The 57,261-nt window shown below is 68.6% G+C and carries 53 protein-coding genes (2 of these 53 only partly in view); 27 read left to right on the forward strand and 26 right to left on the reverse strand.

The window, feature by feature from the left end; genetic code table 11:
• The 9 genes from IEY79_RS07300 to IEY79_RS07340 all read right to left on the reverse strand — a co-directional run.
• A protein-coding gene (locus tag IEY79_RS07300) for a GvpL/GvpF family gas vesicle protein (RefSeq protein WP_189106503.1) crosses the window boundary here: on the reverse strand, positions 1 to 225 show its 5' portion. 600 nt of this gene lie to the left of the window's left edge; 225 of the gene's 825 nt are visible here — the first part of the coding sequence; it begins with the start codon at positions 223 to 225; the stop codon falls past the left edge of the window.
• Positions 222 to 683, reverse strand: coding sequence for a gas vesicle protein (locus tag IEY79_RS07305; RefSeq protein ID WP_229700726.1), 462 nt, complete (start codon positions 681 to 683; stop codon positions 222 to 224). Before IEY79_RS07305 ends, IEY79_RS07300 begins: the two co-directional genes overlap by 4 nt.
• Positions 684 to 720: 37 nt before the next feature.
• Positions 721 to 1,881 (reverse strand): SRPBCC family protein, encoded by a 1,161-nt coding sequence (locus IEY79_RS07310; protein ID WP_189106504.1) that lies wholly within the window; start codon positions 1,879 to 1,881, stop codon positions 721 to 723.
• Positions 1,874 to 2,470 carry a hypothetical protein gene (locus IEY79_RS07315; protein WP_189106505.1) on the reverse strand — a complete coding sequence of 199 codons (597 nt, stop codon included), beginning with the start codon at positions 2,468 to 2,470 and terminating at the stop codon, positions 1,874 to 1,876. Before IEY79_RS07315 ends, IEY79_RS07310 begins: the two co-directional genes overlap by 8 nt.
• A 26-nt stretch (positions 2,471 to 2,496) precedes the next feature.
• Entirely contained in the window at positions 2,497 to 2,754 is a 258-nt protein-coding gene (locus IEY79_RS07320; protein WP_189106506.1) for a gas vesicle protein GvpG, read from the reverse strand.
• A 57-nt stretch (positions 2,755 to 2,811) separates the two neighbouring features.
• The gene (locus IEY79_RS07325) at positions 2,812 to 3,525 is read right to left on the reverse strand and encodes a GvpL/GvpF family gas vesicle protein (RefSeq protein ID WP_189106507.1); all 714 of its coding nucleotides are present in this window, start codon (positions 3,523 to 3,525) and stop codon (positions 2,812 to 2,814) included.
• 3 nt (positions 3,526 to 3,528) lie between these two features.
• Complete coding sequence (locus IEY79_RS07330; RefSeq protein WP_189106508.1) at positions 3,529 to 3,993, reverse strand: gas vesicle structural protein GvpA; 465 nt, start codon at positions 3,991 to 3,993, stop codon at positions 3,529 to 3,531.
• Positions 3,994 to 4,058: 65 nt separating this feature from the next.
• Complete coding sequence (locus IEY79_RS07335; RefSeq protein ID WP_189106509.1) at positions 4,059 to 4,373, reverse strand: gas vesicle protein GvpO; 315 nt, start codon at positions 4,371 to 4,373, stop codon at positions 4,059 to 4,061.
• A 324-nt stretch (positions 4,374 to 4,697) separates the two neighbouring features.
• Positions 4,698 to 5,390, reverse strand: a complete 693-nt coding sequence (locus IEY79_RS07340) for a 2OG-Fe(II) oxygenase (protein WP_229700727.1) — start codon at positions 5,388 to 5,390, stop codon at positions 4,698 to 4,700.
• Positions 5,391 to 5,565: 175 nt separating this feature from the next.
• On the opposite strand from IEY79_RS07340, the gene lxmK reads away from it, so the two are divergent.
• The 8 genes from lxmK to IEY79_RS07380 all read left to right on the forward strand — a co-directional run bounded on the left by lxmK (position 5,566) and on the right by IEY79_RS07380 (position 13,226).
• Positions 5,566 to 6,672 (forward strand): class V lanthionine synthetase subunit LxmK, encoded by a 1,107-nt coding sequence (gene lxmK / locus IEY79_RS07345; RefSeq protein WP_189106510.1) that lies wholly within the window; start codon positions 5,566 to 5,568, stop codon positions 6,670 to 6,672.
• Complete coding sequence (locus IEY79_RS07350; protein WP_189106511.1) at positions 6,656 to 7,639, forward strand: T3SS effector HopA1 family protein; 984 nt, start codon at positions 6,656 to 6,658, stop codon at positions 7,637 to 7,639. Before lxmK ends, IEY79_RS07350 begins: the two co-directional genes overlap by 17 nt.
• Positions 7,640 to 7,665: 26 nt before the next feature.
• Positions 7,666 to 8,970, forward strand: coding sequence for a YcaO-like family protein (locus IEY79_RS07355; RefSeq protein ID WP_189106512.1), 1,305 nt, complete (start codon positions 7,666 to 7,668; stop codon positions 8,968 to 8,970).
• Entirely contained in the window at positions 8,949 to 9,620 is a 672-nt protein-coding gene (locus IEY79_RS07360; RefSeq protein WP_189106513.1) for a TOMM precursor leader peptide-binding protein, read from the forward strand. Before IEY79_RS07355 ends, IEY79_RS07360 begins: the two co-directional genes overlap by 22 nt.
• Positions 9,617 to 11,296 (forward strand): hypothetical protein, encoded by a 1,680-nt coding sequence (locus IEY79_RS07365; RefSeq protein ID WP_189106514.1) that lies wholly within the window; start codon positions 9,617 to 9,619, stop codon positions 11,294 to 11,296. Before IEY79_RS07360 ends, IEY79_RS07365 begins: the two co-directional genes overlap by 4 nt.
• Positions 11,293 to 11,949 carry a nitroreductase family protein gene (locus tag IEY79_RS07370; RefSeq protein WP_189106515.1) on the forward strand — a complete coding sequence of 219 codons (657 nt, stop codon included), beginning with the start codon at positions 11,293 to 11,295 and terminating at the stop codon, positions 11,947 to 11,949. The genes IEY79_RS07365 and IEY79_RS07370 overlap by 4 nt, the downstream gene beginning before the upstream one ends.
• Positions 11,946 to 12,893 carry a sulfotransferase family protein gene (locus tag IEY79_RS07375; RefSeq protein ID WP_189106516.1) on the forward strand — a complete coding sequence of 316 codons (948 nt, stop codon included), beginning with the start codon at positions 11,946 to 11,948 and terminating at the stop codon, positions 12,891 to 12,893. Before IEY79_RS07370 ends, IEY79_RS07375 begins: the two co-directional genes overlap by 4 nt.
• Before the next feature lie 153 nt (positions 12,894 to 13,046).
• Positions 13,047 to 13,226: a hypothetical protein gene (locus tag IEY79_RS07380; protein ID WP_189106517.1), complete on the forward strand. Its 180-nt coding sequence runs from the start codon at positions 13,047 to 13,049 to the stop codon at positions 13,224 to 13,226.
• A gap of 72 nt (positions 13,227 to 13,298) precedes the next feature.
• Here IEY79_RS07380 and IEY79_RS07385 read toward each other — a convergent pair whose 3' ends face one another.
• Positions 13,299 to 15,077: a carbamoyltransferase family protein gene (locus IEY79_RS07385; protein ID WP_189106518.1), complete on the reverse strand. Its 1,779-nt coding sequence runs from the start codon at positions 15,075 to 15,077 to the stop codon at positions 13,299 to 13,301.
• 214 nt (positions 15,078 to 15,291) lie between these two features.
• On the opposite strand from IEY79_RS07385, the gene IEY79_RS07390 reads away from it, so the two are divergent.
• Positions 15,292 to 16,512 carry a cytochrome P450 gene (locus tag IEY79_RS07390; protein ID WP_189106519.1) on the forward strand — a complete coding sequence of 407 codons (1,221 nt, stop codon included), beginning with the start codon at positions 15,292 to 15,294 and terminating at the stop codon, positions 16,510 to 16,512.
• 57 nt (positions 16,513 to 16,569) lie between these two features.
• Entirely contained in the window at positions 16,570 to 17,376 is an 807-nt protein-coding gene (locus IEY79_RS07395) for a class I SAM-dependent methyltransferase (RefSeq protein WP_189106520.1), read from the forward strand.
• 41 nt (positions 17,377 to 17,417) lie between these two features.
• On the opposite strand, the gene IEY79_RS07400 is transcribed toward IEY79_RS07395, so the two are convergent.
• Positions 17,418 to 19,598 carry an AfsR/SARP family transcriptional regulator gene (locus tag IEY79_RS07400; protein ID WP_189106521.1) on the reverse strand — a complete coding sequence of 727 codons (2,181 nt, stop codon included), beginning with the start codon at positions 19,596 to 19,598 and terminating at the stop codon, positions 17,418 to 17,420.
• Positions 19,599 to 19,847: 249 nt separating this feature from the next.
• Between IEY79_RS07400 and IEY79_RS07405 the strand changes: the two genes are divergently transcribed.
• On the forward strand, positions 19,848 to 20,639 hold the full coding sequence (locus tag IEY79_RS07405; protein WP_189106522.1) for an AfsR/SARP family transcriptional regulator: 792 nt from the start codon (positions 19,848 to 19,850) through the stop codon (positions 20,637 to 20,639).
• 41 nt (positions 20,640 to 20,680) lie between these two features.
• On the opposite strand, the gene IEY79_RS07410 is transcribed toward IEY79_RS07405, so the two are convergent.
• The 6 genes from IEY79_RS07410 to IEY79_RS07435 form a co-directional block, all read right to left on the reverse strand.
• The gene (locus IEY79_RS07410) at positions 20,681 to 21,559 is read right to left on the reverse strand and encodes a TauD/TfdA dioxygenase family protein (RefSeq protein ID WP_189106523.1); all 879 of its coding nucleotides are present in this window, start codon (positions 21,557 to 21,559) and stop codon (positions 20,681 to 20,683) included.
• A gap of 10 nt (positions 21,560 to 21,569) precedes the next feature.
• Positions 21,570 to 22,796: an MFS transporter gene (locus IEY79_RS07415; protein ID WP_189106524.1), complete on the reverse strand. Its 1,227-nt coding sequence runs from the start codon at positions 22,794 to 22,796 to the stop codon at positions 21,570 to 21,572.
• Entirely contained in the window at positions 22,793 to 23,848 is a 1,056-nt protein-coding gene (locus IEY79_RS07420) for a SagB/ThcOx family dehydrogenase (protein ID WP_189106525.1), read from the reverse strand. The genes IEY79_RS07415 and IEY79_RS07420 overlap by 4 nt, the downstream gene beginning before the upstream one ends.
• A 260-nt stretch (positions 23,849 to 24,108) precedes the next feature.
• A complete protein-coding gene (locus IEY79_RS07425; protein WP_189106526.1) occupies positions 24,109 to 24,813 on the reverse strand; it encodes a class I SAM-dependent methyltransferase in 705 nt (234 codons plus the stop codon).
• A 332-nt stretch (positions 24,814 to 25,145) separates the two neighbouring features.
• Entirely contained in the window at positions 25,146 to 26,534 is a 1,389-nt protein-coding gene (locus IEY79_RS07430) for a carotenoid oxygenase family protein (RefSeq protein WP_229700757.1), read from the reverse strand.
• A 31-nt stretch (positions 26,535 to 26,565) separates the two neighbouring features.
• The gene (locus tag IEY79_RS07435) at positions 26,566 to 27,129 is read right to left on the reverse strand and encodes a hypothetical protein (protein WP_189106528.1); all 564 of its coding nucleotides are present in this window, start codon (positions 27,127 to 27,129) and stop codon (positions 26,566 to 26,568) included.
• A 101-nt stretch (positions 27,130 to 27,230) separates the two neighbouring features.
• On the opposite strand from IEY79_RS07435, the gene IEY79_RS07440 reads away from it, so the two are divergent.
• Positions 27,231 to 27,812 (forward strand): PadR family transcriptional regulator, encoded by a 582-nt coding sequence (locus IEY79_RS07440; RefSeq protein WP_189106529.1) that lies wholly within the window; start codon positions 27,231 to 27,233, stop codon positions 27,810 to 27,812.
• A 339-nt stretch (positions 27,813 to 28,151) separates the two neighbouring features.
• Here IEY79_RS07440 and IEY79_RS07445 read toward each other — a convergent pair whose 3' ends face one another.
• The 5 genes from IEY79_RS07445 to IEY79_RS07465 form a co-directional block, all read right to left on the reverse strand.
• Positions 28,152 to 28,427, reverse strand: coding sequence for a hypothetical protein (locus IEY79_RS07445; protein ID WP_229700728.1), 276 nt, complete (start codon positions 28,425 to 28,427; stop codon positions 28,152 to 28,154).
• Between the two features lie 155 nt (positions 28,428 to 28,582).
• Positions 28,583 to 28,741 (reverse strand): hypothetical protein, encoded by a 159-nt coding sequence (locus IEY79_RS07450; RefSeq protein WP_189106531.1) that lies wholly within the window; start codon positions 28,739 to 28,741, stop codon positions 28,583 to 28,585.
• A gap of 314 nt (positions 28,742 to 29,055) precedes the next feature.
• Positions 29,056 to 30,585: a helix-turn-helix domain-containing protein gene (locus IEY79_RS07455; RefSeq protein ID WP_189106532.1), complete on the reverse strand. Its 1,530-nt coding sequence runs from the start codon at positions 30,583 to 30,585 to the stop codon at positions 29,056 to 29,058.
• A 191-nt stretch (positions 30,586 to 30,776) separates the two neighbouring features.
• Complete coding sequence (locus IEY79_RS07460) at positions 30,777 to 30,977, reverse strand: DUF4236 domain-containing protein (protein WP_189106533.1); 201 nt, start codon at positions 30,975 to 30,977, stop codon at positions 30,777 to 30,779.
• A 106-nt stretch (positions 30,978 to 31,083) separates the two neighbouring features.
• Complete coding sequence (locus IEY79_RS07465; RefSeq protein WP_189106534.1) at positions 31,084 to 31,821, reverse strand: SDR family oxidoreductase; 738 nt, start codon at positions 31,819 to 31,821, stop codon at positions 31,084 to 31,086.
• A gap of 200 nt (positions 31,822 to 32,021) precedes the next feature.
• Here IEY79_RS07465 and IEY79_RS07470 point away from each other — a divergent pair, with 200 nt between their 5' ends.
• From IEY79_RS07470 to IEY79_RS07485, 4 genes are all read left to right on the forward strand, one after another.
• The gene (locus IEY79_RS07470) at positions 32,022 to 32,897 is read left to right on the forward strand and encodes a helix-turn-helix transcriptional regulator (protein WP_189106535.1); all 876 of its coding nucleotides are present in this window, start codon (positions 32,022 to 32,024) and stop codon (positions 32,895 to 32,897) included.
• Positions 32,898 to 32,908: 11 nt separating this feature from the next.
• Positions 32,909 to 33,529: a dihydrofolate reductase family protein gene (locus IEY79_RS07475; protein WP_189106536.1), complete on the forward strand. Its 621-nt coding sequence runs from the start codon at positions 32,909 to 32,911 to the stop codon at positions 33,527 to 33,529.
• 309 nt (positions 33,530 to 33,838) lie between these two features.
• Positions 33,839 to 36,553, forward strand: a complete 2,715-nt coding sequence (acnA, locus tag IEY79_RS07480) for an aconitate hydratase AcnA (protein ID WP_308426655.1) — start codon at positions 33,839 to 33,841, stop codon at positions 36,551 to 36,553.
• A 228-nt stretch (positions 36,554 to 36,781) separates the two neighbouring features.
• On the forward strand, positions 36,782 to 36,949 hold the full coding sequence (locus tag IEY79_RS07485; RefSeq protein WP_189106538.1) for a hypothetical protein: 168 nt from the start codon (positions 36,782 to 36,784) through the stop codon (positions 36,947 to 36,949).
• A 25-nt stretch (positions 36,950 to 36,974) separates the two neighbouring features.
• Here IEY79_RS07485 and IEY79_RS07490 read toward each other — a convergent pair whose 3' ends face one another.
• From IEY79_RS07490 to IEY79_RS07500, 3 genes are all read right to left on the reverse strand, one after another.
• Positions 36,975 to 37,178, reverse strand: a complete 204-nt coding sequence (locus IEY79_RS07490) for a DUF397 domain-containing protein (protein ID WP_189106539.1) — start codon at positions 37,176 to 37,178, stop codon at positions 36,975 to 36,977.
• On the reverse strand, positions 37,175 to 38,005 hold the full coding sequence (locus tag IEY79_RS07495; RefSeq protein ID WP_189106540.1) for a helix-turn-helix domain-containing protein: 831 nt from the start codon (positions 38,003 to 38,005) through the stop codon (positions 37,175 to 37,177). The genes IEY79_RS07490 and IEY79_RS07495 overlap by 4 nt, the downstream gene beginning before the upstream one ends.
• A gap of 98 nt (positions 38,006 to 38,103) precedes the next feature.
• The gene (locus IEY79_RS07500; protein WP_189106541.1) at positions 38,104 to 41,946 is read right to left on the reverse strand and encodes a GH92 family glycosyl hydrolase; all 3,843 of its coding nucleotides are present in this window, start codon (positions 41,944 to 41,946) and stop codon (positions 38,104 to 38,106) included.
• A 662-nt stretch (positions 41,947 to 42,608) separates the two neighbouring features.
• On the opposite strand from IEY79_RS07500, the gene ngcE reads away from it, so the two are divergent.
• The 10 genes from ngcE (at position 42,609) to IEY79_RS07550 (ending at position 56,517) form a co-directional block, all read left to right on the forward strand.
• Positions 42,609 to 44,057 (forward strand): N-acetylglucosamine/diacetylchitobiose ABC transporter substrate-binding protein, encoded by a 1,449-nt coding sequence (ngcE, locus tag IEY79_RS07505; RefSeq protein WP_189106542.1) that lies wholly within the window; start codon positions 42,609 to 42,611, stop codon positions 44,055 to 44,057.
• A 48-nt stretch (positions 44,058 to 44,105) separates the two neighbouring features.
• Complete coding sequence (locus IEY79_RS07510) at positions 44,106 to 45,035, forward strand: carbohydrate ABC transporter permease (RefSeq protein WP_189106543.1); 930 nt, start codon at positions 44,106 to 44,108, stop codon at positions 45,033 to 45,035.
• Positions 45,035 to 45,958, forward strand: coding sequence for a carbohydrate ABC transporter permease (locus IEY79_RS07515; RefSeq protein WP_189106544.1), 924 nt, complete (start codon positions 45,035 to 45,037; stop codon positions 45,956 to 45,958). Before IEY79_RS07510 ends, IEY79_RS07515 begins: the two co-directional genes overlap by 1 nt.
• Before the next feature lie 395 nt (positions 45,959 to 46,353).
• Entirely contained in the window at positions 46,354 to 47,553 is a 1,200-nt protein-coding gene (locus IEY79_RS07520) for an ROK family transcriptional regulator (protein ID WP_189106545.1), read from the forward strand.
• A gap of 121 nt (positions 47,554 to 47,674) precedes the next feature.
• Positions 47,675 to 48,787, forward strand: coding sequence for an ABC transporter substrate-binding protein (locus IEY79_RS07525; RefSeq protein WP_229700729.1), 1,113 nt, complete (start codon positions 47,675 to 47,677; stop codon positions 48,785 to 48,787).
• A 195-nt stretch (positions 48,788 to 48,982) separates the two neighbouring features.
• Positions 48,983 to 49,771: an ATP-binding cassette domain-containing protein gene (locus tag IEY79_RS07530; RefSeq protein ID WP_189106546.1), complete on the forward strand. Its 789-nt coding sequence runs from the start codon at positions 48,983 to 48,985 to the stop codon at positions 49,769 to 49,771.
• Positions 49,768 to 51,060, forward strand: coding sequence for a sugar ABC transporter permease (locus IEY79_RS07535; protein ID WP_189106547.1), 1,293 nt, complete (start codon positions 49,768 to 49,770; stop codon positions 51,058 to 51,060). The genes IEY79_RS07530 and IEY79_RS07535 overlap by 4 nt, the downstream gene beginning before the upstream one ends.
• Positions 51,061 to 51,304: 244 nt before the next feature.
• Entirely contained in the window at positions 51,305 to 53,236 is a 1,932-nt protein-coding gene (dxs, locus tag IEY79_RS07540) for a 1-deoxy-D-xylulose-5-phosphate synthase (protein ID WP_373292496.1), read from the forward strand.
• 195 nt (positions 53,237 to 53,431) lie between these two features.
• Positions 53,432 to 54,895 carry an amino acid permease gene (locus IEY79_RS07545; RefSeq protein WP_189106548.1) on the forward strand — a complete coding sequence of 488 codons (1,464 nt, stop codon included), beginning with the start codon at positions 53,432 to 53,434 and terminating at the stop codon, positions 54,893 to 54,895.
• Between the two features lie 47 nt (positions 54,896 to 54,942).
• Positions 54,943 to 56,517 carry a glycosyltransferase family 39 protein gene (locus tag IEY79_RS07550; protein WP_189106549.1) on the forward strand — a complete coding sequence of 525 codons (1,575 nt, stop codon included), beginning with the start codon at positions 54,943 to 54,945 and terminating at the stop codon, positions 56,515 to 56,517.
• Here the strand turns inward: IEY79_RS07550 and IEY79_RS07555 are convergent.
• On the reverse strand, positions 56,493 to 56,885 hold the full coding sequence (locus IEY79_RS07555) for an NYN domain-containing protein (protein WP_189106550.1): 393 nt from the start codon (positions 56,883 to 56,885) through the stop codon (positions 56,493 to 56,495). The genes IEY79_RS07550 and IEY79_RS07555 overlap by 25 nt on opposite strands.
• A gap of 101 nt (positions 56,886 to 56,986) precedes the next feature.
• On the opposite strand from IEY79_RS07555, the gene IEY79_RS07560 reads away from it, so the two are divergent.
• On the forward strand, positions 56,987 to 57,261 hold the 5' end (the start) of the coding sequence (locus tag IEY79_RS07560) for a PLL family lectin (protein ID WP_229700730.1). 883 nt of this gene lie beyond the right edge of the window; 275 of the gene's 1,158 nt are visible here — the first part of the coding sequence; its start codon is at positions 56,987 to 56,989; the stop codon falls past the right edge of the window.

The following is a 57,261-nucleotide window of genomic DNA, read 5'->3' on the forward strand; positions in this document are numbered from 1 at the left end:
CACTTCGAGCCGCGTCAGATCCTCCATCTGCGCTTTCAGACCGTCGGCGCCGAAGGAGTCGTTCGGAACCGACGAGACCAGCGCGACGAGCGCACCGGCGCGCACCGTCCGCAGCGGCCCGTCGCCGACACCGGTGCGACCGGGGAACGCCCCGTCGAGCGGTGTTCCCGCGCGGCCGACCGCGTAGACGTACACCATCGAGGACGTCCCGGCGTCGGAGGTCATCGCCCGCCCTCACTTTCCGGAGCTTCCGGAGCGCCTTCCGTAAGCGCGCCACCGGCCCCGGCACCCGCCCGCAACTCCGCGATCTCGGCCCGCAGTCGCTCGTTCTCCACCGCCAGCCGGTCCGCCGACGGATCGACGGCGCCGCCACCCGCGGACGCGCTCCCCGAACCGTTCACCTGCTGCGCGGGGCGGGCCCGGGAGGAGAGCGAGGGGTCGTGCTCCCACCAGTCGATGCCCATCTCCTTGGCCTTGTCCACGGACGCGACCAGCAGGCGCAGCTTGATCGTCAGCAGTTCGATGTCGAGCAGATTGATCTGGATATCGCCCGCGATGACAATTCCCTTGTCCAGGACGCGCTCAAGGATGTCGGCGAGATTGGCGGACGACGCTTGCGGGCCGGAGCCGTACGGGGACGCTCCCGACGAGGTCCCCATACGGCCGGCCAGTGAATCGGACACGTGGAATCAGCCCTGTCTGTGCTGTCGGCGGCGCGGGTCAGCGACGCGCCGAGGCGGTACGGCGCCGGGAGGAACGCCGGGCCGGCTGCTCTTCCTCTTCCTCTTCTTCCTCGACCTCGTCGAGGGGCTCCTCTTCGTAACCGTCCTCGGCGCGGGGCTCGTCGGCGGGAGCTTCTTCGTCGTACTCGTCCCGCTCGTCCTCGGGGAGCTCTTCGTCCTCGGCGTACTCGGCGTCCGCGTCCGCGTCTGCCTCGGCCTCGGCCTCGGGGTCCTCCTCCAAGGAGCGGTCGTCCTCCGTCTCCTCGGAGGCCGTGGGCTCCTCGTCGGACTCGGCGGACTCCTCCTCGGCGCGGGCCTCTTCCTCCTCGACCGCCTCGTCGTGCTCCAGCACGACCTCGCCGTCGCGGATCTCGCCGCGCCAGCCGTCGGTGGCCTCGCCGCGCATCATGATGAACTTGCGGTAGAGCTTGAGGTCGAGCCGGGCGCGGCGGCCCTGGGCACGCCAGATATTGCCGGTCTTCTCGAACAGCCCCTTGGGGAAGTACTCAAGAACCAGCAGCACCCGCGTCAGATTGTCCGTGATGGCGTGGAATGTCACCACGCCCTTCACGGTGCCCTTGGCGCCCTCGGTGGTCCAGGTGATCCGCTCGTCCGGCACCTGCTCGGTGACGTTCGCCTTCCAGCTGCGCGTGGACTTGGCGACCTTCACCTTCCAGTTGCTGCTGGTGTCGTCGGCCTTCTCGACACTGACGACGCCCTTCGCGAAGGTGCTGAACTCCTGGAACTGGGTCCACTGGTCGTACGCCTCGCGTACGGGCACGCCGACGTCGATGTCCTCGGTGATGGTGACGCTCTTCGACTTGCCGCCACCGCCCTTGCGTCCCTTGCCGAACAGACCCTTCACCTTCTCCTTGATGGTGTCCTTCAGATGCGACGTCCCGGCGGCCATGGCGGCCTGCGCCGGTGACTTGCCCTCGCCGAGAGCCTGTCCGCCCTTGGCGAGGCTCTTCACGGCACCGCCCGGACCGCCCTTGCCGTCGGCCAGTTTGCCGACACCCTCACCGAGCCGGTGCCCGAGACTGGTGACGGCGTGCTCGGCGCGTGCCCGGAGGTAGTTCTGCAGTTCTTCCTTGAGACGGTCGGTGGCGGGGCTCTTCGCCACGTCGTCCTTGAGCTTGCCGAAGGCGGTGTCAGCCATTGTCGCCACCCCGCTCACTCCGGCGGGCGGACGAGGTGGTCTTGCGCGCTCCCGAGGCCGTCTTCTTGCGGGCGCCGCCCGAGGCGGTCCTGCGGGCGCCGGACGTGGCCTTGGACGCGGAGCGACCGGCCGACTTGGCGGGCGCCTTCGCCGCGGTCTTACGGCGCGGGGCCGGCTTCTCGTCCGGTTCCGAGTCGCGCTCGTGATCTTCCTGATCGCGGTCCTCGGGGTCGCTGTCCTCGGGCTCGCTGTCCTCGGGCTCGTCGTCCTCCCGCTCCTCGGCGGCTTCTTCCTTGCCGTCGAGTTCGAGAGTCCGCCGGTGCAGCGAGTCGGCGAGGCCCGACGCCCGCTGGGTCAGGGCGTTGGTGGCCGCTGTCTTCGTGGCGCCCACCAACTCCTTGCGGACCTGGTCGTTCAGGGTGCCGAGAACCGGGGAATTACTCACCAGCTTGCCGAGCTGCTTCGGGTCGAAGCTCAGCTTCTTGCCGGCCAGGAACATTCCGAAGCCGATCGCCAGTTTGGCTTTCTTCGTACGTCCCAGCAGGTATCCGCCCACAAGGGCGACACCTATCTTCGCATTGCCTGTCATCTCTGGTACACCTCAATCTCCCGTGCTCAGGAGTTGTTCCGTAGTCGCTTCTGGTAGGACTCGCACTCTTCGAGGCGGTCCAGCAGTTCGTCCTCGCGCCGGTCGAATTCCTCTTCGTCGATGGAACCGCTCAGCAGTTCCTTCTCCAGCGCGGCCAGTTGCCCGCGTACGGGCTCCGGGTCGTAATGCTCACGCTCGGCGGCGAGTACGACCTGATCGAGTACCCAAGCCGTGCCCCGGACCGGGGCGAGCGGAAAGGTGAGGATGTTCGTAATGAGGCCCATCGCGACTCCTCGGGTCCGCGTCGGCGTCGTCCGCCGGCGTCCGCGCCGGCGGTGACGTCAGACGAAGCTGTAGGGCGGCAGGGGACCGTTGAGTGTGAACTCGTAGTCGTCGCCCCGCCGTTCGGCCTCCTCGTACACCGCCTGCGAGAATGCCGCGGCCTCGTCGCGCTTCACGAGGAAGGAGACATTGAGGAAGTGCGCCTTGGTGGGCTCGCCCGCCGACACGCGCTCCGCCTCGGCGGTCAGCACGGAGGTGATCTCATTTCCCACGGTGCCCTGCCGCACCTGGATCTCTTGTGAGACGAGTTCACCGAGAGCCATCTTCTCTTTCTGGGCCCCGGGGTTCTGCCTGGTGAATTCACTGAGCCGCCGCACGTCCCCCGACGCGGAGAGTATTTCCCGCAGCAGGCTCTCCTCGGGGCGTGAGACCTTCAGGTTGTACTCCAGCCGCCCGTCGAGCTCGCCGAGGCGGGCGGTGTAGCTCTCCCGCTCCTGCTCCAGGGCGGCCAGCACCTGGTCGTCGTCGGGACCGACGAGGCCGAACCGCATCGGCAGCGCGGCACCCTCGGCCATCAGCCGCTCCAGGACGCTCTGGTGGGCGACCAGGTCGCGGCGCTTGGCCCGCAGGTCGGACGGTGTGTCGCTGACGACGGCGCCGAGATCCCCGGTCCTGACGGTCCGCAGGTCGGACGGCGGGTCCCCGACGCCCTTGAGCCCGTCGAGCCGCAGCGGGTGATCGGCCCCGGTGATGGCGTAGATGTAGGTGGGCATGGGCTACTCCTCCCGGCGCTGGGTGCTGCGGCGGCTGCTGGAAGCGGTGGACTTACGGGCCGGACGGCGCTCCTTCTCCTTCTCCTCGGAGTCGTCGTCGGCGCTGTCGCGTCCGCTCTTGAGGGAGTCGCTGAAGGCTTCGACCGCGCCCGTCAGTGCTCCTTTCGACTTGCCCTTGGCGCCGCTCTCCACCGTGTCGCCGACGATGTCGGTGAGCTGGGTGGGCGCCTTGCGGCCCGATTCGAGGTCCAGACGGTTGCACGCCTCGGCGAATCGAAGATAGGTGTCGACACTCGCGACGACGACCCTTACATCGATCTTGAGTATCTCGATTCCGACGATGGACACGCGGACGAAGGCATCGATGACGAGCCCCCTGTCGAGAATGAGCTCAAGAACGTCGTAGAGGTTTCCTGATCCACTTCCGCCCGAGCTGTTCGAAGCATTGCTCTGCTGTACGAGACTCATGGTCGGCCTTCCTTCCGATGAGTTGTGTCATTCGGTCCGGATCGAACGCGAAAGGGTGGCGCGACTCAGTGGTCGACCTGCCCTCGCGAGTACCGGCGAATTCGTTCGTAGCCGAGGAGTTGGCCCTGACCGTCGAGGGAAACACGATAGGAAGCCATCACACTCGTGGTGTCCGGGATCTTCTCGATCTCGACGACCTCCACGTCGGCGGTCCAGCCGTCGTCCGTGGCCTTCAGCGAGGAAACGGAACTGGGCTCGCACTGGAGCAGCCCGGCAAGTTGACCGGCGGCCTTTCGCATGGCCGTGGCGACATCGATACGTTCCTGGCCGCCCCCGGCGCTGTTGCCGTTCTTGCTGTCGGTGCTCTCAGTCGTCGCCATGTTCTCCGCCCGTCGTGGGTCGTCCGGGACTCCCTGTCGGAGTCGTCGGTCAGCCATTCATCCCTGGCTTCAACTGCGAGTGCCCCTGGGATCCGAACGTATGCATGACCTGAAATGCCCGGTCCCCACCGATTGATCGACCGGGGAGCGCGTGGCGAGGCGGATCGGCTGGTCTCCGCGATCGTGCCGACCAGGCCAGGCCGGGGCGGGGCGGGCGGGGGCCGGTCCCGCACGCACCTCGGCCCCGTCCCGGGCGGGACGGGGCCGAGGCTGCTGACGAGGACATCCAGGCGTCCGGAGCGGGTATACGACCCCGTGAGAGATTCACTCCACCTGGACCGCGGGGTTCCTGCAGAGCCAGCCGTTGACGGCGAAGCGGCTGTCCGCGTGCTCCCCACTGGGACAGCTCACCCTTCTCACCTCGTGCAACGCGGACGGGGCGAAGAAGATGACGCTGTTGTGCTCGGCGGGGTAGTCCCGGTAGGTGCACTCCTTCGGGTCCAGGGTTCCGTCCATGCTCAGGGGCGCGGCCGTGTCGTACATCCGCAGGGCCCCGCCGCTGAAAGCCACCGGGGTCCGGTGCATGTAGTAGACGAAGGTCACCACACGGTTGGCGGCCAGCAGGCCCTTGGCCGCCTCATGACCGCTGACGTCCTGGTGCGGCTGGTAGAAGTCGCCGTCGTTGTGGATGTTCAGGGCGAAGGCGGGCTCGGTACCCTCGCAGGAGATTCCCAGCGCCCGCTCGACCGGGCCGCGGACCCTGTTGATGGCGTCGGTCAGTTCCCCGGCTTCGAAGCCGACATGGCTGAGGGCACGGCGCGTACGGGTGTCCACCTGATTGCCCCGTACACGTGAGGGATACAGGTCTTCCTGAGGGGCCTGGATCGCACGGCTCAGCAGGAGCTCCGCGGTCTCTTCCGCCAGGAAATGGGAGATACGACAGACCTTCGTCGACAGTTGCCAGGTCGCGTTCTCACCCGGTGACGGCCGCATGGGAAGGTCGACCGCTTCAGTCATTTCGATTCCCCTCATTCGCCCCGCAATTGAGGCAGCGACGATAACCGTGTTGCGAGAGAGCGTCAATCACGCTCCTCCCTGCCGTTCCTTCGTATGTGATTCGTACCCGGCGTGCGGAATCACGACGTGTCCGCCGCGTATGTGCTTCGTACGAACGGCAGCGACACTGATCCCCATGCATTCGTCGAGCGGCGCACGAATCCCCGGTCTCGCCCCGGTCAACTCGCTTCTCTCACGCCTGGATCTGGGGGAACTCCTGCCGGAGACGGTGGTCAGCCATTCCGGACGTCATCGCAAGTGCTCGGGCTTCACCACTGCGGGTCGCGGAATCTTCGTCAAGCAGCTGAACGCGGCGCCGGGGCAGCGGGCGCCCGGTCTCGAAAGGGCCAAGCAATTCGAGGAGATCGGGATTCCGGGACTCCGCACGCCGAAACTCATCGGATCGGACGAGGAGAACAATCTCCTTGTCTTCGATCTCGTGCGGGACGCGAAGCCCGCCCACGACTTGGCACGTGAGTCGGGCTTCGGGCCTGAACTCGCCCGCCACGTCGGTGAGGTGATCGGCCGGCTCCATGAAACGCCGCTGTCCGAAGGTGTTTCCGTCGACACCTCTCCGCCGCCGTATCCGCCACTGGACTCCCTGGACGGCCTGTCCCTCGGACAGTTCCAGGCCTCCAGTGCCGCCGTCCTCCAGGGCTGGCGTCTCCTCCAGCAGGACCAGCCGGTCGTGGACGCGGTTCGGGCGCTGCGCCAGGGGGAGGAGGCCGCGCCGAGAGTGCCGTCGCACTGCGACTTCCGGCTCGATCAGATCCTGGTGTCCGAACAGGGCACCCACATCGTCGACTGGGAGGAGTTCCGCCTCGGGGACCCGGCCCGCGACGTGGGGATGTTCGTCGGGGAGTGGCTGTATCTGGCCGCGGACCGGGCGGCCCGCGTTCTGCACACCGGCGACGCCGGCCTGCCGAGGTCGGCGACCGGTGCGACGCGTGAGGAGATCTCGGCGCAGACCGTGGTCGAGCTGCGGACCGTGCAACCCACCGTCAAGGCGTTCTGGGACGGCTACACGTCGGTGCGCGACACACCGGATCCCGATCTGCCGCGCCGCGCGATCTCGTACGCCGGCTGGCATCTGTACGACCGGATGTTCAACGTCGTGGCCCGGATGGCGCTCCTCAGCGCGACCCAGTACGTGGCCAACGGGATGGGCCGCAGGGCTCTGCTGGCCCCCGGTGACCTCGCCCGGCTTCTGGAGATGGGAGTGCTCGATGCCCGCAGCAACTGACCGACTGGATCCGGCTCTGGCCCATGAGCTGGAGCGGGTCGTGGTGGAGACCGACGGCCGCTCCGCGGTCGTGGACGGTCACAAACTGGAGGCGAACACCCCCCGCCACCTCTCCATCTACCTGCGGTGGGCACTGTACGAGTTCCTTCACTCGGGCCGGCCGGCCGACATGTACAAGAACAAGGACGTGGAGCGGGACGCCGCCCTGGAGGCCCGGCTGGCGGAGGCCATGCCCTTCCGGAACTCGCTCACCAGCGCCCGGGTGAACGACCGGAGGGACGGGGAACTCCTGGTCACCGTCGACGGCACACGGGTACGTGTGCCGGTGGAGCGAGTGGTCCCCGACGCCCCGTACCAGGGCGATGACGTGGTCTACCTCGCCATGCCGGCCGCCCGCCCCGCACTCTCGCCCGGGTTCTTCCTCACCGACGGCAGCCGGGGACGCTCTGTTCGCAAGCCGACCCTGCGCGTCTACGTGAGCCTGGAGAGCCTGGCCGCGGCCGAGGCCGCCTGGGGCCTCGTCCTCAACTGTCTTGAGGACAGGGGCGTTCCGTACCGGCTCAAGGTCGCTTCCTCACCCCACCTGGTCCCGCGGAGGGATGCCCTCGTCGTCTATCTGGGCCCGGAGGCGTGGGACACGGTGGCGGACGTGGCCCACTGTGTCGTGGACCTTCCGGGCCGGGGCTCCGAGGTCTCCGTCTTCGCGGAGCGGGTGGCGCCGGGCGTGTCCGTGGCGTGGCAGCCGTTCGCCGAGAGGCCCGGCGGTCAGACGGGCCGGAGTTTCGGGCAGCACCGCGCGACGGCCGTCGCCGAAGGCCTGGTCGGCCAGGTGCTCGGCGACCGGGCGGGAACGCGCGAAGAGGCGGTGGCCGGGGCTCTGTTCGACGCGGGCATCGACCCGTCCGCTCCCCACCGGAACCTGGACTCGCCCCGGATCGGCTTCAGCACCGCCGGCTCGGCCCGATGACTCGGGGGGCGGCGCGGACACGGCCTGTGGGCGTCGTCCCCCCGGCCGGGGCGCCCTTCGGCGACGAACTCGCGGCAGGACTGCGGGCGCTCGTGTCCCCCTACGGGGTGATGTCTGAGGTTCTGCCGGGGGCACCGGTGAGAGGGCTCGGCCGGCTGTCCCTCGCCTCGGCACGGATCGGCGGCGCTCCCGGTGTCGAGCGCCCCGACGAGTTCAGAGGTGCCGGACGGTCCCTGGACGGACCGGAACAGGCAGCGCTCACCGCCATCGCCGAGGGGGCGGAACGCTACGCGGGCACGGACTTTCCCGGTGACCGGGAAGTGTGGGCCACGGCCGCCGAACTCGACGGCCGCGTCCTGGACATGAGCGCGGTGCCCAGGTGTTCACCGCGCGAGTACCGCAGCGGCCACTGTCCGGTGACTCCGTACGACCCCCATCAGCGCATCAGGTGGAATCAGGGTCTCGACCTGGCGACCAGGGAGCCGATGTGGGTCCCCGCCGTGATGGCCCGCCACGGCGTGCGGCGGCCCGCCGACGCGGAGGGCTTCTGGAACCGGATCTCGACCGGGTACGCGGTGCACTCCGATCCCGTGGAGGCGATCGTGCGAGGCATCGCCGAGGTCTGCGAGCGGGACGCCGCCGCACTCACCTGGCTGCAGATGCTGCCCCTGCCCCGGATCACCTTCGACGCGCCGACCGACGACCTGAGCGCACTGATCGAATACAGCGACCGGCACTTCCTGGAAACGTACTTCTTCGACGCCACCACCGACATGGGCGTGCCGACCGTCTACTGCGTGCAGACCTCGGAGTACGACGAGGCGTGCCGCCAGATCGTCGGTTGTGCCACGGGACGCGACCTTCCGCAGGCCGCTGCGAAAGCCCTGCTCGAATCCGTCCCGGCACGTGCTCTCTTCCACCGCGAGGACCCGGGCAGCTTCGGCCTGATCATGGCGGGTGCCGAACTCATGGGAAAGGCGGAGCGGCGGCAGTCCTTCGATTTCCTGCTCGGCGGCCACGGCGGTACCCGGCGGCACGGCACTCCCGGCCGGCCGGCGCTGCCCACCGACTCCACAGCGGCCCTGGAGCAGTTGCTCCGGGCTCTCCGCGGGCGCGGGATGCAGGCCGTGGCCGTGGACCGGACCACCCGGGAACTCAAGGTCGCCGGACTGACCGCCGTCTGCGTGGTCATCCCCGCTCTGCAGCCGCTGACCTTTCATCAGCACGGGCAGTACCGGGCCCATCCAAGGCTCTACGAGGCACCCGCCCACCTGGGCTTTCCCGTACGTCGAGAGGAGGAACTGAACCCGTGGCCGCAGCCCTTTCTCTGATAGCCGTCGGCGGGTTCGGTGTGCGGACCGCGCGGTTGCTGTCCGCACAGTTCGCGGGCAGCGCCGTGCTGTCGCCCGACGACGTCGAGCAGGCGTTCAGCACGATGCGTGGCACCGCCGTACTCGCCGCGCGGAATCCCGCCCCCAGTCTCTGTGAACGGCTGGACAGCCTCGCGTACCGGTTCTCGCGCCCCTGGCTTCCCGTCGTCATGGACAACGCGGTCGTACGGGTCGGACCGCTCGTCCGGCCGCCGTACGGGCCGTGCTTCCGCTGCTTCCAGGGACGGCGCGCGCAGCACGACCGGGAAGCCGCCGCCACGGCACTGCTGCACCGTTCCTACGACGTCGGTGAGCAGCCCGGCCCCGGTGGGTTTCTGCCGCAGCACGCCCGGCTGGCCGCGGCCGTGGCGGCCGGCTGTCTGCGGGCCGTACCCGAGGCGGGTGGGCCGGACGGGCCTGACGACGGCATCGTCACCACCGTCCGGCTCAGGGAGTGGGGCATCGACAGGAACCACGTCGTCCCGCGCCACGGCTGTCCCCGCTGTGGCCCTTCGGGGCCCGCCCGCGACCCGCTCGGGGACCCCGGTCCGGGGCGTCTGCGGGCGGCCCTCGCCGCGCTGCCCATCCGCGGGGCGGAGGCCCGTCGATGAGTCGCCCACCTCGTTACGAGGTCCCGGCGTTCCCCGCGCTCTGCCGTGGTCTCGCGCGCGTCCAGGCCCCCGGCGGACTGGTGATCGAGGGCGGCCCGCACCGGATGCTCCTCGGCGGGGCGTCGACGGAGTTCGTCACCCGGCTGCTGCCGCTCCTCGACGGCCGTCACGACCACGCGGCGCTGTGCGCCCGGCTCGACGTGGAGCCCGCACGGCTCCGGCGGACGCTGGAACTCATCGGCGACTGGGGTGTGCTCGAATCCGGTGGCCCGCGGTCCACGGCCCGTCCGCAGGTCTCCGACGACGTGGTCGTGTACTACTCCCGCACCATCAACACCATGGGCGGCCACGATTCGGCCGAGGACCTGCTGGCCGCGCTGGCGGCCGCGAGCGTGCTGCTCGTGACCGGTGAGCAGCTGGGCACGCCACTGGCCGAGGACCTCGCCGCCAGTGGCGTCGGCACGGTCACGACGGCCGAAGCGCCCGCCGACGGCACCTGGCCGACCGGGGCCGGGGACCTGCCTCCCGGCACCGGTCTGGTGGTCGCGTTCGACGAGCCGGACCGTCCGGCCGTGCTGGCGAATCTGGTGGCATCGGCTCACGCCGCGGGTGTTCCGGTGCTGCGTACGGCCTGCCGGGCCGACGCGGTGGAAGTGGGCCCGCTGCTCTGGCCCGGACAGTCCTCCTGTGTGGACTGCTTGCGCGGCGACGGCGGCGACGAACCGGATCAGGGCCCCGTACCCGGGCTCGCACCTGACGAGGCGGCCACGAATCTCCTGACCGCACTGACCACGTCGGAGGTACTGGCGGTACTCGGCAGCACGACTCCACCGGCGACGCTGAACACCGTTGTCCGGGTCATGGCCGGCTCCGGGACCATCGAGCGCCGGCTCCTGACACCCGACACCGGCTGCGCACGGTGCGGGGACGGCCGGGCGGCGGGGGACTCCTGGCCGGCGGCGACCACGCAGGCCGTCGACGCGTACGAATGGCAGCAGGCCCTGCCCCCGCCGGAGTTGGCCGCCACAGCCAGAGTGACGGCGACCGGGCGCCGCCAGTCGCGCAAGGCGCTCGACCGGCGCACGGCCTTCCCCACGTCCCCCGCTCGCGCGCTGCCGACCGCACCTGCCCCGGGCGAGAACTCCTGCGTGAGCCCGTCTGCGAGCGTCGCCCACACGCTCGGGCGGACGGCGGGCCCGGCAGGCGTCGAACGGCGACTGCCGAGCCAAGGTGGTCTCGCCTGCGTCGAGTTGTACGTCCTGACCGATCCGTCGCTCTTCGGGATGCCCGGCTGCGTCCTCGCCTACGACGACATCGGCCATCGGCTCCGTTCCGTCCGGGCGGACACCCTCCCGTGGCGGGCAGCGCTGGCACGGGCCGGCCTGGACGGCGACGAGACGGACGCCGCCGTGGTCGTCGTGGCCGACATCGGAGGCCTGCACACGATGTACGGCGACGGCGCCTGGCGAACGGCCCACCTGGAAGCGGGCGTTGCCGCCATGCAACTCGCCGTGGCAGCGGTCGAATCCGGCATCCGGCTGACCTTCGCCGCGGAATGGGGCGGTGATCTGCCGGAGTGGCTGGAGATCGATCCGGAACGGGAGGTCGTCACCGCCGTCGCGGCCCTGTCCTGCGACACCCGGGCCCGGCCGGCGGCACAGGAGACCTCGAGATGACTCTGATCCGGATGTCGGACGCCGTCACTCACGTGGCGGCGGTGTGCCGCGGCACGGTCGGCGCGTCACCACGTACCCATGACGACGCCGCTGCCGCCACCGACCGCAGGCCGCCCGTCCCCGCCCTCCACGGGCTGCCGGCACAACGCGCCCCGGCGCACGTCTTCACCCCGGCGGGGGTCGGCGACGGGCAGCTGCGCACCCTGCTGGAGAGGGCCTGGAGGATCCATCGGGCGGGGCTGCCCCCGGGCGGGACCGGCGCTGACGCGCTGGCCGTCGTCGGGCACCGGCCTTCGGCCGCCGGCCGCGGCGGTGACCTCTACTCGGTGGGCACGGTCGGCACCCCCGTCCGCGAAATACCCCGCCTCCCCCCGCTCTGCGGGTTCTACATGGAGGCACCGCTTCTCCTGCTGGTCTGCGGAGACCTGCGACGCGTCAGTGATCCGCCCACCGGGAGTGGGTATCCGGCGCTCCTTTCCGCAGCCGGGGCCCTGGGACACGCGCTGTGGCTCACAGCGCTGTCGGCCGGGCTCGGCGGACGCGTCTACACCAGCGGCTGCCGCCCGGCCACCACCGCGGTCCGGCGCCACCGGCCCGGAATGCGCCATTTGCTGACCGTGGCAGTCGGCCACATCGATGGGAGATACACATGACCACATCCGGCTCCACCACGGCTTCCGCCCAGGGCGGCACCGCGAGCACCGGCCATCCCGAGCCGGTCTTCATTCTCTCCCCGCCACGCTCCTTCTCCACCGTCACCCTGGCGCTCCTCGCGGGCCACCCGCAGATCTTCGGCTTCCCGGAGTTGCTGGTCTTCGCGAACGAGCGGGTGAGCGATCTGATCGGCGACGACGGCACGGAAGCCGAGAGGTTCCCTCCCGAGTACCGCAGGACACGGCTGAGCGGGGTCTACCGAGCCATCGCCCAGGTACACGAGGGCGTCCAGACACAGGACGCGCTCGACCGTGCTCGTACCTGGCTGCTGGACCGGACGGACCGGCCGACGACGAGCGTGCTCGACGATCTGCTGGGACACATCAGCCCGCTCGTCGGTGTCGAGAAGTCCCCGGACACCGTGGCCACGGACGAGTCGCTGGCACGCTGCCTGACTCACTACCCCAAGGCCAGGTACCTCCACCTGACCCGGCACCCGGTCACCACCCAGCGCTCCATGCAGGAGCAGAACCCCCAGTACCTCACGAACAAGAAGGTGCGGGCGGTTGGAGCCGCGACGTCCTGGTACCTGTCGCACCGGAGGATCATGGCCGGCCTCGCGGAGCTGCCCGACGATCAGTGGATGCGCGTGCGCGGTGAGGATCTGCTCCGTGAACCGGAGCTGTGGTCACGCCGGCTCCTCGACTGGCTCGGACTGGACTCCAGCGACGACATGGTCGACCGGATGCTGCATCCCGAGAGCTGGCAGTTCGCCAACAACGGTCCCTCGGGCGGCCTGTACGGCGGTGATCACAAATTTCTGAGCAACCCGAAGCTCAGGCCGGTCCCCGACCCCGGACCCGTGCGCTTCGACCCCGAGTGGGGGCTGCTGGACGAGATGTGCGACCGGATGACCGGCCTGGCCCACGAACTGGGCTACTGAACCGGCGGACGACGCGGAAAGGAGAAGACCCGTGAAGTGTCCGAGACGAGCCACGCGCGCCGCCGAACGCGGGCCGGCCAGGGCGCCGCCGTCCCAGGACGGGGCATTCCGGCCGGACCATGTCACGCACACAGATCAGATGGGAGAGTCACGATGTCCGATGCACAGGAACTGACGGTACGAGACATTTCGGAGACCAGCTGGGAGGGCCTCGTCGCCACGGCCCTGTCCGGGATCGAGGAGAGCCCGGGCTGGACCGACTGCTGGCCCACCGGCGGTACGTCCGGCGTGTGCTGCACCACCTCGCCGGCCGCTCCGGACCAGTCGATCTGACCGGTTGAAAGGCGCGAGGTGCCATCGGCCGCTACATCGATGGCACCTCGTGCCCCTCCGGGCGGGAGCGGCTCACCCGCTCTTCTTGCTCACCAGATGGCGGCCGATGACGACATGGTCGATCTCCGTCTTGAGGAAGCACTCCAGGGCGTCCCTCGGAGAGCAGACGATGGGCTCGCCCGCCACGTTGAACGACGTGTTGAGCAGGCACGGGACACCGGTCCGCTCGGTGAAGGCACCGAGGAGCCGCGCCAGTTCCGGATTGCTCCGGGCGGTGACCGTCTGGATCCGCGCGGTGCCGTCCACATGGCAGGCCCCGGGGATCCTGTCCCGGTAGTCGTCCTTCACCGGGAAGACGAAGGTCATGTAGGGGGACCGGCGTTTCTTGCCCATCTCGAAGACCCGCGGGGCCTCTGACTCAAGGATCACCGGGGCGAACGGACGGAACGGCTCGCGGTGTTTCACGCGGAGATTGATGATGTCCTTGATATCGCCGAACGCCGGATTGGCGAGGATGCTCCGGTTCCCCAGCGCTCGCGGCCCGTACTCGGCGCGCCCCTGGAACCAGCCCACCACCTTCTTCTCCGAAAGGAGTTCGGCGGTCCGCCGTGCGACCTCCCCGTCTTCCAGCTCGACCCACTCGACCCTGTCCTTGAAGCGGAGCAGTTCCTCGTGAATCTCCTGCTCACCGTGGACGGGCCCCAGGTAGGGGGTGGGCTCGGGCTTCGGCCCCCGCCGCGGGAGGCCGCCCGCGTAGACCGCGGCGCCGATCGCCACTCCGGAATCCCCGGCGCCGAAACTGACCTCCATGTCGGCGAAGGGAGACCTCTCCAGCATTTTGGTGTTGCCGACGCAGTTGAGCGCCAGGCCGCCTTCGAACACCAGCGTGTCGAGACCACTGGCGGCGGCCACGGCGCGTGTCTGGTGCACCGTGACGGCCTCCACCATGTGCTGGGCCATCGACGCCACTTTGACCCGGAAGTCGAAGTCCTCGCGCTTGGCGGGGTCCGCGTCGAAGAGATGATCGAAGAGCGCGTAGTACGCCCTCCTGTCACCGGGGATGGAGAGCGTGTAGGAACCGCCCTCCCGAAGTCTCACCACCTGCGCGAGGAGCGGATTGCGCGTCGGCGGCGGAGCGTACGCGGCGAGACCCATGACCTTGTACTCGTCGTTGTTGGGCACGAATCCGAGATAACGGGTGATCTTTCCGTAGGCCAGGGCGAGGGAACTGTCCATGTCGACGGTGCCGCGGTCGAAGAGGGTGACCACTCCGTCCCGCAGCTCCCCCATGACCGAGGAGAGGGTCTCGGCCCGGCCGTCACTCACCAGGAACGCGGCGTCACCGACCCCCGCCAGATAGGAGCCGCACATGAGGTGAGCCAGGTGGTGCGGGACGAGGAGGAGCTTGTTGGGATCCATCTCGAACCCGGTGCGCCGTACGAAGTCGTCGTGCACCGCCGACCGGCTGAGCATGCCCGTGTAGAGCTCGCCGACCCGTCGCACATGATCGAACTTCGCCTCGACCGGCATGTCCCGCGCACAGATACCCGCGATCATTTCCTCCGCCACGGCGGAGGTGAATTTCCAGGGAAAGGCGAAGACATCCACCTGGTCGAGCCGGACACCGGTGGAATCGGTACACCAGCCGATGGCTTTCACCGGGAAATCGGAGGTCTTCTTCTCGCGGTTGAGCCGCTCTTCCTCGACGGCCGCCACCACTTCACCGTCGACAGAGAGCGCCGCTGCCGCATCGTGCCCCATGAGCAGATTACGGTCGACACCGGTAGCGCCGTACAGACGCTGGAAGAGCTCTGAACTGCGACTGAATCCGTTGTAGCCGAGCACAATCAACTGGCTTCACCTCTCTGCACAGCGATAGGCGACCAGTTTCCCGGACGGACACACACGGCACATACGCCCGAGGTACGTTCCGCAGACGCACGCACTTGTCCCATCCCGAATTATGTTCCCGTTGCGGGATCCCTGGATTAGGGTGTCGATTCCGCCGGAACCAACAGGCCTATCCCTTCCCGCCGTTGAGCTCACTGGAGGCCCCTCGGTGCCCATGACCGTAGCCGAAGCAGGCAGAACACTCGCCGCCCCCGCCGCGTACGCCGATGACGACGTACTGCACACGGCCCTGTCACTCCTGCGACGTGAGGCACCGGTCCACTGGGTCGAGGCGCCGGGGTACAACCCCTTCTGGGCCGTCACCCGCCATGCCGATATTCAGGAGGTGGAGCGCGAGAACGAGATATTCCTGAGCGCTCCGCGTCCCGTACTGGTCGGCGCCCCGGTGGACGAGGCCCACAAGCGGTCGGAGAAGGGACGGACCGCACTGCGCCCGCTCATTCATCTGGACGGCCATGAGCACCGGGAGATGAGAGGGGTGATCGCCGACCGGTTCCGGCCGCAGGCGGTCGGTCACCTCGAACCGCAGGTCCGGGCCGCCGCCAGGAAAGCGGTCGACCGCATGCGGGAGTCCGGGGCGGAATGCGAATTCGTCGGTGACGTCTCCGACCCTTACGCACTCGACGTGTTGCTGTCGCTCATGGGGCTCGGCCATTCCGAGTCCGCACAGGTATTCAGGTTCACCCCGGCAGGGCGGCGTCCGCTTCCCCCCGAGGGCCGGCAGTCGGTCATGCGCGAGTTCTACACGTACTTCCTGGACCTGGCGGCCCGGCGCCGGGCCGAGCCCACCGACGACCTGGCATCGGTCATCGCCAACGCCCGGCTGGACGGACGGCTCCTCGACGACCGGGAAATGCTCTCCTCCTACATCATCATCCTGTCGGCCGGTCACGACACGGCGGGCGCGACGATCGCCGGAGGACTCAAAGCCCTCATCGAGAACCCCGGACAGTTGCGCATGCTCCGGGAGCGCCCCGACAGACTCCCCTCGGCGGTCGACGAGATGATCCGATGGGTCACCCCGGTCAAGGGTTTCATGCGTACCGCGGTCCAGGATTACACATTGGGCGGCACGGTCATCAGGAAAGGGGACTCGGTGCTCCTCTCCTACCCTTCGGCCAATCGCGACGAAGCGGTATTCGACAACCCCCAGCGATTCGACGTGGAACGGCGCGCCAACCGGCATCTGGCGTTCGGGTACGGGGTCCACCACTGTCTCGGTGCGGCGCTGGCGAAACTCGAAATCCTCTCCTTCTTCGCGGAACTGCTGCCCCGTATCGAAGAAGTGCGACTGGCCGGCGAACCGAGGCACTTGAGCTCCGTTTTCGCCGGTGGTCTCACACACCTTCCGCTGCGGTACTCATGGAAGGATTAGACAGAACCGGCCGAACAGCTCGACGCCCCGTCTCATGCCTCTCATTGGAGGAGTCCTATGGAATTGAACCCGGCAGGCCCGGAACTCGGTGACGCGTTCGGCATGCAGCTCTCCGAATCGCTGCGCCTGGAGCGGCCGGTGGTCGCCTACGTGGAGCGTTCGGACGGGCTGATCAGCCCCTCCGGGTCGGCCCAATGGCTGGGCGACGAGGAGAGCTGGCCGCCGGCCGTCCTCGAACTCCTCGGCAGAGCGTCGGGACGGGTACTCGACATCGGCGCCGGCGGCGGCAGGCACAGCGCGTATCTGGCCGGCAGATCCTGCGAGGTGACAGCGCTCGACAACTCCCCCCTGGCCCTTGAGATCTGCCGGCGGCGCGGCATCGAGGACTGCGTCCTCGGAGATGTCGGGAAGTCCGCGGACCTCTTCCGCGACAGCGACCCGTTCCAGAGGGTGCTGCTCCTGGGCAACAACGTCGGTCTGCTCGGCTCGGCGGCCCACGGTACGGAGATACTCCGGCAACTGCACGAGGTCACGACCGAGGACGCGCTCATCCTCGCCGAGGGACGCCGCCCGGTCGCCGCCACCGAGGAGAACCACGCCTATGTGACGGCCAACCGCGCCCGGGGCAGGCTCCCCGGCGAACTGCTCATGCGTATCCGGTACGGGACCATCGCCACATCGTGGTTCCCCTATCTCTTCTGCGATCCGTCCGAGCTGGCCCTGATCGCACGACCCGCCGGATGGGAGATCTCGGAGGTGAAGGACTTCCGCTACCCGGGAAGCCCCCCTGCCGCGCCTCTGCTGTCGTACACCGCCGTGCTGCACAAGTCCGCCCCGGGCACGGACGCGCGGTCGACCGGCTGACAGGCGGGGCGGCGCTCACCGTCCGGAGCCCGGAACACCTGTCAGCCCTTCCGTGCGTTCCGCGACGGGGGGCGCGACAGTGGCCACGGCCAGCCGGATCTCGGCATCCCGACAGTGCCGGACGTGTCCGTCAGGAGCCGGGCGGCCGGATCCCGTTCGGCGCCGGCGTCGGCGAACGGTGTGAGCTTCACGATCTCCGGGCGCTCGGCGTCGGTCCAGGCCGCCGCGTCCTTCCGGTTGTCGAACCGCGGCGACGCGGGCACCTCGCCCGCGTCGGACAACTCACCGCGCGGGAACCGCTGATGGAGGCGGTGGGCCGCCGCCTCCCCCGAGCCCTGGTACCAACGGGACTGGCGGCGGCGGCTCTCCCAGCGCGCCTGGGCCAACTGCTCCGCGTTCGCCAGGAACCGCGCGTACCACCAGATCAGCTCCTGGAGCAGCACCCTCCCCCGCATGATGGACTCCACCAGATGGATGGAGTGCAGCCGGTCCAGAACCGCTCGCGTCGCGCCGAGGGACCGCCCGAGGAGCGCCGCGACCGCCGCCACAGTCGTCTCGGGTCCCGGCAGGCGGCCCAGTAAGCGGAAGGCCTCCGCGCTCTCCTGGTCGAGCCGCTGGTAAGTGAGACCGTAGGCCCGGCACACCGCCGATTCGGGGTCCCCGGCCACCGAGAGACGCTCCACCGGATTGCCCGACCGCAGCGCTCCGGAGTAGTCGACGAGACGGCAGTCCGGGTTCATGGCGAGATTCGCCGCGGCGATTCGCAGGGCGAGGGGGTTGTTTCCGCAAATCCTCGCCAGATCCGCCACCGCCTGCGATTCACCCGCCGTCCGTACGGCCCCGACGATCCCCCTCAGCAGTTCCTCGGCCTCGGCGGTCGACAGCGGCCCCAACCGCAGACTCGGGGCACCGTGACTGACGATGAGGCCGCCGAGCCGGCTGCGGCTCGTGACGAGGGCCAGGCATCCGGTCCCGTACGGGACGAGCGGGCCGACCTGGTCCGCGGATTCCGCGTTGTCGAGGACGACGAGGACGCGACGGCCGGCCAGGGCCCGCTGATAGAGCTCCGCCAGTTCCGACTCACGGTGCGGGATGTCCTTGTGAGGGATTCCGAGGCTGGACAGCAGGGCCGCGAGCGCCTCCTTCGGGGTCAGCGGATCCCCTTCACTGTGGCCACGCAGATCGACGAACAGCTGACCGTCCGGATAGTCCGCCTCCACCCGGCGGCTCCACCGAAGTGCCAGCGCCGTCTTGCCCGTGCCCGCCGCGCCGACCACCATCACGAGCCCGGATCCGCTGCCGGCCCGCGTCGCGAGTGCGGTCAGCTCCGCCAACTCGGCTTCCCTGCCGACGTATACGCCTGTTCTGGGGTGCTGCCGCACGGACTGGGCGAGGACAGCACCGGTCTCCAAGGCCATCGCCTTCCGCGGTGCGGCCTTGTTCCGTGCCGCGGGCGGTTCAAGGCCGGCTTCCGCCCTGGGACAGCGGTCGACACCGTGGAACCGGAGATCGTGCAGCAGTGCCTGGTCCTCGTGCAGGATCAGGCCCTGGACCCGCTTCAGATCGACGCCCGGATCGAGTTCGAGTTCCCTGGCCAGCCACGCGCGCGTCTCGTCGTACACCTGGAGCGCTTCGCCCCGCCTGTCGGAGCGGTACAGCGCGATCATCCGGAGCGCCGCCAGGCGCTCATGATGCGGATACTCCACCATCATGTGTGCCAACTCCTCGTGAGCGAGGAGGTGTTGACCGAGCGTGAGTCTGGCCTCGGCACACTGGACGGCTGCCGACAGACGCAGCTCCTCGAATCCCGCGCCGAGTCGGCGGACCAGCCCCTCCGACGCGACGCCGGCCAGGACCGGACCACCCCATTCGGGAAGGGCGAGGCCGAGCAGACGCAGCCGATCCGCGGATGCAACCGCCCGCTCCGCGTTCTGCAGGCGGGAACGGAACCGGTGCAGGTCCACGGCCTCCGGATCGCCGTCGAGGCGGTACCCGCCGTTCCCCTTGGAGAGTACGAACCCGTACTCCGCGGCCGATTCCTCGTGCAGCCGACCGCGGAGGCGCGAGACATGGGCTTGCAGACTTCCACGGGCACTGGACGGTGGCGGGCCCTCGTCCCAGAGAAGTTCGATCAGCCGGTTCACCGAAACCGTATGTCCGATGTCGAGCAACAGGAGCCCCAGCAACAGCCGTTCCCTGCGTCGCCCGACAGGCAGGGACACGCCTTCGCGAAACCAATCGAGGTGCCCAAGTATCCGGAACCGCATCTCATCTCCCCGTCAGTCATCACCCGATCATGCGCAATGTTGACCACACACGGCAAGGGAGTGGCAAGGACATGGCAAGAGAGTGGCTGGATGCTCCTGCCAGCTTCACGGCGAGCCGGGCTAGGAAGTGCCACCGATGTGTGGACATGGGCCCAACACGCCTGCGAGCAGCAGGAATACAGACACGGGGAGAGGTCCATCAGCGTGGAGAACGAGATTGAGTTCCGAGTCCTGGGTGTGGTCGAAGTGCGTGCGGGTACAGAGTGGCTACCGCTCAGCGGAAAGCAGCGGTCACTGCTCGCCGCCCTGCTCCTGCAGGCGAACCGCACCGTGACCAACAGCCGTCTCATGGACTCCCTGTGGGGCAGCCCCCTTCCCGTCTCACCGGAGACCAGGGTGCGCACCCTCGTCTCGGAACTGCGACGGGTCTTCGAGCCGAAGCGCCACAACCCCATCACGACGCGCCCCTCCGGCTACATGATCAGAATCGAACAGGGCCAACTCGACCTGGACACCTTCACGTCGACCGTCGCGCGGGCACGGCACGAGCGCCTGAACAGCCGGGACGAAGCCTCGGTCGAGCTCTACGACCAGGCTCTCGGCCTCTGGACGGGACCCGCCCTCGGCGGGACCACGGGACCCAACGCCGAGGCCGAGTCGGCGCGCCTGGTGGAGATGCACAGGAGTGCCCAGGAGGAGCGGTTCGATTTGCTGTTGCAACTGAGGCGCTACGCGGAACTGACCGCCGATCTCACACCCCTCGTCCTTGAGTATCCGCTGCGGGAGAGATTCCACGGTCAGCTGATGGCCGCCCTTCATGGCAGCGGCCGCAGGAGCGAGGCCCTGGACGTCTACATGGGTCTGCGTAAACGGCTCGTCACCGAGCTGGGCATGGAACCGATGCCGGAGCTGCGACAGCTCCAGCAGCGCATTCTGGCGGGACCTGCGGATCCGTTCGACCCGCCTGCCGGCGACCTTCGTTCCGTGGCCCGTTGAGCGGCGCGATCAGCGCCACGAACCGAGGGGACGCGGCGAGGTCACGCCTGTGGCCTGGTGCCGCGGATGGCGACCCGTTGGCCGTAGCGCGTGTGCGGGTAGTAGTCCCAGACGGCGTGGTGCTGGACGCAGCGGTTGTCCCAGAACACCAGCGTGTTCGGCTGCCAGCGGACCCGGCAGTGCAGCAGAGACGTCCGGGCGACGTGGGAGTACAGCATGTCGAGCACCGCCGTGCTCTCGGTCGGCGAGAGCTGCGTGATCTTCGACATGTAGGCGTTGTTGATGAAGAGGAGCTTGCGCCCGGTGTCCGGGTGACGGACCACGAGCGGGTGTTCGCTGCGCGGGACGTCGTACCCGGACGGCGGGGTCTGCCCCCGCCGTAGCCAGGGCAGCGCACCGTTGTGGAGGGCGGTCAGCCCCTCCAGGAACGTCTTCATCGGCGGCGACAGCATGTCGTAGGCGAGATGCATGTTGGCGAACATGGTGTCGCCGCCGCTGCCGACTTCCGGAACCCGGGTGATGTGGAGCATCAGACCGAGGTACGGCTCGGCATCGGCGGTGCCGTCGGCGTGCCAGTCCTCGCCGGCGACCCAGCGCGATGTGTCGTTCGCGCTGATCTCCAGGATGTGCGGGTCCGAGCCCTCCCGAGGAAGTGCCATGGGGTGCAGTGGGCCGAAGAGCCCGGCGAACCGCTTGTGATCGTCGGCGGTGAGTCTCTGATCGCGGAAGACGAGCACGTGGTGGGTGAGGAAGGCGTCCTTGACCTCCTTCTCCTGTTCCGGCGTCAGTTCTCCGGACAGGTCGAGGCCGGATATCTCGGCGCCGAGCAACGGGGTCAACGGGTCGACGGCGATGGTGTCGTAGACCTGCCGCTTCTGAGCGGTGATGCGTTCGATGGCGTCCAGTGCGGTGCGATCCATGAGCCCTCCATCAGTTGTCGGGTGATCCGGCGGGGGTGGTGACGGACGAAGCCGCCCGCCTGACGTCGGGTACGACCAGCACGGCCAGCGTCACGGCGACGATGCACGCGCCGGCCGCGACGAGCACGGGGCCTTGTCCGTACGCGGCGGACAGGGGGCCGGCCAGCAGTTGGCCGACGGGGACGGCGGTCAGCGAACCGAGGACCTGATACGACGTCACCCTGGCCAGGTGACCGGGCGCGACGCGTTCTTGGACAGCGACGGTCAGAGCGATGTGCACCTGCTCCATCGCCACCCCGGCGAGGAAGGCGGCCGGAATCAGCAGCGCCGGCCGCGGACCGGCCGCCAGGGCCCACGGCAGGACGGCGCTGACCGATGTCAGCAGGACCCCGGTGGCCAGGGCCGCGCGGGGCTTCCAGCGCAGTGCGAGCAGGCCTCCGGCGATGGCCCCCAGGGTCTGCGCGGCCAGCACCAGCCCCCATGTACGCGCGCCGGCGCCGGCGTCGGCCACCGCGGGACCGATGACCTGGACACTGCCCGCCCAGACCAGCTGCCAGACCGAGGCGTGGAGTACCACCGTCCACAGCCAGCGGTGGCGGGTGAATTCCGACCAGCCCGCACGCAGGTCGCCGATCATCGAACCCCGGGCGGAGTCACGCACCACGGCCGGTACCCGGACCCTGCCGAAGAACAGCCCCGCCGCGGCGAAAGAGGCGGAGTCGACCAGGATTCCCCAGCCGGGGCCCGCCCACCCGATGACAAGGCTTCCCGCGGCGGCGCCGCACAACGTGGCGACACCGGTGAACGTGCGCAGCAGCGCGTTCGCCCGGCGCAGCAGCTCACGGGGCACGGTCTGGGAGACGAGAGCGGTGGTGGTGGGCAACTCGACCGCCGCCAAGGCGCCGTTGACGGCGGAGAGCACCATGAGCAGTGGCACCGAGGCGACGCCTCCCAGCAGGCTCAGGCCGGCCAGTGCCTGCGTCACCGCGGCACCGAACGAAGCGCCCCGCAACAGCAGTCGGCGCGGAAGCCGATCCGCCAGCACGCCCCCGAAGGTCGTGGTCACGATCGCGGCCACCGAGCGCACACCGACCACGAGGCCGAGTTGGGTGACGGAGCCCGTAAGGTCGAGGACCGCGAACGCCAGCGCCACCGGTGCCATTCCGTTGCCGAAGAAGGTGGCGGTCCGCCCCTTCGCCACGTTCCGGAAAGCCGCGTGAGCGAGCGGACCGGTCACGGGGCGAACGGCGCGCTCGGCACCCGGTGGCGCACAGGCAGGCCGTCTCCTGCCCGTACGGGTATCCCGCAGACCATGACGAACGTCGCGAACTCACCCGGTTCGCCGATCCCGAGGAGCCGCTCCACCTCGGTGTCCTTGAAGGCACCGGTGATGGCGGCTCCCAGCCCGAGGGCCACGGAGGTCATCGAGAAAACCTGGGCGACATGGCCGACGTTGTGCAGCAACATCTTGTACGCGCGAGGGTGCCGGTATTTCCAGGACATGCGTGTGGAGAACGCCGTGGTGAACACCCCGAAGCCGGCCTTCTCGAAAAACCCCTGATTGAAGGTGAGGTGCTCCAGGCGCTCGCGCGGCACGGCTTCCCCCACGGCTACGAGTCCCTGCCGGATTCCGTCGTACCGGTAGATCCCCGGATCGACTCCCACCACGTTCAGGACGACGACGTACGCCTCCGTCTCGTGCCGGGAGCCGCCGGACGCGTTCGCCCTGAGTTCGAGCACGCCCATCTTGCCCGCGTCGATGAACCTGAGCGGCCCGAAGCCGTACTGCAGCAGGGTCGCGAATTCGTCGAGCGGCACCGGACCACCGGAGAAGTCGCGATGGGTGCGCCGTTCCTCCAGCACATCCTGGAATGACAACGGCATTCGCGCGCGGATCCGGGGAAGGAGCAAGATCTTCCCATCAGGGTCCACGCGCTTGGAGTTGGCCGGTCGGTCATCTTCGTTCAGGGACTCGTGGTACTCGGTGATGTCTTCTGAATCCCGGCGGACGAAAGGCGTGTCCCGGATACTCTGGTGGAATTGCCAGGCCAGCGCACCCCATTCGCTCCAGGGATCGGGCAGCCCACTGTTCCCAGCACTTCCGACCGGGGTCAGATAGCCCAGTTCGTGCAGTTTGGCGAGAGCGAGGGCCAGGTTCTCGGACTCAGGGGTGAGCGCCTCGGTATCGATACCATCCGGAGTCGAGGTGAGAATCCCGGCCACCGACGGGTGAACCTTCAACCTCCCTTTGATCCGCGGGCTGGACAGATAGGTGCCGTCGCCGCGCACACTGAAGAACACCGGATCGATCAGGCGAAGTTTCACGGTCCCGTACTCCTCGGACTCCTCGGATCGAATGACGTGTCGAACGGCGTGTGCCGTGTCCCGCACCAGGGGCGGGACACGGCACACGTCACGCTCAGGGGGCTTCGTAGCAGAGGCAGGCTTCGCCCTCCTCCTCGACCACCTCGATGAGCTCCACCTCGTTGGTGTTCTCCATGGGAATGCACCTCCTTTCGCGGACTCACATCAGGAACCGCGGCCGTCACTCAGTTCGGCGACGGCGCGGCCCGCACCAGCATGGTGGGGACATAGGCGGGGTCCGGGGCGTCGACCATCTCCGTGTCGACTCTGTCGAAGCCGTGCCGGACGAGTATTTCCCGCCATTGCTCAGGGGTGTGGGCCCACCGCACCAGAGGCACCGGGGGACCACCGTTCTTGCGGCGGACATAGGTCCCCTGTGCTCCGTAACAGCCCTCGATGGGCGGCTCGTGGGAGAAGACCAGAAGTCCGTGTGGTGCGAGGCGCGTCCGCAGGAGGGGCAGCAGGACATCCGGGTCGGTGAACCAGACGGCGCCGCGCACTGAGTAGATCGCGTCGAAAAGGGTGTCGGTCTCCTTGAGGAAATCGACGGCTTCCCGCTGCACGAAACTCAGACCTGGCACATCGCCCCAGCGCTCACGAGCCCGGGGGAGCATGACGGGTGAGAAATCGACACCCACCGCTCGTGCGCCTCTCACCGCCAAATGGGCTGTGTTGCGGCCGCTTCCACAGCCGAGATCGAGAACCGTGCCCGGCTTACCCAGGAGTTCGACGCCCGGCCCGTGGTCCGGGTACTGGGTCCAGTTGAACCAGGTGGTCTCGCCGGCGGCGTTGTGGGTGCTCGGCTCTGGCTGACGGTCGGCGAAGGCAGTCCACGGATCTCGGTTGACCGGCGCGATATCAGGAACCTGAGCGCCACTCGGCGGAAGCATGGGAAGAGTCTTGCCGTTGGAAGTACGAACCGCATACGAACCATGAACTGCAATCCGCACGGCTGCTCCGGCGGAGGTTCTGGTGCGTCTCAAAGCGCATTCACCGCCACTCGAATCAGGAAAAGCCGCCGGCGGTGGCCTGCCACGACGAGGGGTATTTCAGTTGTTTCATACTCGTGCCGGTTGATGAAGCCGGAAGTCCCGGAAAAGTCCCGGAGGACTCCCTGCTCTCCGCCGGCGCGGATGGCTGCCCTCCGAGGGATCGTCGCCCCCCCGGGTTCGTACGGGAGGCCACTGTGGAGTCCGCCGCCGCGAACGGTTCCGGCGGGTGGTCACCGCGTGTGGGAGGGGATGTCCGGGAGCCAGTTGCCGTGGAAACCGGCGGGGACGCGGCGGGGCAGGTGGATCGTGGCCACCGGTGGTCCGGGCAGGTCGTCGGCGTCCAGGAGGACCAGGTCGCTGCGGCCGGTCGCGGCGTCGTGCACGAGGGTCATCAGCCAGCCGGGCCCGCCGGGACGGTTGTCGGCCGGGACGAAGGACGCCTCGCCGGGGGTACGGCCCGGGGAGAAGATGTGGCTGGTGACACCGCCGTCGCGGAGGTCGTAGCGGTGCACGGCTCCGCCACGGCCGAGGTCGTCGCCGGAGGGGGCCGAGGTCGCGTGTCCCAGACGGGCCGGGAGCCCCGCCAGCCGGTCGTCGATCCGGGGGAACTCCGCGTCTCTGTCGTCCAGTTGTTCCTCGCGGACCGTTCCCGTGGCGAGGTCGATCGTCCAGCGCCACAAGGTGGCGTTCCCGGTGACCCGTACGCCGTCGGCCAGTGAGTCGTACCGCATCGCGTACAGGACGAGCAGCCTGCCCTCGGCCTCCTCATGGGCGTTGAGTGTGTGGAATACGTAGCAGGGCTCGATGTCGAACCATCGGACGGCGCCGTACGGATCGTCCCGCCGCAGCACCCCGAGCCGGGCACCGTGGCCGGGGGACCATACGTACGGCATCCCGCCGTCCGGGCTCATGGCAAGGTCCAGGTCGAAGACGGCGGGCAGGTCCATGAACACCACGTGCCCGGCCGTGAGATGGAAGTCGTGCAGCATGGTGTGCGCCGGGATGTCGAGGGGCCGGCTGACCGTCAACTCGCCCTGGGCGTCGGCGCGGTGGTAGGTGAGGAACGGCGGGCGCAGTCCTCCGTAACCGAAGAAGTGCAGTTCCCCGGTGACCGGGCAGGTCTTGGGGTGCGCGGTCATGGCGGTGCGCAGTCGGCCGCCGAAGTCGTAGGGGCCGGCGGTCTCCAGCTCATGGCCTGGCTCGTGCCGCAGCTGGTACGGGAGCGACGATTCGACCAGAGCCAGGGTGCGGCCCGCGTGCCGGACGACATGGGTGTTGGCGACGCCCGCGGTGAGGTCGAGCGTGCCGCGCTCGTCGCAGAGGCGCGCGCCGTCGGTGAACGTCGAGGTGCGGACCCAGCGGTTGCGGTACGAGAGGGCTCGTCCGCCGTCCAGCCGGATGCCGTGGACCATGCCGTCCCCGAGGAACCAGTGCGCGGAGGCGGCCTCCCGGGGGTTGGGGCCGTTGCGCAGGTACCAGCCGGTCAGTTCGGGCGGCAGGGCGCCGGTGACGTCCAGTTCATTGACGGTGATCTCGTCGTCCACCGGCGCGTAGTTCCCCACGAGGTGGGGCGCGGCCGCGCCGTTGGCCGTCTGACGGGTCGGATTGTTCACCGGTATCTCCTCGGAGGAATTCGGAATCGGCGGGTGTTCAGGACGCGGCGGCGAGAGCTTCCGCGCGGGCCTGGGCCCGTGCGGAGTAGAGCGATGTGAAGGTGACCGGTGCGGCGAGACCGGCGACATGGACGGCGACGCCCACCCAGCCCGGCGCGTCCGCGAGGACGCAGACGGCGAGTGAGATACCGAGGGCGGTGAAGGCGCCGGCCCAGACCGTGGTGATGACGACGTTGATGCGGACGAACTCGGGCTGGTCCCAGTACTCCGGGGGCGTGGTGAGCCGGGCGATGCCCAGGGTGAAGGGGCGGCCGATCAGCAGGCTTCCCCAGGCGGTGAGGGCGAGCCAGCCGAAGGACAGCACATCGGCGTACGGCTTCAGCGGCGAGTCCGGCGCCGCGAAGGCGAGCGCGACCAGCCCGGCGAAGTAGACGACCGTACTGACGTCGAGGATCTGGGCGTCCGCGGCGATGCCGCGCCTGCGGTCCTGGATGAAGAGGAAGAGGCCTGTCAGGAGCCCGGCGAGGGCGCCCCCACGCCAGTCGAAGGAGGAGACGAGGCCGTACACGACCCAGGGAGTGAAACCGCGCAGGTAACCCATGACTGATCTCCAACCGACTCAACATTCCGCTCTTGACATGTCGAAAGTAGAACGTGCGGCGAGGACCTGTCAATTGTGGAACCTGAAGCTAGGATGGGCACATGAGCCTTCGCCACGCGCTTCTCGGACTGCTCGTCGAACGTTCCGGCAGCGGATACGACCTGATGAAGCTGTTCGACACCTCGCTGGCCCACGTCTGGCCCGCCACCCAGAGCCAGGTCTACGGAGAGCTGAACCGCCTGGAAGGAAACGGGCTGATCCAGGTCGTGGCCGAGGGCCCCCGGGGCCGCAAGGAGTACGGCATCACCGAATCGGGCACGAAAGAGCTCCGCCAGTGGCTCGCGGAGGGCTACGACGACAAGCCGCAGCGCAGCGAAGCGCTGTTGCGGGTCTTCTTCCTCGGCGTCCTGTCCCGGCAGCAGGCGGTCGACCGCCTGCTGAACATGGCGGAAGTGGCGGCCGAGCGGCACGCCGTCATGAAGGGCGTCAACGAGGCCGTGGACTGGGGCAGCGACATGCTGTCGGTCAACGGCAGGCTGGCGCTGGAGTACGGGCTGCGCCTGCGGGCCATGGAGGAGGAGTGGGCCCGCTGGGCCGCGGAAAGGGTGAGCTCGGGGGCGCAGGACGAGAACGCCGAGGCATCGGGCCCCCGCGGCGCGGAGAGTTCGGGCGCCGACGTGTGAGACGGCGCCCGGCCCCGTCCTCGCGCACGCGGCGGCAAACCCTGGAACCGCAACTCGGCGCATCGCTCGCGCCACCAGACACCGTCAAACCCATCGCGGCACTCACCGGACCTGCTGCCGTCGGATGGTGGGAACGCCAAGCCGAATGCCTACGGCTGCGGACTCCTCGGTCTTGGGTGGACCGGGCTGAGAGGCGCAACCGTGGACGACGTGACCACACAGGAGGCATACCGGCCCGGTGGCCGCGCCGGGGCCCGATCCACCGTCCGCGTCGCCTTTGAGGTGCGGCCGCCCAGACAGCGCGAAGCCCCGACCCTCACAGGCCGGGGCTCGCTCGACTCACATACCTGAGAGGTCGGACGGAGCCGCGTGCTCACCCTCCTGAAACTCCCGCAGCAAGTCATCGCGCTCATACTGCGCCAAGGCCAGCCCGAGACCGAAGAACGTAGGGGCCCACTCGCCCACGAAGATCCCCCACCGATCGGCGCGAGCCATACCTGCGGGTTCGTATTTGAGTGAGCCGGCCCACGAGACGACAGTGAGCGCGATAGACACGACGCCCGCGGTGTACGCGTGCTCGCTACGCAGTCCCTTGTCGTGCAACATTTTGATCATCACGACGCTCCAGACATATAGAAGGCCCCTTCCACCGTCACCCCGGCAGCGCCTACCCGCATCTGGGACAGCACGAAGCCCCCGGACGCGGCGGGCGCTTCCAGGGCGATCCCCTTCTGACCGGATCCGGTCGCGTGGGCACGTGGGCGGGTACGTCAGCCGCCGCTGCCCCCGTCACCGCCGCCCCCGTCACCGCTGTCGGAGGAGCCGCCGCTGCCATCGGCCCAGATGTGCCGGGACTTCTTCTTCCGTCCCCTCAGAGTGAGACTCACCAGAGCGATCATGATGCCGACGGCGATCAGAACGGTGCCCATTCCAGTGCCTCCTCAAGGAACTGACTTGCTCGTCCAGGAACCTTCCACGGTGCGTGTTTCCTCGATTACCGCCGCCAACCGAGGAGATGCCGCGGAAAGCTGAGGGGCCGCGTTCATCGCAGCACGCGCTGGTCCGCTTGCGGCTCGGCGAGCTGGGTGTCGGGGACGTAGCCGCGGTCGGCCCACAGAGTCGGCGAGGCGCCGCCTGTAGCCGGCCGCAGGCGCAAAGTCGCAGAGATGTCCCAGAGATGCCGCCGCACCCCTCCCTGACCCGCTGAACAGCAGGTCAGATGCGGTACGGCGGCACTCGCGCGTCAGATGTCGCGGAAGATCTCGATCTGCGCGCCCACCGAGTTGAGCCTCTCCGCCAAATCCTCGTAACCGCGGTTGATCACATAGACGTTGCGCAGCACCGACGTGCCCTCCGCCGCCATCATCGCCAGCAGCACGACCACGGCGGGCCGCAGCGCCGGCGGGCACATCATCTCCGCCGCGCGCCAGCGGGTCGGGCCCTCCACCAGGACCCGGTGCGGGTCGAGCAGCTGGAGCCGGCCGCCGAGGCGGTTGAGGTCCGTCAGATAGATCGCGCGGTTGTCGTAGACCCAGTCGTGGATGAGGGTCTTGCCCTGGGCGACGGCCGCGATCGCCGCGAAGAACGGGACGTTGTCGATGTTCAGGCCCGGGAACGGCATCGGGTGGATCTTGTCGATCGGCGCCTCCAGCTTCGAGGGGCGTACGGTCAGATCCACCAGCCGGGTACGGCCGTTGTCCGCCGGGTACTCCGGCGTACGGTCGTGGTCCAGGCCCATCTCCTCCAGTACCGCGAGCTCGATCTCCAGGAACTCGATCGGCACCCGGCGGATCGTCAGCTCGGACTCGGTCACCACCGCGGCGGCGATCAGGCTCATCGCCTCGACCGGGTCCTCGGAGGGGGAGTAGTCCACGTCGGTGTCGATGCTCGGCACGCCGTGCACGGTGAGCGTGGTGGTGCCGACGCCGTCGACCCGTACCCCGAGCGCGTCCAGGAAGAAGCAGAGGTCCTGGACCATGTAGTTCGAGGACGCGTTACGGATGACGGTGACGCCGTCGTGGCGCGCGGCGGCCAGCAGGGCGTTCTCCGTGACCGTGTCGCCGCGTTCGGTCAGCACGATGGGCCGGTCCGGCGACGTCGAGCGGTCGACCACCGCGTGGTACAGCCCCTCGGTCGCCGTGATGTCCAGGCCGAAGCGGCGCAGCGCGATCATGTGCGGCTCGATGGTGCGCGTACCGAGGTCGCAGCCGCCCGCGTACGGCAGCAGGAAGTTGTCCATGCGGTGCAGCAGCGGACCGAGGAACATGATGATCGAGCGGGTGCGGCGCGCGGCCTCCGCGTCCATGGCCGCCATGTCCAGCTCGGCCGGCGGCACGATCTCCAGATCCATGCCGTCGTTGATCCAGCGGGTGCGGACACCGATGGAGTTGAGCACTTCGAGGAGCCGGTAGACCTCCTCGATACGCGCCACCCGCCGCAGGACCGTGCGCCCCTTGTTGAGCAGCGAACCGCAGAGCAGCGCCACGCAGGCGTTCTTGCTCGTCTTGACGTCGATGGAGCCGGAGAGCCGGCGCCCGCCGACCACCCGGAGGTGCATCGGCCCGGCGTAACCGAGCGACACGATCTCGCTGTCGAGCGCCTCACCGATGCGCGCGATCATCTCAAGGCTGATGTTCTGGTTGCCGCGCTCGATGCGGTTCACAGCGCTCTGACTGGTGGCCAGCGCATCCGCGAGCTGGGTCTGTGTCCAGCCTCTGTGCTGACGGGCGTCACGGATGAGCTTGCCGATACGTACGAGGTAGTCGTCTGCCATGGCGCCAGGCTATCTCATATGTGAGATGAGAGAGTTGCTGAGTTGCGCCATTCGTGAGTGCGGACCGAGGCCGTGCGCATGCCCCGCGAACCCGGTGCGGGGCCGCCGTGCGGCCGAGGCGCGCGCACGCGCCTCGGTGACCATCATGGCCCGATTTGCGCACTCCGGCGAGTGAGGTACGACCGTACGGCTCAGTGGCCCCGCCGCTTCGTCGTCGTCTTGCGCCAGCCGAAGGGGCCGGGCAGATCCATCGACGTGGTGCGCCGGCCCGTGCTGCTCGTGGTGCGGCGCGGCCCGTTCTTGCCCCCGGTCGTGATCGACCACGAACGCTTGTTGATGTTGAGCCGTACGCCCGGCAGGATCCGGAAGCTCTTACGGAAGGTGATCGGCACGGTCTTTTCCTCAAATCGGCCTGGGCGAAGCCCTGTTGGTGGTACGGATTACCGCTCGGCCGCCATCCATGTCTGCCCGTGCCGACATTGACGGAGAGTAGCCGCGTCAGCCCTGGGCCGTCGGCCTGATCACGAGCTCGTTGACGTCGACCTCCGGCGGCCGGCCGATCGCGTAATCGATCGCCTCGCCGATCGCGTCCGGCCGGATCGCGATCGCCATGGCGTCGCGCACCGACTCGCGTACGCCGGGATCGCTGATGGCGTTGGTCAGTTCGCTCTGCGTCAGACCGGGGCTGACCACGGTGACGCGCACCTCGCGGCTCTCCTGCCGCAGCCCCTCCGAGATGGCGCGGACCGCGAACTTCGTCGCGCTGTAGACGGCCGCCGTCGGGTCGACGCGGAGTCCGGAGACGGACGCGATGTTCACGACGTGCCCGGCGCCCTGCTCGCGCATCACGGGCAGTACGGCGGCGATGCCGTGCAGCACTCCCCGGATGTTGACGTCGATCATGTGGTCCCACTCGTCGGTCTTCAGCGCGTCCAGCATCGACAGCGGCATCACGCCGGCGTTGTTGACGAGGACGTCCACGCGTCCGTGGCGCTCGCGCGCCTCGCGCACGAACGACCGCATGCTCTCCAGGCTCGTCACGTCCAGTTCGTGGTGGTCCGCGGTGCCGCCGGCGGCCCGGACGGACCGGGCGAGCGCGGCGAGCAGCCCGGTTCGGCGGGCGCCGAGGACGAGCCGGTGGCCGGAGGCTGCCAGCCGCCGCGCGGTGGCCTCGCCGATGCCGCTGCTCGCGCCGGTGATGAGGACGACCTTGCTGGTGGGGGAGGGGGTGATCATGGGGGAGTCCTTCGCGGGAGATGTGCCGGTACGGGTGAGGTACGGCGAGCATGCGCCGGACCCGGCCCGGGAGGCAGGGCGGGACTTCCTGGGTGTGCCGCACCCAGGCTCTCCCGGGCGCGGGCGGGCACACCCGGGCACGCACAGGGGCACTCGGGCGGTGCTCTCCGCGCGGCTCTCCGCGACGTACGCTTCGACCCATGAACGGTCACGAACTGGGCGAATTCCTTCGGGCCCGGCGCGCCCGGCTCAAGCCCGCCGACGTCGGGATGCCCAGCTCCGGAGCCCGCCGGGTCGCCGGGCTCCGGCGTGAGGAGGTCGCCGTCCTCGCCGGGGTCAGCGCCGACTACTACGCCCGTCTGGAGCAAGGCCGCGAGCGCAGCCCGTCCGGTCCGGTGGTCGACGCCCTCGGCCAGGCCCTGCGGCTCGACGCGGACGCCGTCGGCCACGCGTACCGCCTGGCCGGCCTCACCCCGAAAGCCCTGAAAGCCCCGCACCGCACCGCCGCCGACCCCGAGCGCGTGGACCCGGAGCTGGCGCGGCTGATGAGTGCCTTCCCGGCGGCCGTGGCCTACATCGTCAACCGGCGTCTCGACGTCCTCGCGTCGAACGCCCTCGCCGACGCCCTCATGTCCCCGCTCGCCGACCGTCGGCACATGGTCCGCTCGCTCTTCCACGATCCGGCCGCCCGCGTTCTCTTCGCCGAGTGGCCGACCGTCGCACGCGACAGCGTCGAGGCGCTGCGGCTGGCCGTCGGCCATGACCCGCACGACCCGGTACTCACCGCGCTCGTCGCCGAACTGCGCGCGGGCAGCGAGGAGTTCGCCGCGCTCTGGCAGGACCACAGCGTCGGTGAACTCGGCCGCAAGACAAAGATCTTCAACCATCCCGACGTGGGCCGGATCGAGCTGACGTACCAGACCTTCGACGTCCAGGGGACGCCCGGCCGGCAGCTGCTCGTCGGCACGGCCGCGCCCGGCGCCGACGCCGACTCGCTCGCGCTCCTCCAGTCGCTGCACGCCGCGCGACGTGACGGGCGTCGTACGGACAACTCCCCGAGCACCAAGGAAAGTTGAAGGAGCACCCCATGACGGTCACCGTCACCGCCGACATGACCATGTCACTCGACGGCTATATCGCCGGTACCGAGCACGGCGTCGCCGACCCCGGAGGCAAGGGCGCCGACCGGATCGGCGGCTGGATCCACGCCGAGTCCAGCCGGCGCGAGCGCTCGGGCCCCGGCGGCGGTGAGGCCGACCAGGACTCGGAGATCATGCGCGAGTGGTTCGAGGCGACCGGCTCGGTGGTCATGGGCCGGCTCATGTACGACTCGGGGGTGGACTTCTGGGGCGACACCCCGCCCTTCCGCTGCCCGGTCTTCGTCCTGACCAACCGGCCCGCGCCCGCCCTCGTCAAGGAGGGCGGCACGACGTTCACCTTCGTCACCGAAGGCATCCACAGCGGGCTCGACCAGGCCAGGGCCGCCGCCGACGGCCGCAACGTCGACATCGCGGGCGGCGCCCGGACCGTCCAGCAGTATCTGAGGGCCCGCCTCGTCGACGAGCTCCAGCTGCATGTGATCCCGGTGCTGCTCGGCGCCGGTCTCCGGCTCTTCGACAACCTCGGCCTGGGCTCGCACGACCTCGAACCGATCCGTGTGGTCGACACCCCGGGCGCCACCCACCTCAAGTACCGGATCCTCAAGTAGCGCGGGGACGGCGGACATCGCCGGGATGCCTGAGGACCGCCTGGCGGCGCGCGACGCCGCCAGGGGCGGCACCGGTATCCGGGCGCGAACACATGGCTCCCGGGCATGACCTCGCAGCGGTCATGTACTAGAGTTATCTCGACATCGAGATATCTGCCGAAGGCGTACCGCAGCCGCCAGGCAGTAAGGCGAGCCTAACTAAGCCTTACCTTAGCGGATCGGCGAGCAGCCCGTTGGCGACACCGCGCGGCGTCAGCCGCACATGCGTCGCGGCGCGGTAGTACGCGCACATTCATGAAGGAGACTGTCGTGTCGGCGAACAGCTTCGACGCCCGCAGCACGCTGCGCGTGGGCGACGAGTCGTACGAGATCTTCAGGCTGGACAAGGTCGAGGGCTCAGCGCGCCTCCCTTACAGCCTGAAGGTGCTGCTGGAGAACCTGCTCCGCACCGAGGACGGCGCGAACATCACCGCCGACCACATCCGTTCGATCGGCGGGTGGGACTCGCAGGCGCAGCCGAGCCAGGAGATCCAGTTCACCCCGGCCCGCGTGATCATGCAGGACTTCACCGGCGTGCCCTGTGTCGTGGACCTCGCCACCATGCGTGAGGCCGTCAAGGAGCTCGGCGGAGACGCGGCCAAGATCAATCCGCTGGCCCCGGCCGAGCTGGTCATCGACCACTCCGTCATCGCCGACAAGTTCGGCACGCCGGAGTCCTTCGCGCAGAACGTGGAGCTGGAGTACGGCCGCAACAAGGAGCGTTACCAGTTCCTGCGCTGGGGCCAGACCGCGTTCGACGAGTTCAAGGTCGTCCCGCCGGGCACCGGCATCGTCCACCAGGTCAACATCGAGCACCTGGCCCGCACCGTCATGGTCCGCGGTGGCCAGGCGTACCCCGACACCCTCGTCGGCACCGACTCGCACACCACCATGGTCAACGGCCTCGGTGTGCTGGGCTGGGGCGTCGGCGGTATCGAGGCCGAGGCCGCGATGCTCGGACAGCCCGTCTCGATGCTGATCCCGCGCGTCGTCGGCTTCAAGCTGACCGGCGAGCTCACCCCCGGCACCACCGCCACCGACCTCGTCCTCACGATCACCGAGATGCTGCGGGGGCACGGCGTTGTCGGCAAGTTCGTCGAGTTCTACGGCGAGGGCGTCGGCGCCACCTCGCTCGCCAACCGCGCCACCATCGGCAACATGTCGCCGGAGTTCGGCTCGACCGCCGCGATCTTCCCGATCGACGCCGAGACCATCAAGTATCTGAAGCTGACCGGCCGCGACGAGCAGCAGCTCGCGCTGGTCGAGGCGTACGCCAAGGAGCAGGGCCTCTGGCTCGACCCCGCCGCCGAGCCCGACTTCTCCGAGAAGCTGGAGCTGGACCTCGCCACGGTCGTCCCGTCCATCGCGGGCCCGAAGCGCCCGCAGGACCGCATCGTGCTGGCCAACGCCAAGCAGCAGTTCGCGCTCGACGTCCGCAACTATGTGACGGACGACGAGGAGGCGGGCAAGGAGTCCTTCCCGGCCTCCGACTCGCCGGCCACCTCCAACGGTGTGCCGACCCGCCCGACCCTGGTCACCACGCCCGACGGCTCGTCGTACGAGATCGACCACGGCGCCGTCACCGTCGCCGCGATCACCTCCTGCACCAACACCTCGAACCCGTACGTGATGGTCGCCGCCGCGCTCGTCGCCAAGAAGGCCGTCGAGAAGGGCCTCACCCGCAAGCCGTGGGTCAAGACGACCCTGGCGCCGGGCTCGAAGGTCGTCACGGACTACTTCGACAAGGCGAACCTCACGCCGTACCTCGACAAGCTGGGCTTCAACCTGGTCGGTTACGGCTGCACGACCTGCATCGGCAACTCGGGCCCGCTGGACGAGGAGATCTCCAAGGCGATCAACGAGAACGACCTGGCCGTCGCCGCGGTGCTCTCCGGCAACCGCAACTTCGAGGGCCGCATCAACCCCGACGTCAAGATGAACTACCTGGCGTCCCCGCCGCTGGTCGTGGCCTACGCGATCGCCGGCTCCATGAAGGTGGACATCACGCGCGACGCGATCGGCGTGGACCAGGACGGCAAGCCCGTCCACCTCGAAGACATCTGGCCGACCGAGGCCGAGGTCAACGAGGTCGTCGCCTCCGCCATCGGCGAGGACATGTTCAACAAGTCCTACCAGGACGTCTTCGCCGGCGACGCCCAGTGGCAGGCGCTGTCGATCCCGACCGGCAACACCTTCGAGTGGGACCCGCAGTCCACCTACGTGAGGAAGCCCCCGTACTTCGAGGGCATGACGATGGAGACGACCCCGGTCGCCGACATCACCGGCGCGCGCGTGCTCGCCATGCTGGGCGACTCGGTCACCACCGACCACATCTCCCCGGCCGGTGCGATCAAGGCGGACACCCCGGCGGGCAAGTACCTCAACGAGCACGGCGTCGAGCGCCGTGACTTCAACTCGTACGGCTCGCGCCGCGGCAACCACGAGGTCATGATCCGCGGCACGTTCGCCAACATCCGCCTGCGCAACCAGATCGCGCCGGGCACGGAGGGCGGCTACACCCGCGACTTCACTTCGCCGGACGGACCGGTCTCCTTCATCTACGACGCCTCGCAGAACTACCAGGCGGCCGGTACCCCGCTGGTCGTCCTCGCGGGCAAGGAGTACGGCTCGGGCTCGTCCCGTGACTGGGCGGCGAAGGGCACGGCGCTGCTCGGTGTCAGGGCCGTCATCGCCGAGTCGTACGAGCGCATCCACCGCTCGAACCTGATCGGGATGGGCGTGCTGCCGCTCCAGTACCCGGAGGGCGCCTCGGCGCTGTCGTACGGCCTGACGGGCGAGGAGACGTTCACCTTCACGGGCGTCACCGAGCTGAACGACGGCACGACGCCCGCGACGGTCAAGGTCACGACCGACACCGGCGTGGAGTTCGACGCGGTCGTCCGCATCGACACCCCGGGCGAGGCGGACTACTACCGCAACGGCGGAATCATGCAGTACGTGCTCCGCAGCCTGATCCGCAAGTAGGCCTTGCCGGACGGCAGTTGACGAGGGGCCGCACCTCACGCGCTTCGGTGTGTGGGGTGCGGCCCCTCGGCGCGTGCGGGTTCCAGCAGGGCGTGCGTCGGAAGTGGATCACTGACGAGGCTCGACGGCTGGGGTCTCTTACTTCGGCAGGTCGAGGACCCGGGAGGGTGGCCCAAGCGACCAGCGCGGTTCTGGTCCACGGCCGGATGGCGTGAGAGTGCGGCAGGCTTGCGCGGCGCATCCGTCCGGTTGAAATCCGACATCGATCGCATCGAGGAGAGCGGCGTCGACCCGACCCTTGAACTCATCGAGCGCCTGGCGGTGGCTCCGCAATCGGGCGCGCGGGTCGACCCCGGCGCTTCCCCCGAATTCCGCTTCGAGGCCCGCGCCGCCTGAGCGGTGGGGCCACGGCCGGCTCGGACTACGTCTCGGTCTTGACGCTCGCGACGAATGCCGTCCAGGCCGGTGCGGGGATGGCGAGCGCGCCGGCCTGGGGTGCCTTGCTGTCGCGGACGGGGATGACTCCGGGGAGGCCGTCGGCCACCTCCACGCAGTCGCCGCCTTCGCCGTTGCTGTACGAGGACTTGCGCCAGGTGAGGCTGGTCATGTCGGCTGTCGCGCTCATGGTGTCGTGTAGTCCTTCGCCGTCGATTCGAGCCAGTCGAGGGATGCCATCGGTGACAACGCGGCGGCCCTGACCAGATCGTATGACGAGTGGAAGCGGCCCACCAGCGCCGGGTCGTCGATGAGTTGGCCCGTGTGCGAGCCCTCGGTGTACGCCACGTCCGGCGCGTCGCCGAAGCTCATCAGACGGAATGTCTCCTGCACGAAGGCGTGCGCCGAAGCGGCGTACGGCACCACCTGCACCATCACCCGCCGGGCCCGTCCCAGCGAGACCAGACGGCCCAGTTGCTCGCGCATGCAGCCGGGACCGCCCAGCGGGACGCGCAGCGCCGCCTCGTGCAGAACGGCCCAGAGCGTCGGTGCCGTATCGCCGTCCAGGATGCGCTGGCGCGCCATCCGGGCGCGCACGTACTCCTCGACCTCCTCCTGCGGGGCGAGCGGCAGAGACGCGTGCGTGATGGCGCGTGCGTAACGCTCGGTCTGGAGCAGTCCCGGAATCACCAGCGGTGAGTACGTGCAGATCGACCGGGCCAACGGCTCCAGCGCCGCCGCGTCCGCGAAGTAGTCCGCGATACTCGTGCTCCGCGCCAGCTTCGCCAGGCGCTGCAAGTGCTCGCCGCTGCCGAGCACTTCATCGATCATCCGCGACATGTCCACCATCGGCCACCGCGTCGCCGATTCGAACTGCCCGATGTACGAGCCGGTGCAGAACACCCGCTCGCCGAGCTGGGTCTGGGTGAGCCCGGCCTCCTCCCGCAGGCGGCGAAGTTCCGCTCCGTAGAAGGCCCTTGGGTTGGCGTACGCGTCGAGATCATTGGGTTGCGGCATATGACCCAGCGTAGTCAATCGTCACCGTTCCGTGCCCGGGAAACAGGAAACGGGCCCCGGCGCACCGCCGGGACCCGTCCACCTGAGCAGAACCGCCGCTAGCGCAGCAACTCCACCTCCGCCAGATCGGCCTGACCCTTCGTCACCAGGCGGTAGTGCTCGTACGACCCCGGCGAGGCGACCGAGAACGCCCTCGTCTGCTGGTCCCACCTGAACGACTGGCCCGACCGTTTGTCCAGGGTCTTCCAGGTCTCGCCGTCAGCCGAGCCCTGCAACTCCCAGGCGCGCGGCGAGGTTTCCGCCTTGGCCGACGTCAGCGTGTACTGGACCGCCTCCGTCGCCGACGAGACCGGCAGATCCACCGAGCCACCCGCCGCGCCCGACGTCTTCGACGAGTTGTCGAAGAGCGCGCCCGAGCCGGTCACCGCGTCCGTCCTCGGTGAGGGCACCTTGTCGTCCTGGGTGATCGACACCGGGGCCGCGTCCTTGCCCGAGCCCCACGTCGAGGGCTCCGCGCCCATGTCGAACTCCAGCGTGCCGCCCTCGGCGAGCAGGTCGTGCGGCAGGGCCGTGGAGTTCCACGCCTTGCCGTTGACCTTCAGGCCCTGCACGTAGATGTTCTTGTCACTGTTCTCCGGCGCCGAGACGACGAGCTTCTTCCCGTTCTCCAGGTGCACCGTCGTCTTCGTGAAGAGCGGCGAGCCCACCGCGTACTCCCCGCTGCCCATCACCAGCGGGTAGAAGCCCATCGCGGAGAAGAGGTACCAGGCCGACTGCTCGCCGTTGTCCTCGTCGCCGTGGTAGCCCTGCCCGATCTCGCTGCCGGTGTAGAGGCGGCCGAGCACCTCGCGGACCTTCTCCTGCGTCTTCCAGGGCTTGGACGCCGCGTTGTACATGTACGTGGCGTGGTGCGCGACCTGGTTGGAGTGGCCGTACATGCCCATCCGGACGTCCCGCGCTTCCGTCATCTCGTGGATGACGCCTCCGTAGGACCCCACGAACTCCGCCGACGCGGTCTCCGGCGTGGCGAAGTACTCGTCCAGCTTGTCGCCGAGACCCGCGCGTCCGCCGTACAGGTTGGCGAGACCGCGTGAGTCCTGCGCCGCCGTGAAGGCGTAGCCCCAGCCGTTGGTCTCGGTGTAGTCGTAGCCCCACACCCGCGGGTCGTACTCGTCGCTCGGGACCCGCCAGTCGCCCTTCAGGTCCCGGCCCTGGAAGAAGTCGGCCTCGGAGTCGAAGAGCGAGACATAGCTCCGGGCGCGGTTGAGGAAGTACTCGGACTCGTCCTTGTACCGCTTCTTGCCCGTCTCCTCGTAGAGCTTCTCGCCCATCTTCGCTATGCCGTAGTCGTTGAGGTAGCCCTCCAGCGACCACGACAGGCCCTCATGGGTCTCCGTGGAGGCATAGCCGAGGAACGGCGACGTCTCCATGCCCTTGCGGCCCACGCCCGAACTCGGCGGCACCACGGTCGCGTTCTTCAGCGCCGCGTCGTACGCCGCCTTCGCGTCGAAGTCGACACCCTTCACGTACGCGTCCGCGAAGGCCACGTCCGAGCTGGTGCCGGTCATCAGGTCGGCGTAGCCGGGGGAGGACCAGCGGGAGATCCAGCCGCCGTCCTTGTACTGCTGGACGAAGCCGTCCACCATCTCCCCGGCCTTCTTCGGCGTCAGGAAGGAGTACGCGGGCCAGGTCGTCCGGTAGGTGTCCCAGAAGCCGTTGTTGACGTACACCTCGCCCGTGACGATCTTCGCGCCCGTGTGGGTGGGGGAGTCCGTGCCCATCTTCGGCACGAAGGGGCTGGCGTACTGCTGCCGCGGCTTCTTCTTCGTACCCGTGTTCTCGAAGCCGGAGTTGGGATACAGGTAGAGCCGGTAGAGGCTGGAGTAGAGCGTCGTGAGCTGGTCCTTGTTCGCGCCCTCGACCTCCACCTTCCCCAGGATGCCGTCCCAGGCGCGCTGCGCGTCCTTCTTGACCCGTTCGAAGCCGAGGTCGGCCGGCAGCTCGTCCGCCAGGTTCTTCTTCGCCTGGTCGACGCTGATCAGCGAGGTCGCGATACGCAGGTTGACCGTGCGGTCCTGCCCGGCGTCGAGGCGCACGAAGCCGGTGACGTCCTGCCCGCCGCCGCCCGGCAGCTTTCCGCTGTCCTTGACCGCCGCGTCGAGGACGCCGTAGACGAACAGCCGTGTGGCGCCCGCCGATCCGCCGCTGCGCACGTCGGAGTAGCCGGTGAAGGAGCGGTTCGCGGCGTCGATGGTCAGACCGCCGTTGTTGTTGACGTTGTCGAGGACGAGGCTCGCGTCGTCACCCGGATAGGTGAACCGCATCGCGGCCGCGTGGTCCGTGGGGGTGATCTCAGCCTTGAGGCCGTTCTCGAACGTGACGCCGTAGTAGTGCGGCCTGGCGATCTCGTTCTCGTGGCGGAACGGCAGCGCGCGCGCCGAGCGCGACGCGTCCGGTGTGCCGGCGGCCGTGGACGGCATCAGCTGGAAGGTCTGCCGGTCGCCCATCCAGGGGCTCGGCTCGTGGCTCGCGGACAGCGCCTCCAGCGTCGGGAGGTTGTCGCTGTTGTTGTCGCGCGCGTACTCGTAGATCCAGCTCGTGGATGCGGCGTCGGTCACCGGGGTCCAGAAGTTGAAGCCGTGCGGCACGGCCGTGGCCGGGAAGTTGTTGCCGCGTGAGAAGGAGCCGCTGGAGTTGGTGCCGCGCGTGGTGGACGCGTAGTCCGACAGATGCGCGAGGCGCTTCTCGGGCGCCTTCACGGCCAGCGCGATGTCGTCCACCCAGCCCTGGAACTTCGCCGGGCCCTTGGGCGAGTCGTACGCGACGAGGATGCGGTCGACCGTCTTGCCGGCGGCGACCGAGCCGATCCGGGAGGCGACCGCGTTCCACTGGTTGACGTACAGCCGCTTGGCCTCGCCCTGGCCCTGAGGGCTCATCAGCCCGCCGTGCGAGTCGAGAGCCTTCAGGTCGCTCAGGTACGTGCCGTCGGTGAAGGCGAGGTCCACCGAGACGTTCGTCGCCGGGTAGCCCAGGTCCGTCTCCGGCATCGAGGGGTAGATCCGGTACGACAGCTCCGTGTTGGCGCGCACGGCCGTGTCGACGTCGAAGACCTTGTTGTACGAGTAGGCCCGGCCGTCAGGCTTGTGCGAGCCGGCGTACTCCAGCGCGCGCTTGCCCGTGAAGCCGGCGTTGGCCTTGGCCGTGGGCGAGCCGCCGGGGCCGCTGTCGACATGGCTGCGCATGTCGGCGGGCGGCGGCGTGGTGGTGTCGCCGTCGGAGAACTGCACGTCGGCGAGCTGGGTGGCGTCACCCGCACCGTTGTTCCTGGTGATGTCCAGCCGGTAGTGCGCGTACGCGGTCGAATTGTCGAAGTCATATGACTTTGTCTGGAATCGTTCGCCGAAGGTCTGATCGACCCGGGAGTCGAGGGTCTTCCACTCCTTGCCGTCAGTCGATCCCTGGAGTGTCCAGTCCTTCGGGTCGCGCTCGGCGTGGTCGTTCGCGGACGTCAGCGCGTAGGTCACGACCTTGGTGGGCGCGTCCAGGTCGAACTCGATCCAGGCGGTCCGCTCGAACGCCAGCCACTTGGTGCTGGACTGGATGTCGACCAGGTTCTCCTTGCCCTCGCCGCCGCCCGAGTTCTCGTCGCTGGCACGCAGCTCCACGACCCGTTCGGTGACGTTGCCGGGGATGCCGGCGTTGAACTCCCCGGTCACGCCCGAGGATCGCTTCTCCCCGTCGGCTCCGGTGTCGACGGTGTCACGCCAGTCGGGCTGCGTGTCGCTCTCCTCGAAGGAGGAGGCGAACGAGTCCTTGGGGGCGTCGGCCCTGGCCGGCTGTGCGACAGCCGCCGAGTGTGCGGTGACGACGAGCAGCGAAGCGACCGCCACCAGGGCGGCGTTGCGGTACTGCGTGTGCCGGGGTCTTGGTGTGCGCGGCATCCCGAGCCTTCCTCCTGCGAAAGCATGATGGACAACGTTGTCAAAAGTCATGCGCCGGTTAAGTAGTGATGCAAGAGGTGCATGGTGTCAAGGGTGTTGCCGGTGTGAGCTGACGGAAACCGGCCATTCCGCCAAAAGCGATTCGTTGAATCTGCACATAACTATGCGTGCCGGGGGCGCGCGAGTGGGCCCGATATCGCGGCGTACGCGATCCGGAAAATACGGTGAGATCCGTACGGATGCCACGCGGGTCTTCCGAAACCCACCGGAGGTCTCAACTAGGGAAAGACTCCCGCCCAAACCTGCTTTCGATCTTGCTCACCCGACCTGAAGTGGACTATACCTGTCGGCGTCCGCCTCGCCAGGTTTCGCACGGCGAAGGACCGGGAGACGGGGGACGGTTGGGTGCCGTGACGCCGTGACGCACCCCGCCGCGAACCATTCAGGCCGTTCCTGCTGTAATCACGCATCACACATCACGCTTCACGCACGACGCACAACAACGCGTACGGCAACACGTACAACTGCATGTACGCAATCAGCACCACAATCCTGCACGACCCAGCTTCATTTGACCGCGGTGGCGGGGCCCTTCTGCCTCAGGCGAGAAGGACGGGCGACCGGTACACCGCCTGAGTCCTGGAGAAGGCGAGGACTTGAGCATGGGATCCACCTCCGCTCACAGCAATGAGGGCCTTGGCCGTCGTGATCTGATCAAGCGTTCGGCAGCGGTCGGCCTGATCACCGTGCCGACGATGAGTTTCCTGGCGTCCTGCGCGAGCAGCGACAGCGGCGGCGACGAGAAGGTCGAGAAGGGCAAGACCTCGGCGAAGAACCCCCTCGGAGCCAACGAGACGGCGCAGCTCGAAGTCGTCATCTTCAACGGCGGTTTCGGCGAGCAGTACGCCATCGACGCGGAGAAGCGTTACAACACGGCTTTCCCGAAGGCCCCGAAGGTCAAGCACGCGGCGACCGAGAAGATCCAGTCCACGCTCCAGCCGAGGTTCAACGGCGGTACCCCGCCGGACCTGATCGACAACTCCGGCGCCGAGCAGATGGACATGGGCGTGCTGGTGGGCAAGAAGCAGCTCACCGACCTCACGGCCCTGATGGACGCCCCGTCGTACGACGACCCCGCCAAGAAGGTGCGCGACACCCTGCGCCCCGGCATCGTCGAGATGGGCCAGTTCGACGGCGACCCCGTCTGGATCATGTACTACGCCTACACGGTCTACGGCGTCTGGTACTCGCAGAAGGCGCTGGAGAACCTCGACGCGACGTACCCCGAGACGTGGGACGACATGCTCGCGCTCTGCGCGAAGGCGAAGAAGAAGGGCATCGCCGGCTGGACGTACGCGGGCAAGCACCCGTACTACATCCCGTTCTCGCTGTACCCGATGATCGCCAAGATCGGTGGCGTCGAGGTACTCGACAAGATCGACAACCTGGAGCCGAACGCCTGGAAGGACCCGGCGGTCAAGACGGCGTTCGAGGCGTACTACGAGCTCTACAAGAAGGGCTACATCCTCCAGGGCACCCCCGGCCTGGACCACATCCAGTCGCAGACCGCCTGGACGAAGGGCAAGGCGCTCTTCATCCCGAACGGCTCGTGGGTGGAGAACGAGGCGGCCAAGACCATGCCGGCCGACTTCAACCTCGCCGTCGGCGCGCCGTCCGGCATCGACTCCTCCGACAAGCTGCCGTTCGGCACCATCTGGGCGTCCGGCGGTGAGCCCTTCATCGTCCCGCAGAAGGCCAAGAACCCGCAGGGCGGCATGGAGTTGCTGCGCATCATGCTCAGCGAGGAGTCGTCGAAGAACTTCACCTCGCAGGTGAAGTCGCTGACCGCCCTCAACGGCGGCACGGACGGCATCGAGCTGACCCCGGGCCTCAAGTCGGCCGTGGCGGCCCTGGACAAGGCGGGCGAGAACGTCGTCAACCCGCGCCTCCAGGACTGGTACGTCAAGCTCCAGAAGGAGCAGATCGGTGTCGCCGGTCTCGGCGAGATGATGGCCGGGCGTCTCACCCCCGCCGAGACCATCAAGAAGATCCAGGGCTACGCGGATGCCGCCGCGAAGGACCAGTCCATCAAGCACTACAAGCACCAGTGAGCAGGCGTCACCAGCGGCGGCATCCGCACACAGATCGGGGTCGGATCCATGCAGCACGGTAAATACCGGTTCATCGTGGGGTTCTTGATCGCCCCCTTGGCGTTGTACGCGATCTTCGTCATATGGCCGTTCATCCAGTCCATCTACTACTCGTTCACGGACTGGACGGGGCTGAGTTCCGACTTCAAGATGGTGGGCTTCGACAACTACAAGAAGATGTTCGAGGACGACATCTTCTGGAAGTCCTTGCAGCACAGCGTGCTGTTCGTGCTGCTGCTTCCGCTGGTGACGCTCGCCCTCGCGCTGTTCCTCGCCTTCATGATCAATGTCGGCGGGCGGCAGCGAAAGGGCGCCACGATCGCGGGCGTACGCGGTTCGGGTTTCTACAAGATCGCGTATTTCTTTCCGCAGGTGCTCTCCATCGCGATCGTCGCCCTGCTTTTCCAGTTCGCCTACAACCCGGAGAGCGGCGCCATCAACGCGGCGCTCTCCGCGGTGGGCCTGGACAATGTCCAGCCGCTCTGGCTGGGTGACCCGGATCTCGCGCTCTGGTGCGTGATGGCGGTCCTGATCTGGAGCACGGTCGGCTTCTTCGTCGTCCTCTTCTCCGCCGGAATGGCCTCCATTCCGAAGGACTATTACGAGGCGGCTCTGCTGGACGGCGCGGACCGGTTCACGACCTTCTTCCGGATCACGCTTCCGCTGCTCTGGGACACCGTGCAGGCCGGCTGGATCTACATGGGCATCCTGGCGCTCGGCGCCGAGGCGTTCGCGGTCGTACAGATCATGACCGTGGGGCCGGGCGGTGGCGGACCCGACTACTCGACCACGGTCCTGCCGCTGTACGTCTACCAAACGGCCTTCCGGGACGCCCAGGCCGGTTATGCCACAACGATCGGTGTCGCTCTGCTCGTGGTCACGCTGTCCTTCGCGGCGGTCGTGACGAAGCTGGGCCGGCGCGAGCGGCTGGAGTTCTGATGAAGACCACTGACACGCCTCCGGCCACGACCGCCGAGGAGCCGCGCGACCGGCCGCCGGTGACCAAGGTGAACGCGCCACTGGAGAAGGAGAGTCCCGGGGGCGGCGTCCTCAACGTCTTCTCGCACGGTGTGCTGGTCATCTGGGCGCTGCTGGTCGTGCTGCCGCTGCTGTGGGCGGTGATGTCCTCCTTCAAGGACGACAACTCCATCTTCAGTTCGCCGTGGTCGCTGCCGGACAAGCTCCACTTCGAGAACTGGTCGCGGGCCTGGACCCAGGCGCACATGAGCGACTACTTCCTCAACACCATTCTGGTGGTGGGGGGCTCGCTGATCGGCACTCTGGTGCTCGGCTCGATGGCCGCGTACGTACTGGCGCGCTTCGATTTCCCCGGGAACCGCTTCATCTATTTCCTCTTCGTCGGAGGGATGAGCTTCCCGATCATCCTGGCGCTGGTCCCGTTGTTCTTCGTCATGAACAACATGGGGCTGCTGAACACCACGCACGGTCTGATCCTGGTGTACATCGCCTACTCGCTGCCGTTCACGGTGTTCTTCCTGTCGTCCTTCTTCAGGACGCTGCCGACTTCGGTGGCGGAAGCGGCGATCATCGACGGTGCCTCGCATACGAGGACCTTCTTCCAGATCATGCTGCCGATGGCCAAGCCGGGTCTGATCAGCGTGGGTATCTTCAACTTCCTCGGCCAGTGGAACCAGTACATGCTGCCGACGGTGCTCAACACCGACCCGGAGAAGAAGGTGCTCTCGCAGGGGCTGGTGCAGCTGGCGGTCAGCCAGGGTTACAAGGGCGACTACTCCGGGCTCTTCGCCGGACTGGTGATGGCGATGCTTCCGGTGCTCGCCGCGTACATCATCTTCCAGCGCCAGGTCGTCGCCGGGCTGACGGCGGGAGCGCTCAAGTAGCTCCTGGCTCCCGCCGCTTCACACCGGGGCGCTCCGCCGGCCCGCCGACGGAGCCCTCGACCGCTTCACCGAACCGCCCTCCGGCCGCTCGCCGGGGGGCGGTTCGCCGCATTCCGGGCCCTCGTCCGGGGGGTTCGTTCGGTATCCATCCCGAGCCGAAGGGGGACTTTTCGCCACCACCACTGGCCTGATTTCGCCAAAACGCCGATGTTCGCAGGTCAGATGCGTATCTACCGTGACCATCCAGCTCCAGCACTGCTCAAGGTCTTGACGGGAAGCGACCCGAAAGGCTGAGCTTAGAGTTCACAAGTTGGAGATACGTCGGGGCCTCATAGGCGCGACCCCGGCCGGGGGCGGTGGTCGTGCCGCCTGCCAAGGGCAGGAGTGGATCAGTTGTGGAGACTCCAGGGTCACAGTCGTCTCTGCACCGGGCGAATCTGGAGCGGGTCGTACGCGCGGTGCGCATGGCGGGCTCGCTCACCCAGGCGGAGATCGCCCGGAGCACAGGACTGTCGGCGGCCACGGTCTCCAACATCGTCCGCGAGCTCAGGGAGGGCGGCACCGTCGAGGTGACGCCCACCTCGGCCGGGGGCCGCAGGGCCCGCAGCGTCTCGCTCAGCGGCGACGCCGGCATCGTCATCGGCGTCGACTTCGGCCATACCCATCTGCGGGTGGCCGTGGGAAACCTGGCCCACCAGGTGCTCGCTGAGGAGTCCGAACCGCTCGACGTGGACGCCTCGTCGGCGCACGGTTTCGGCCGGGCGGAAGAGCTGGTGGAGCGGCTGATCGAGGCCACCGGGATCGGCCGCCAGAAGGTCATCGGCGTGGGCCTCGGGGTGCCCGGCCCGATCGACGTCGTCTCGGGCACGCTCGGCTCCACCTCGATCCTGCCTGGCTGGACGGGAATCAACCCCAGCAAGGAGTTGGCGGGGCGGCTCGGCGTGCCGGTGTACGTCGACAACGACGCCAATCTCGGGGCCCTCGGCGAGCTGGTCTGGGGCAGCGGCCGGGGCGTGAAGGACCTCGCCTACATCAAGGTCGCCAGCGGCGTCGGCGCCGGCCTGGTCATAGAGGGCCAGATCTACCGCGGACCGGGCGGTACGGCGGGTGAGATCGGGCACATCACGCTCGACGAGTCCGGCCCCGTCTGCCGCTGCGGCAACCGCGGCTGCCTGGAGACCTTCACGGCCGCCCGCTACGTACTGCCGCTGCTCAGGTCCAGCCACGGCCGCGATCTGACCATGGAGCGGGTCGTGCAGCTGGCCAGGGAGGGCGACCCCGGCTGCCGCCGGGTGATCGCCGACGTCGGGCGCCACATCGGCAGCGGCGTCGCCAATCTCTGCAATCTGCTGAACCCCAGCCGGGTGGTGCTCGGCGGCGATTTGGCCGAGGCTGGTGAGCTGGTGCTCGCGCCCATACGCGAGTCGGTCTCCCGGTACGCGATCCCCAGCGCCGCCAGACAGCTCTCGGTGCTTCCCGGAGCCCTCGGCGGCCGGGCGGAAGTGCTCGGCGCCCTCGCCCTCGTACTGAGCGAAATGGGCGATTCGACCCTACTTGAGAGCACTCTGCCTGTCGGCTCGGCTGTCTTCACTTAGATAACGAATGGCACCGTTGTCATCTCGTTAAGGATTTACTCCTTGACGCTGGGTCCGCAGCGGAGTTGACTTCCAGCCACCTCGGCCGCAACGTCGCGGCCTCGTCAGGGAGGTTTCTGAAGTGAACGCACATCTCCGACGTGCTGCCGTGGCTGCCGCTGCCACCGCGATGGCCGTCTCTCTCGCCGCCTGTGGAAGCGCCAAGGAGTCCGGTGACTCGGCGAAGGAGTCGTCCAAGAAGTCGGACGGCTCGCTGACCATCGGTCTGCTGCTGCCCGAGAACCAGACCGCGCGCTACGAGAAGTTCGACAAGCCGCTGATCGAGAAGCGGGTCAGCGAGCTGACCGACGGCAAGGGCAAGGTCGTCTACGCCAACGCCAAGCAGGACGCGTCGACGCAGAACCAGCAGGCCGACACGATGGTCACCAACAAGGTCGACGCGCTGATCGTGGACGCCGTCGACTCCAAGGCCATCACGGGCTCGATCAAGAAGGCCAAGGACGCCGGCATACCGGTCATCGCCTTCGACCGCCTCGCCGAGGGCGACATCGACGGCTACGTCTCCTTCGACAACGAAGAGGTCGGCCGTGTCCAGGGCCAGGCGCTCCTGGACGAGCTCGGCCCGAAGGCGAAGGACGGTGACATCGTGATGATGAACGGCGCGATCACCGACCCGAACGCCGCCCTCTTCAAGAAGGGCGCCAAGTCCGTCCTCGAGGGCAAGGTGACGATCGGCAAGGAGTACGACACCAAGGAGTGGAAGCCGGAGAACGCCAACGCCAACATGGAAGGCGCGATCTCCGCCCTGGGCAAGGACAAGATCGTCGGCGTCTACTCCGCCAACGACGGCATGGCGGGCGGCATCATCACCGCCCTCAAGGGAGCCGGCATCACCCCGCTCCCGCCGGTCACCGGCCAGGACGCCGAACTCGCGGGTGTGCAGCGCATCGTCGCCGGTGAGCAGTTCATGAGCGTCTACAAGCCCTACCCGACCGAGGCCTCCATCGCGGCTGAGATGGCCGTCGCGGTCGCCAAGGGCGAGTCCCTGGACGCCATCGCCAAGACGAAGGTCGACAGCGCCACCACCAAGGGCATCCCGTCGGTGCTCGTCCCGGTCGTCTCGCTGACCAAGGACAACATCAACGACACGGTCATCAAGGACGGCATCTACACCGTCGACGAGATCTGCACCGCGAAGTTCAAGGCCAAGTGCGACACCCTCGGCGTCAAGTAGTCAGCCAGTAGGACCGCGGAAACCCGCCCTGAAGCCTGTCCGGTGCCCCGCCCTCAACTGTCCCGCTACCGGGCGGGGCGCCGGACGGACCACTTCACGGCTTTTCGTGTGTCACCCGCAGTTCTCTCTTCTGCTCGACCCCCGTGCCCACCACCCCCAGGGCGCGGTATCCCCGCCGGCCAGGCGGCGAAGGAGATGGTTTACGTGACCGCTACGCCCGTGCTGGCGTTGCGAGGGGTCTCCAAGCGGTTCGGTGCCGTGCAGGCGCTCACCGACGTAGAGCTTGAGGTCCATGCCGGACAGGTCGTCGCCCTCGTGGGCGACAACGGCGCCGGCAAATCCACGCTCGTCAAGACGATCGCCGGAGTCCACCCCATCGATGACGGCGTCATCGAGTGGGAGGGCAGGTCGGTCGCGATCAACAAGCCGCACGACGCCCAGGAGCTGGGCGTGGCGACGGTCTACCAGGACCTCGCGCTGTGCGACAACCTCGATGTCGTCGGCAATCTGTACCTCGGCCGCGAGCTGCGCTCCTGGGGTGTCCTCAACGAGGTCGAGATGGAGCGCCGCGCCCGCGAGCTGCTCACCACGCTGTCGATCCGTATCCCCAGCGTGCGCATCCCGATCGCCTCGCTCTCCGGCGGCCAGCGCCAGACGGTGGCCATCGCCCGGTCCATGCTCGGCGAGCCCAAGCTGGTGATCCTGGACGAGCCCACCGCCGCCCTCGGTGTCGAGCAGACCGCCCAGGTCCTCGACCTCGTCGAGCGGCTGCGGGAGCGCGGTTACGCCGTGATCCTGGTCAGCCACAACATGGAGGACGTCCGCGCGGTCGCCGACAAGGTCGCCGTGCTCAGGCTGGGCCGCAACAACGGCTTCTTCGACGTCGCCACCACCTCGCAGGAAGACATCATTTCCGCGATCACCGGTGCCACGGACAACGCCGTGACCCGACGCGCGGCGCGCAACGTGGAGGTTAAGAAGTGAGTCTCGACAAGACCTCCGCACCCGTCGGCCCCGCCGACGACGCGCCCGCCCCCGCGGCCGGCGCGGCGACGGTCGCCGTGGACCCCCGGCTCGTCGTCCGCGAGCAGGGCTTCGCCGGCTATCTGTCGGAGTTCAAGCGCAAGATGCGCGGCGGTGACCTCGGTTCCATACCGGTCGTCGTCGGCCTGATCATCATCTGGGCCATCTTCACCAGCCTGAACTCGAACTTCCTCACCGCCGGCAACCTCTCCGACATCTCGGTCGCCATGGTCGGCACCGGCATGATCGCGGTCGGCATCGTCTTCGTCCTGCTGCTCGGCGAGATCGACCTGTCGGTCGGCTCGGTCAGCGGTGTGGCGGGCGCCGTCTTCGCGGTCCTCGCCGTCACGCACGGCATGGCGGAGTGGCTCGCGCTGATCCTGGCGATCCTCACCGGCGCCGCCGCGGGCGCCCTGCACGGCTTCTTCTTCGCCCGGGTGGGCGTACCCGCGTTCGCCGTGACCCTGGCGGGTCTGCTGTTCTGGAACGGCTTCATGCTCCAGATCCTCGGCGACAACGGAACGATCAACCTTGACTCCGAGGGCCTGGTCGCCAAGCTGACCGGCTACTACTTCTCCGACGTCGCCGCCGCCTACGCGCTCGCGGTGATCGCGGTGGCCGGCTTCTTCCTCTCGTCGTTCTTCGACAACCGCCGCCGGGCCGCCGCGGGTGTCCCGTCCCGGCCGCTGAGCGAGATCATCGTCCGTACGGCGCTGCTGGCCGTGCTGGCCTTTGCGGCGGCGATCATGTTCAACCAGTACAAGGGCCTGCCGCTGGCGGTGCTGATCTTCCTGGTCGTGCTGGTGGTGACGGACTTCGTGCTCCGCCGTACCTCCTTCGGCCGTAAGGTCTTCGCACTCGGCGGCAGCGTCGAGGCCTCGCGCCGTGCGGGTATCAGCGTCATCGGCGTCCGGGTCGCGGTCTTCTCCATCGCGGGCACCTTCGCCGCCATCGGCGGTCTGTTCATCGCCTCGAAGATCACCTCCGCCAACCAGGGCGCCGGCGCCGGTGAGCTGCTGATGAACGCCATCGCCGCGGCCGTCATCGGCGGCACCAGCCTCTTCGGCGGCCGGGGCCGCACCTGGAACGCGCTGCTCGGTGTGCTCGTCATCACCTCGATCCAGTACGGTCTCGCCCTCCAGGGCATCGCCTCGCCGATCCAGTACATGATCACCGGTGGTGTGCTGTTGGCCACGGTCGTCATCGACGCCGTCACCCGGAAGACCCAGAAGACCGCTGGTCGCGCCTGACAGCTGTCCCCGCACGTCGCGCCCGGTACCGGAGGCCCGGTACCGGGCGCGTTCGTGTGGTGGTGACGCGTTCGACGGTCGTACGTCTGACATACGAACAGATGCTCGTACGGTGAATCACGTGCGGCCCGATGACGCCCGTGGCAACGGGAACATTAGACTCGGCGGACCGGTATGCCAGATCAGTTCAACGCAAGGAGGCACGGTGACACAGCCGCGCGCAGCGCGACCGCCCGAGGCGGCGGTGGGCGACGGATGGGACCTGCTGACCCGGATCAAGGGCCCGCGTGATCTGGACCGCCTCGGCCCGGAGCAGTTGGAGCAGCTCGCCGGAGAGATCCGGTCCTTCCTCGTCGACGCCGTCTCCAAGACCGGCGGACACCTCGGTCCCAACCTCGGGGTCGTGGAGCTGACCATCGCCCTGCACCGGGTCTTCGACTCGCCCAAGGACAAGGTCCTCTTCGACACCGGCCACCAGTCCTATGTGCACAAGCTGCTCACAGGACGTCAGGACTTCGGCAGACTCAAGAGCAAGGGCGGCCTCTCCGGCTACCCGTCCAGGGCCGAGTCCGAGCACGACATCATCGAGAACTCGCACGCCTCGACCGTCCTCGGCTGGGCCGACGGCCTCGCCAAGGCCAACCAGGTGCTGGGCCGCGACGACCACGTGGTCGCCGTCATCGGCGACGGCGCGCTCACCGGCGGCATGGCCTGGGAGGCGCTGAACAACATCGCCGCCGCCAAGGACCGGCCGCTCGTCATCGTCGTCAACGACAACGAGCGATCGTACGCGCCAACCATCGGCGGCCTCGCGAACCATCTCGCGACCCTGCGCACCACCGACGGGTACGAACGCTTCCTGGCCCGCGGCAAGGACATCCTGGAGCGCACCCCGGTCGTCGGCCGCCCCCTCTACGAGACCCTGCACGGCGCGAAGAAGGGCCTCAAGGACTTCATCGCCCCCCAGGGCATGTTCGAGGACCTCGGCCTCAAGTACGTCGGCCCGATCGACGGACACGACGTGGAGGCGATGGAGTCGGCCCTCCAGCGCGCCAAGCGCTTCGGCGGCCCCGTCATCATCCACTGCCTCACCGAGAAGGGCCGCGGCTACCAGCCCGCGCTCCAGGACGAGGCCGACCGCTTCCACGCCGTCGGCAAGATCCACCCCGACACCGGTCTGCCGATCGCCAGTTCCGGCGTCGACTGGACCTCGGTGTTCGGCGAGGAGATGGTCAAACTCGGCAACGAGCGCGCGGACATCGTCGCCATCACCGCCGCGATGCTCCAGCCCGTCGGCCTGGAGAAGTTCGCGAAGGCCTTCCCGGACCGGGTGTACGACGTGGGGATCGCCGAGCAGCACGGGGCGGTGTCGGCGGCCGGTCTGGCCACCGGCGGACTCCACCCCGTCTTCGCCGTGTACGCGACCTTCCTCAACCGCGCCTTCGACCAGGTCCTGATGGACGTCGCGCTGCACAACTGCGGAGTGACGTTCGTCCTCGACCGGGCCGGCATCACCGGCACCGACGGCGCCTCCCACAACGGCATGTGGGACATGTCGATCCTCCAGTGCGTGCCGAATCTGCGGATCGCCGCCCCGCGCGACGCCGACCAGGTACGGGCCCAACTCCGCGAGGCCGTCCTGGTCGACGACGCCCCGACCGTGGTGCGCTTCTCCAAGGGCGCCGTCGGTCCCGCGGTCGCCGCCGTGGGCAAGGTCGGCGGCATGGACGTGCTGCGCCGCCCGTCGGAGGGCCCGGCGGACGTCCTGCTGGTGTCCGTCGGCGCGCTCGCCCCGATGTGTCTGGAGATCGCCGATCTCCTCGACAAGCAGGGCATCTCCACGACCGTGGTCGACCCGCGCTGGGTCAAGCCCGTCGACGAGGCGCTCCCCCCGCTCGCCGAGCAGCACCGGGTCGTCGTCACCGTCGAGGACAACAGCCGTGCGGGCGGCGTCGGTTCGGCCGTCGCGCAGTCGCTGCGCGACGCCGGGATCGACATCCCCCTGCGGGACTTCGGCATCCCGTCCCGCTTCCTCGACCACGCCTCGCGCAAGGAGTTGCTGGCCGAGATCGGGCTGACGGCCCCGGACATCGCGCGCCAGGTCACTGGCCTCGTGTCGCGGATCGACGGACGTATGACCGGTGAACTCGCGGCCGAGGAGATCACCCGCGACTGACACGAGCGGGTAGGAAACGCACCGGCGGACGGGCCGGTCGGACTCCCTGTACGGGTGGTCCGACCGGCCCATCCGTGTGAAAAAAACGCTCTGTGGCACCGGCGTTGCCGAGGACCTCTCGATCATGGCGGCAACCACGCACTCGGAGGTACGCCGGTGACCACCCAGCACGACACGGGTCCCAGAAGAAACTCGATGTTCCGCACGAAGAGCGTCGAACAGTCCATCCGGGACACCGAAGAGCCCGAGCACGCGCTCAGGAAGTCGCTCTCCGCGCTGGATCTGACGGTCTTCGGCGTCGGCGTGATCATCGGCACCGGTATCTTCGTCCTCACCGGCGCCGTCGCCAAGAACAACGCCGGCCCCGCGACCGCCCTCGCCTTCGTCGCCGCGGGCGTCGTCTGCGCCCTCGCGGCCGTCTGCTACGCGGAGTTCGCGTCGACCGTGCCGGTGGCCGGGTCCGCGTACACCTTCAGCTACGCCTCACTCGGCGAACTCCCCGCCTGGATCATCGGCTGGGACCTGGTCCTCGAATTCGCCCTCGCCACCGCCGTGGTGGCCGTCGGCTGGTCGGGCTACGTACAGTCGCTCATCGACAACGCGGGCTGGCACCTGCCCGACTCCCTCGCGGGCACCAACGAGGAAACGGGCTTCGGCTTCGACCTGTTGGCGTTCCTCCTCGTCCTGCTGCTGACCGCGATCCTCGTCCTCGGGATGAAGCTCTCGGCGCGCGTCACCGCGGTCGTCGTGGCCGTCAAACTGACCGTGGTCCTGATCGTCATCATCGCCGGCGCGTTCTTCATCGACTCAGCGAACTACTCACCGTTCATCCCCAAGGCCCAGGAGCAGCCCGCGGGCGCCGGACTCGCATCCCCGCTGATCCAGCTGATGTTCGGCTACGCGCCCACCAACTTCGGCGTGATGGGCATCTTCACCGCCGCCTCCGTCGTCTTCTTCGCCTTCATCGGCTTCGACATCGTCGCCACGGCCGCCGAGGAGACGAAAGTGCCGCAGCGCGACATGCCGCACGGCATCATCGGCTCGCTGCTCATCTGCACCGTCCTCTACGTGGCCGTCTCCATCGTCGTCACCGGCATGCAGCGCTACACCGAACTCACCGTCGACGCACCGCTCGCCGACGCCTTCAAAGCCACCGGACATCCCTTCTACGCGGGTGTCATCAGCTTCGGCGCCGCCGTCGGCCTCACCACCGTGTGCATGATCCTGCTGCTCGGCCAGACCCGGGTGTTCTTCGCGATGAGCCGTGACGGGCTGCTGCCGCGGATCTTCTCGCACGTCCACCCCAGGTTCCGCACCCCGTACCGCTCGACGGTCCTGCTCGGAGTGATCATCGCGATCGTCGCGGGCTTCACCAGCATCGAGGAGCTGGCGTCGCTGGTGAACATCGGCACGCTCTTCGCCTTCGTCGTCGTCGCGATCGGTGTGGTCATCCTCCGCCGTACGCGTCCCGACCTGCCGAGGTCCTTCCGCGCCCCGCTGGTGCCGTGGCTGCCGGCCGTGTCCGTGATGGCCTCGCTCTGGCTCATGCTCAACCTGCCCGCCGAGACCTGGCTGCGCTTCGCCATCTGGATGGCGGTCGGCGTGGTCGTGTACTTCGGCTACGGGCGCCGCAACAGCCGCCTGGGCAAGTCAGTCTGACGCTCCGTCACTCATTACCGCATCCCCCCGCCGCACGAAAGTCACGCATGTCCGTCGAGCCGTCCTCCGCCGCACCGAACCTTTCCCCCACCCGGCCCCGTCCGACCGTCCCGGGACCCGCCAGACCTCGCGGACCCCGACCCGGCCCGGTCCGTCCCGAGCCCGCCCGCACACCCGCGTACGGCTTCTGGCGGCGGCTGCTGCCCTTCCTGGCCGCCGTCGCCCTCACCGTCCGCCTCCCGTCCTTCCTGCACTCCTTCTGGAGCCCCGACGAGGGCTATCTCGCCGTGCAGGCCCGGATACTGGCCGAGGGCGGAGAGCTGTACGAGACCGTCGTCGACCGCAAGCCGCCCCTGCTGCCCTGGCTGTACGAGGCGGCGTTCGTGCTCCTCGGCGACGGATCCGCCCAGGTGATGAAACTCCTCGCCGTCGCCGCCCAGTTCACCACGGCCGCCCTGCTCGCCGCCTTCGCCCGGCGCCGCTGGGGCGACCGCTCCGGTGTCACGGCCGGGGTGGTCTTCCTGCTGATCTCCGTCGGGTTCATCCCGCAGGACACCCAGGCCGTCACCTTCGAGGTCGTCATACTGCCCTTCACGGCGGCGGCCGTCCTCTGCGCCGACCGGGGCCGCTGGGGCGTCGCCGGGCTCGCCGTCGCGGGGGCGTTCCTCACCAAGCAGACCGGGGGCGTGGTCCTCGTCCCGGTGCTCTGGCTGCTCTGGCGGGCCCACGGAGCCGCCCCGAGCCGCGCCCCGCTGCGAACGGGCCTCCTGCGTACGGCAGTCGGCTTCGCCGCCCCGGTCGTCACGGCCGCGCTCCTGACCGACCCGGCGGGCTTCCTCTTCTGGACGGTCACCGGATCGGGGGCGTACGCCTTCTCCCTCGACGGATCCGAACTCCACGTACTCGTCCGGGCGGTGGTCAACAGCCTCATCCTCGGCCTCTGCTGCATCGGCGTCCTCCCGCCGGTCCGCAGGGCCCTGCGCATCGGCCGCCCGCCGGCCTCCGCGGGCCTGGTCGATCTCTGGGTCTGGTTCGGCGCGTCCGCCGGAGCCGTCGCCGTCGGCTTCCACTTCTTCGGCCACTACTTCCTGCAACTCCTGCCCCCCATCGCCCTGTTGGCGACCGCCGCCCTGCGTTCGCTGCGCCACGAACGGCTCAGGAGGGTTCTCTCCGTACCCGCGTGGGTCGGCGCGTGCTTCGTGGTCTGGGCCGTCTTCGCCCCCCGCTCCGAACTCACCCACGCCGAACGCGTCGCCACCGCCGTACGGGAACACAGCGCCCCGACGGACCGGGTCCTCGTGTGGGGGATGCACCCGCAGACGTACCACCTCGCCGACCGGGCCCCCGCCAGCCGCTATCTGACCGCCGGGCTCCTCACTAACTTCAGCGGCGGCAGGGACGGGCCACAGGTGGGCGAGGCGTACTCGGTGCCCGGCGCCTGGCAAATCTTCGCCGCCGAGATGAGGGCGCGGCCACCCGCGCTGATCGTCGACGACTCACGGGGCAAGCCGTACGCCCCCGACCGCCTCCCCACCCTGCGCCGGCTGCTCGCCGGACAGTACGAGCCGCTTCCCGGCACCGTCGAGGGCACGGTCCTCTACGTCCGCTCCTCCGGGAGCTGACGCACCGTACGGGGCCCGACGCAGCGCGCCCCGTACGCCTCGACCCGGCGCCGCAGCTCCCGGTCGGCGGTGACGACGACACACGGGCGTTCTCCCGCGCCCGCGGCCAGTTCCGTGATCAGGTCGTCGCCGCTGCCGGGCGCGGCCTCCACGCGTACACCTGGCACGGACTCCACGCCCCGCGCCCGCCCCTCCACGACCAGCACCACTTCGAGGGGTCCGGGAATCCCGGAGTCCGGCAGACCGTCCCCGGCGAGCGGCACCAGTGCGTCCCGCAGCCGCCCGGCCGCCCCGCGCCGGTCGCGCCACCATCCGTCGGGCACCGAACCGACCACGTTCGCCCCGTCGACAATCAGTAGAATCCGCACCTCAGGAGCGTGCCACAACCAGCCGGGGCGGTACGGTTCCGCGTCACCCGCGAATGCTATCGTCGGGGAAATTTCATGCGCTGGGAAGGTGGCAGTGGGTCATGGCACTGCGGTCCGCACGGACGTCGAAACGATCCGGTCGGGGCCCCGGCGAGGCCCCGGACACCGGCGGCCGGCCCGCTGAGTCGATTCCCGTTCCCACGGCCGACGGTGTGGTGCCCGCGACCACCGGCTGGCTGCTGCGCGGCAAGGACGGCAGGCTCACCGCGTACGCGCCCGTCGACGACGGTGTGCTGCGGTGGACGGAGGACCGGCTCGGCGGTCCGAGCTGGTCGGGCCCCGAACTGCTCCCGGCCCCGGGCCTCTTGCCGTACCT

The organism is Streptomyces camponoticapitis (genome assembly GCF_014646115.1).
Classification (GTDB): Bacteria; Actinomycetota; Actinomycetes; order Streptomycetales; family Streptomycetaceae; genus Streptomyces; species Streptomyces camponoticapitis.

Bases quoted from the DNA above. Each gene is read 5' to 3' on its own strand.
- IEY79_RS07310 (WP_189106504.1), bottom strand. From the start codon at position 1,881: ATGGCTGACACCGCCTTCGGCAAGCTCAAGGACGACGTGGCGAAGAGC.
- IEY79_RS07315 (WP_189106505.1), bottom strand. From the start codon at position 2,470: ATGACAGGCAATGCGAAGATAGGTGTCGCCCTTGTGGGCGGATACCTG.
- IEY79_RS07320 (WP_189106506.1), bottom strand. From the start codon at position 2,754: ATGGGCCTCATTACGAACATCCTCACCTTTCCGCTCGCCCCGGTCCGG.
- IEY79_RS07325 (WP_189106507.1), bottom strand. From the start codon at position 3,525: ATGCCCACCTACATCTACGCCATCACCGGGGCCGATCACCCGCTGCGG.
- IEY79_RS07330 (WP_189106508.1), bottom strand. From the start codon at position 3,993: ATGAGTCTCGTACAGCAGAGCAATGCTTCGAACAGCTCGGGCGGAAGT.
- IEY79_RS07335 (WP_189106509.1), bottom strand. From the start codon at position 4,373: ATGGCGACGACTGAGAGCACCGACAGCAAGAACGGCAACAGCGCCGGG.
- IEY79_RS07340 (WP_229700727.1), bottom strand. From the start codon at position 5,390: ATGACTGAAGCGGTCGACCTTCCCATGCGGCCGTCACCGGGTGAGAAC.
- lxmK (WP_189106510.1), top strand. From the start codon at position 5,566: ATGCATTCGTCGAGCGGCGCACGAATCCCCGGTCTCGCCCCGGTCAAC.
- IEY79_RS07350 (WP_189106511.1), top strand. From the start codon at position 6,656: ATGCCCGCAGCAACTGACCGACTGGATCCGGCTCTGGCCCATGAGCTG.
- IEY79_RS07365 (WP_189106514.1), top strand. From the start codon at position 9,617: ATGAGTCGCCCACCTCGTTACGAGGTCCCGGCGTTCCCCGCGCTCTGC.
- IEY79_RS07370 (WP_189106515.1), top strand. From the start codon at position 11,293: ATGACTCTGATCCGGATGTCGGACGCCGTCACTCACGTGGCGGCGGTG.
- IEY79_RS07375 (WP_189106516.1), top strand. From the start codon at position 11,946: ATGACCACATCCGGCTCCACCACGGCTTCCGCCCAGGGCGGCACCGCG.
- IEY79_RS07380 (WP_189106517.1), top strand. From the start codon at position 13,047: ATGTCCGATGCACAGGAACTGACGGTACGAGACATTTCGGAGACCAGC.
- IEY79_RS07390 (WP_189106519.1), top strand. From the start codon at position 15,292: ATGACCGTAGCCGAAGCAGGCAGAACACTCGCCGCCCCCGCCGCGTAC.
- IEY79_RS07395 (WP_189106520.1), top strand. From the start codon at position 16,570: ATGGAATTGAACCCGGCAGGCCCGGAACTCGGTGACGCGTTCGGCATG.
- IEY79_RS07410 (WP_189106523.1), bottom strand. From the start codon at position 21,559: ATGGATCGCACCGCACTGGACGCCATCGAACGCATCACCGCTCAGAAG.
- IEY79_RS07425 (WP_189106526.1), bottom strand. From the start codon at position 24,813: ATGCTTCCGCCGAGTGGCGCTCAGGTTCCTGATATCGCGCCGGTCAAC.
- IEY79_RS07435 (WP_189106528.1), bottom strand. From the start codon at position 27,129: ATGGGTTACCTGCGCGGTTTCACTCCCTGGGTCGTGTACGGCCTCGTC.
- IEY79_RS07440 (WP_189106529.1), top strand. From the start codon at position 27,231: ATGAGCCTTCGCCACGCGCTTCTCGGACTGCTCGTCGAACGTTCCGGC.
- IEY79_RS07445 (WP_229700728.1), bottom strand. From the start codon at position 28,427: ATGATCAAAATGTTGCACGACAAGGGACTGCGTAGCGAGCACGCGTAC.
- IEY79_RS07450 (WP_189106531.1), bottom strand. From the start codon at position 28,741: ATGGGCACCGTTCTGATCGCCGTCGGCATCATGATCGCTCTGGTGAGT.
- IEY79_RS07455 (WP_189106532.1), bottom strand. From the start codon at position 30,585: ATGGCAGACGACTACCTCGTACGTATCGGCAAGCTCATCCGTGACGCC.
- IEY79_RS07465 (WP_189106534.1), bottom strand. From the start codon at position 31,821: ATGATCACCCCCTCCCCCACCAGCAAGGTCGTCCTCATCACCGGCGCG.
- IEY79_RS07470 (WP_189106535.1), top strand. From the start codon at position 32,022: ATGAACGGTCACGAACTGGGCGAATTCCTTCGGGCCCGGCGCGCCCGG.
- IEY79_RS07475 (WP_189106536.1), top strand. From the start codon at position 32,909: ATGACGGTCACCGTCACCGCCGACATGACCATGTCACTCGACGGCTAT.
- IEY79_RS07490 (WP_189106539.1), bottom strand. From the start codon at position 37,178: ATGAGCGCGACAGCCGACATGACCAGCCTCACCTGGCGCAAGTCCTCG.
- IEY79_RS07495 (WP_189106540.1), bottom strand. From the start codon at position 38,005: ATGCCGCAACCCAATGATCTCGACGCGTACGCCAACCCAAGGGCCTTC.
- IEY79_RS07500 (WP_189106541.1), bottom strand. From the start codon at position 41,946: ATGCCGCGCACACCAAGACCCCGGCACACGCAGTACCGCAACGCCGCC.
- ngcE (WP_189106542.1), top strand. From the start codon at position 42,609: ATGGGATCCACCTCCGCTCACAGCAATGAGGGCCTTGGCCGTCGTGAT.
- IEY79_RS07510 (WP_189106543.1), top strand. From the start codon at position 44,106: ATGCAGCACGGTAAATACCGGTTCATCGTGGGGTTCTTGATCGCCCCC.
- IEY79_RS07515 (WP_189106544.1), top strand. From the start codon at position 45,035: ATGAAGACCACTGACACGCCTCCGGCCACGACCGCCGAGGAGCCGCGC.
- IEY79_RS07530 (WP_189106546.1), top strand. From the start codon at position 48,983: ATGGTTTACGTGACCGCTACGCCCGTGCTGGCGTTGCGAGGGGTCTCC.
- IEY79_RS07545 (WP_189106548.1), top strand. From the start codon at position 53,432: ATGTTCCGCACGAAGAGCGTCGAACAGTCCATCCGGGACACCGAAGAG.
- IEY79_RS07550 (WP_189106549.1), top strand. From the start codon at position 54,943: ATGTCCGTCGAGCCGTCCTCCGCCGCACCGAACCTTTCCCCCACCCGG.